Here is a 54196-nt window from a genome sequence, read left to right on the forward strand (position 1 = left end):
CACCCTTTTTTTTTGGGGGGCGGGGGGGTGCGTTTTTTTTTATACCCCCCGGGCCCCCCGCGGGTGTCCGGGCCCGGGGGGCGGGGGGCCCCCGACCATGCTCGTCGGGGCACCCGCGCAGCCGCCTACTGCTGGTGACGGGTACTGAGTGGACCGAGGTCAGGCTCGCCGACGGGCACCGGTGCCGTGCCCGTCCGCACCGCCGAGGCGCCCGCGGACGGTCCGGCGACGGAGGACGAACCCGCCATCGGCGCAACGCCGTTGTAGTAGGACGTGTACGTCCACTGGCTGCTGCTCGCGCTGATCGCCGTACCCGCGGAGTTCAGCGCCGCCGTCGACACCGAGCCGGTACCGCCGAAGGCGGCGATGCCGTTGACGTTCGCGGCGCCCTTGAGCAGGTAGGACTTGGTGTCGGCGGTGAGGGTGGTGACGTCCGTCCACAGCAGCGGACCGAAGACGTTCATCGCTGCCGCGGCCGATGTGCCCCCGCGCCAGCTGTCGGTGGAGGCCAGGGCCACGCTGCCCGGCGCGCTCCACCAGAACCGCGCGAGGGCGGCCGCGGTGCCGGCGTTGGTGCTCGCCGTGACCGGGTAGTAGGTGTACGTCGACGGCCAGTTCGAGAACGGCGTGTGCGTGAGCGCGTACTTCGCCGAGGCGCCGACCGGGATCATGTAGGTGTCGCGCGGGTCGAGGCTGTTGAGGTACGACTTCACGGACGAGGTCAGCGTGTTGCCGTCGTTGAGGACGACGACCGCCTTGCCGCTCGTCCCGTTCGCGCCCGCGGCGGAAGCGGCGGCGAGGGCCGAGTGGTAGTCGGTGCCGGTCGCGATGAAGACGTACTTCGGGGCGCTGGTGATCGACTTGGCGACGGCGACCGAGGTCGAGTAGCGGGAGGTGCCGGCCAGCCGCTTCGGGACGAAGCCGAGCGCGGTGACCTTGGTCGAGACGGCGCTGCTGAGGATCGAGGTGCCGCCGACGAGGTAGACGCTCGCGCCCGGCTTGAGGGTCCGCTTGAGCTCGTTCTGCACGGCCGTGGACAGTGAGCCGGCCGGGGTCAGCAGGACCGGCCCGTGCTTCTTGCCCGCGAGGGCGGGAGCGGTCAGCGCGTACGACTGGCTGTCCTGGGAGACCAGCACGGCGGACGAGGCGTTCATCAGCCCCGGCTCGCTCTTGCCGACCGTGTTCCAGGTCCAGCGGGAGGCTGCGATGTTGCTGCCGTAGACGTCGGCGCCGGAGACCCGGGCGACGGAGTTCTTGCGCAGGGGCTGCCAGGCGGGCGAACGGCCTCCCCAGGGGAAGGGCTGTCCCTCCGTCACCGTGTCCGCCGTGATCGTCATGACGACATTGCTCTCCTGGCGGCCACCACTGGTGGGCCGGTCGAAGTGCACGACGAGCCGGTCGCTCGCGGGCGCCCAGGAGGGGCTGTCGTAGTCACCGGCGTCAACGGTCAGGCGGCGCTCGCCGGTGCCGTCGCTGTTGATCGAGAAGAGCTGGCGGTGACCGTCGACGGTGCGGATGAAGGCGACCTTCGTGCCGTCGGGCGAGATGGCGGGCGAGCCGCCCACGGCGAGCTTGGTCTCCGTCTTGGTGGCGGCGTTGTAGAGCACGACCGACGGCGTGGTCGTGCTGCAGCCGGTGCCGTTGCGCTGGAAGGCCAGCAGCGTGCCGGTCGCGTCACCGCTCGGCACGAGGTCGCAGCCACCGGTGGCCAGCAGCCGGACCGGGGTACCGCCGCCGGCCGGGATCGAGTAGAGCTTCTTGGCCGCGGAGAAGACGATCTTGCGGCCGTAGGTCCAGTACGTGGGGTGGGAGGCCGAGCTGCCCGATCCCGACGAATAGACCGTCGTCACGCTGAGGCTGGTAAGGCCGACAGTTCCCAGCCCTCCGGCCGACTCGAAGACGACGCGGCTGCCGTCGGGCGACCACGCGGGCGTCTCGTCGTCGGAGCCGTTGGAGACACGCTTCACGTCGTTGCCGTCGGCGTCCGACGACAGGATGCCGTCGTTGACCACGGCGATCCTGCCGTCGACGGCCGGCCACCCGGCGACGTCGGCCGACGCCCCCGGTGCCAGGGCTATCGCCGTGCCGGCTGCCAGGGCCGTCGCCGCGGTCAGCGCCACGAATCTGTGGCGCGCGAAAATTTTCAAGGGTGTCCCCCCAGGTAGGTGCGATGGGCTGCCGGGCCACCCCCCAGGGGCCTACGGGATGAACTCAGAGCGTCGTTCCCGTGTACGGCAGCGGCGCTACTGTAAGCCCTTGCCGATCACCACGGAAACGGGGTTACCGGGCGGGAACCTCACGAATTCCGCAGCTCACGCGCCCGTGCCTCCAGCAGTTCCCGTTCCCTTCCGTTGCGCGCCAGCGTGGCGGCCCGCTCGAACTCCGTGCACGCCTCCCCCGTGCGCCCGAGCCGGGCGAGCAGGTCGCCGCGCACGCTCGGCAGCAGGTGGTAGTCGCGCAGGGCCGGTTCACCGGCGAGGGCGTCGACGATCTCCAGCCCGGGGCCGGGCCCCTCGGCCATCGAGACGGCCACGGCGCGGTTCAGTTCGACGACCGGGGAGGGGGTACGGGCCGCCAGCAGTCCGTAGAGGGTGGCGATCCGGCGCCAGTCGGTGTCCTCGTAGGTGTGGGCCTGCGCGTGGCAGGCGGCGATGGCGGCCTGGAGGGCGTACGGCCCCGGGCCGCCGGTGGCGACGGCACCGGCCCGGTTCAGCGCGGTGAAGCCGCGGCGGATCAGCATGCGGTTCCAGCGGCGGCGCTGCTGGTCCTTGAGGAGGACGGGTTCGCCGCCGGGCCCGGTGCGGGCGGCCGCCCGGGACTCCTGGAGTTCCAGCAGGGCGGCGAGCGCGTGCACCTCGCTCTCCTTGGGCATCAGCTCGGCGAGCACCCGGGCCAGCCGCAGCGCGTCCTCGCACAGCGCGGGACGCAGCAGGTCGTCGCCCGCCGTGGCCGCGTAACCCTCGTTGAAGACGAGGTAGATGACCTCCAGCACGGACCCGAGCCGGGCTTCGCGCTCGGGTCCGTACGGGACCTCGAAGGCGACCCCCTTCGCGGCCAGCGTCCGCTTGGCCCGGACGATGCGCTGGGCGACCGTCGCCTCCGGGACGAGGAAGGCGCGGGCGATCTCGGACGTCGTCAGGCCGCCGAGGAGCCGCAGGGTGAGCGCGATGCGGGCCTCGGCGGACAGGACGGGGTGGCAGGCGGTGAAGACCAGCCGGAGCAGGTCGTCGTCGATGTCGTCCGGATCGGCGGGTTCGTCGACGTGGTGCGGCGCGGACAGCGAGAGGTCCCGTCCGACCTCCTCCAGCTTGCGCGCGTAGTTCTCCCGGCGGCGTACGAGGTCGATCGCCCGGTGCTTGGCCGTGGCCGTCAGCCAGGCGCCCGGGTTGTCGGGCACCCCGTCGCGCGGCCACTGCTCCAGCGCCGCGACCAGGGCGTCCTGCGCGAGTTCCTCGGCGATGCCGACGTCACGGACGATCCGGGCCGCGCCCGCGATGATGCGGGGGGACTCGATGCGGAAGATGGTCTCGACGGCGGTGTCGACGCCGTCGGCGGGTGCTGGTGCGGGCTGCTGTTCCACAACCCACCATGAGACACCCACCGCGGCGTCCGGCCAAGGAGCCCGCTCAGCCCTCGGCGATCTCCCGTACCTCGCAGGTGACCGTCCAGTGCTCCTCGTGCACCTTCAGGAACCGCTTGGTCCACTCCACGGCCTCGGCCATGTCCTTGCACTGCATGATCGCGTAGCCGCCGACGACCTCCTTGGACTCGGTGAAGGGCCCGTCGGTGACGGACAGTTCCCCGCCCGCGTAGTGGACGCGCTTGCCCTGCGCGCTGGGCGTCAGGCCCTCGGTCTGGAGCATGACGCCGGCCTTGGTGATCTCCTCGATGAGTTCGCCCATCCGCTGCATCAGTTCGGGGCTGGGGCCTTCGGCGGGCGCGGTGCGCTCGTCGATCTGGACCAGGGAGAGGTAGCGGGGCATGGTGACTCCTCGTATCTGTGGTGCCTGTGGCGTCTGTGGTGTCCCGGAGACGGACTTCTTCTTCCCGCCTCTCACCTGTGCGTCGAACGGGAGGCACCGGTCTCGACACCCTCCCCGGATTTCTTCGAAAACTTTCTCCGGGAGTCCCCGGACGGCCCCGGACGGATCTCTCCTGGAGTCCCGGACGGGCGCGGGCCGCGCGCTCGTCCACCGTTCACCGTTCACCGTTCACCCGAGCGAGTTCCAGAGGTCGCCCGCCTCCGGCTCCCTCGCGACCACCCGGTTGGGGTCCGAGAGTGCCGTCGCCACCGGCATCATCACCGTCTTCACGTCGTCCGCGGACAGGCCCTTCAGGCTCTGGCCGAGCTTCGACAGTTCGCCGAGCGAATCCAGGCCCGTGTCCGTCGTCAGGCTGCCGGTGACCGCGTTCACGACGCCGTAGAGCCCGGCCGGGTCGGACAGCAGGTCGGCCGACGAGATCTGCTCCAGCAGGGCCTTGACCAGCTTCTGCTGCAGACCTATGCGGCCGAGGTCGCTGCCGTCGCCTATACCGTGCCGGGTGCGGGCCAGGGCCAGGGCCTGCTCGCCGTTCAGGTGGTGGGCGCCCGCGGCCAGGTGCAGCCGGCTCTTGTCGTCGTCGATGTCCTGGCCGGTGGTGACGGTGACCCCGCCGAGCGCGTTCACCAGCTTCGCGAAGCCCGAGAAGTCGATCTCGACGTAGTGGTCCATCCGGACGCCGGTCATCGACTCCACCGTCTTCACGGCGCACACCGGCCCGCCCACCGAGTAGGCGCTGTTGAACATCGCGCCGTACGCCACCGCCGTCGAGCCCCCGGAGGACAGCGGGCAGGACGGACGGGTGACCAGCGTGTCCCGCGGGATGCTGACGACCGTGGCCCGGGTGCGCCCGGCGTCGACGTGCACGACCATCGCCGTGTCGGAACGCGCGCCGGAACTGTCTCCGCCGCCGAGCCTCGCGTTCGCCCCGCCGCTGCGCGAGTCCGAGCCGAGGACCAGGATGTTGAGGGCGCCGCTGGGCAGCGGGGACGGGGACGCCGAGGCGGACGCCGGTGCCGAGGGCGTCACCACCGCCCTCGCCGGACGGTCGTCACCGAGCGCGCTGTCGATGTCGACGCTCCTGATGTTCTGGTTCAGGTGCCAGTACACCCAGCCCGCGCCGCCGGTGCCCAGCACCAGCAGCCCCGCCAGGGCGAGGCCGGCGACCTTCAGCACCCTCGCCCGCCGGCCCCGCCGTCCGCCCTCGTCGCCGTTCTCGTCATGTCCCGTCACGGACAGGAACGTAAGTCCGGTTTATTAGGGGACTGTTAGGGACAGGCGTGCAGAACGTTTTTCTTCGGAGAATCTCATCGTTCTCAGCCCAGCGTCACCGTGGGCACGGGGTTGCCGCCGCTCCACGACGCGTTGAACCCGAACGTCACCGAACCGCCGTCCGGGACGGTCCCGTTGTACGAGGCGTTGGCGCAGCTCACGGCCGCGCCGCTCTGGGTGCAGGTCGCGTTCCACGCCTGGGTGATCCGCTGGCCCGCGCCGTACGTCCAGTTCACCTTCCACGAGGAGAGCGCGGCCCCGGAGCACGCGATGCGCACCTGCCCCGTGAACCCGGTGTTCCACTGGTTCTGGACGCTGTACGTCGCCGTGCACGCGCCCGTGGGCGGCGGGGTCGTGGTCCCTCCGAGCGAGGTCGCGATGGCGTCGTACGCCGGTTTGGGCACGTAGTTCTCGTCGTACGGGGTCGCCGCGCCGTAGCCCGAGAACACGTCCGGGATCCAGGAGTCGGAGTCGGTGAAGCCCCAGACGGTCACGCCGTGGCAGCGGGTCACGGCGACGCAGGCGTCGAAGACCGCCTTGTAGTCGGCGGCCTGCTGCGCCAGCTCGGTGCTGTCGGAGGGCAGCTGCATCCGGACGTCCAGCTCCGTGACCGCGACGTCGACGCCGAGGTCGGCGAAGCGCTGGATGTTCTGCTGGAGGGTGCCGGGGACCTGGCCGAGGACGAGGTGGGCCTGGAGGCCGACGCCGTCGATCGGGACGCCGCGCGCCTTCAGGGACTTGACCAGGTCGTACAGGGCGGTGCTCTTGGCGTTGACGCCCTCGACGTTGTAGTCGTTGATGTAGAGCTTGGCGCTCGGGTCGGCGGCGCGCGCCCAGGTCAGCGCCTGGGCGATGTAGTCGGCGCCGAGGCCGTCGTACCAGAGGGTGGAGCGGTAGGTGCCGTCCTCGTTGAAGGGCTCGTTGACCACGTCCCAGGCGGCCAGTCTGCCCTTGTAGCGGGTGACTTCGGTGGTGATGTGGTCCTGGAGCAGTCCGCCGAGCTCGGCGGTGGTCCAGGTGCCGTTGGTCAGCCAGCTCGGGTTCTGGCTGTGCCAGACCAGGGTGTGACCGCGCACCTGCTGGTCGTGGGCCTGCGCGAACGCGACGATCTGGTCGGCCTCGGCCCAGTCGAAGCTGCCCCGGGTGGGCTCGACGCTGCCCCACTTCATCGCGTTGCCCGGGGTCAGCGAGTTGAACTGGCCCCCGGCGATGTCGCCGTACGTGCCGGTCAGCCTGGAGCCGGTGACGGCGGTGCCGACGACCTTGCCCTTGGCCTCGGCGAGGTCGCGCAGCGGGGAGCCCGCGGCGTGCGCCGTCGTGCCGGCCGCGAGCAGCGCGGCCACCGTCGCGGCCCCGGCGAACAGGGCGGCGACCCCGCGGCGTAAGGAGCGGGGTCGCGAGGAGCGGGTTCGGGAGGTTCTCATGGCGGGTGCCTCCGAAAGTTTCGGCTGTACAACCGATTGACGTCGCAGGAGTGTGCAGGCGGACGCCCCACCCGTCAATACGACCTCCCGGCCCCCTCAGGACCGACCTGCCTCCCGGGGTGACCCCACCCCCTGTCTTTCGCCCCCTCCGCCCCTACCCTTCCCGTACCCGGGGCTCCGCCCCGAACCCCGCTCCTCAAACGCCGGAGGGGCTGAATCTTTCCCCGGCCGGGACTGGAACTTTCGCCGGCCGGGGCTGTGACCGGCTGGATCTCGCCCCCGCAGTCGGAATCCGGCGCGAGGGGCCGTGCCGGTACATCGATGGCCGTCGCCACCGACGGTCACATCTCCGTCCAACGGCGACGGGCGGATGTACCGGCACGGCCCCGACCCACCCACCGGACCGGTATCACGCCGGAGGCGCACCCGTGCTGCTGCGGACGACCAGGCTGGTCGCGAGCTCCATCCGCGTCCCGGCCGACGGCCGCTCCTGGCGGCTCAGGTCGAGCACCAGCTTCGCCGCCGCCTCGGCCATCTCCGTCAGCGGCTGCCGTACGGTCGTCAGCGGCGGCCCCACCCAGCGGGCCACCGGAAGATCGTCGAAGCCGACCACGCTCAGGTCCTCGGGAACGCGCAGCCCCAGCTCACGGGCAGCCTCGTAGAGCCCGAGCGCCTGGAGGTCGTTGCCGGCGAAGACGGCCGTGGGCCGGTCGGGACGGCGCAGCAGATCAAGGCCGATCCGGTGACCGGCCTCGTGGTGGAAGTCCCCGGCGACGATCAGCGAGGGGTCGACGGGCAGCCCGGCCGTCTCCAGCGCCGCGCGGTAGCCGTCGACCCGTGCCCGGCTGCACATCATCCGCGACGGCCCGCTGATGGCGCCGATCCGGGTGTGCCCGAGTTCGACGAGGTGGCGGGTGGCGGCGAGGCCCCCCTGCCAGTTGGTGGCGCCGATGGAGGGCACGTCGACGCCCGGGTCGCCGGCCGGGTCCATCACCACGAAGGGGATGGACCTGCTGTTCAGCAGGGCGCGCTGGGAGTCGTCGAGGCCCGAGAGGACGAGGATCACCCCGTGCGGGCGCCGGGCGGCGACCTGGTCGGCCCAGGTCCGGCCGGGGGTGAGCCGGCCGGCGGACTCGGAGAGCACCACGCTGAGGCCCGCGTCGCGGGCGACGTTCTCCACGCCCCGGATGACCTCCATCGCCCAGGCGCTCTCCAGCTCGTGGAAGACCAGGTCGATCAGCGGCGAGCGGGAAGCCTCGGCCCGGCGGCGCCGGTAACCGTAGGCGTGCAGCAGCTCCTCGACGCGGGAGCGGGTGGCGGGGGCGACGTCGGCACGACCGTTGAGGACTTTCGAAACAGTCGGAGCCGAGACACCGGCCTCCCGGGCGATCTCGGCCAGCGTCGCCGTCTGTGCTTCTGCGGACTTCCCAGGCTTCATGGCGGCGATCGTATCTCTGCGCGACCCCTTGACGGGCCGATCGGATCGCCTTACCTTCCCGGAACATTCGAAATATAACTCGAAACATTCGCGACGGATCATCGGCGATCCCTCGCGCTGACCGAGAGGTGCCGTCCATGGAGTCCTACAGCAGACGTTGGTTCCTCGGCGCGGGCACGGCCGCCCTGGCCTCTGTCGGCGGGCTCACCGCCTGCGGCTCCAGCGGCGGTTCCGGCGGAGACGGGACGCTCACCGCGTTCGTCTACGGTGACGACGCGGCGAAGATCCAGGTCAAGTCCGTCGACCGGTTCAACGCCTCGGCCGCGGCGAAGAAGGCCAAGGGCAGCGTCAAGCTCCAGAAGGTGCCCGCGACCGACTACCCGGCCAAGCTGCGCACGGCGATGGGCTCGCCCAACGCCCCCGACGTGTTCTTCAACTGGGGCGGCGGCTCCATCAAGGCCTACCGGGAGGCCGGCCAGCTGGTCGACCTGACCGACGTCATCGCCTCCGACCCGGTGCTCAAGAGCGGCTTCCTGCCGTCGGTGCTGGCGGCGGGCGGACTGGACGGCAAGAACTACGGCGTGCCGATGCGCGGCATGCAGCCCGTGATCCTCTTCTACAACAAGACGGTCTTCGAGGAGCACAAGCTCCAGCCGCCCACCACCTGGGACCAGTTGCTCGACATCAACGCCAAGCTGAAGAAGGCGAAGATCACCCCGTTCGCGCTGGGCGGGGCGGACATCTGGCCCGAGCTGATGTGGCTGGAGTACCTGGTCGACCGGATCGGCGGCCCCCAGGTCTTCGAGAAGATCAAGAACGGTGACGCCTCCTCCTGGGGCGACCCTGCCGTCCTCAAGGCCGCCCAGACGGTCAAGGAGCTGATCGACGACGGCGCCTTCGGCAAGGGCTACAGCTCGGTGGGCTACGGCAACGGCGGCGCGCCCGCGGTCTTCGCCAAGGGCAGGGCGGCGATGCACCTGATGGGCTCGTGGGAGTACTCCACGCAGCTCGGCAAGTTCCCCGACTTCGCGAAGAACAACCTGGGCTGGTGCGCCTTCCCGCAGATCGAGGGCGGCGCCGGCGACATCCGCAACGTGGTCGGCAACCCCACCAACTACTGGTCGGTGAACGCCCGCACCTCCAACAAGGACGCGGCGATCGCCTTCCTGCGCGACTCCGCCTCCCTCGCCTACACCAAGGAACTCATCGCCAACGGTGACGTCCCGGCGACCTCGAACGCGGCGACCCTCCTGGACGCCTCGCCGAACCCGGAGTTCGCCAAGTTCCAGTACGAGATGGTGCAGAAGGCCCCGGCGTTCACGCTGAGCTGGGACCAGGCGGTCGACCCCGACGTGTCGACGCCGATGCTCACCGAGGTCAACAAGCTGTTCGTGGGCAAGTCCTCGCCGACGCAGTTCGTGTCGGCGCTCAAGGAGCTGAAGTGAGCCTCACACAGCTCAAGGGCGGCCCGCGGGACGACGCGGGCCGCCCCCGCTCCACCCGGCGCAACAGGGCCGGCCGCCCCAGCACCGCACTGGCCGTCCCCGGCGTCCTGTTCTTCGCCTTCTTCGCCCTCGCCCCGATGGTCCTGGCCTTCTACCTGTCGTTCACCCGGTGGAACGGCCTGGGCGACCCGGAGCCGGTCGGTCTGGCCAACTGGCGCAAGCTGCTGGGCGACGACCGGCTGACCCAGTCGCTGACGGTCACCGTCTCGCTGACCGTGGTGAGCTGGGCGTTCCAGACGGTGACATCGCTCCTGCTGGGGGTGTGGGCGGCGGGCCGGCAGCGCAACCGCGCGGTCCTCTCGGCGATCTTCTTCGTGCCGTTCCTGCTGTCGTCGACGGCGATCTCGCTGCTGTTCTACGCGCTGCTCGACCCGAACTTCGGCATCATCCACAAGGACACCCTCGGCACGACCAGCGGCGCGTTCCTCGCGATCGTGTTCGTCGGCGGCTGGCAGTTCATCCCCTTCCACACCCTGATCTACCAGGGCGGGGCACGGCAGATACCCGAAGTCCTGTACCAGGCGGCCGCGATCGACGGCGCCGGCCGCTACCGCCAGTTCTTCTCGATCACGCTCCCGCAGCTCCGCAACACCGCGACGACGTCGAGCGTGCTGATGATCGTCGGTTCGCTGACGTACTTCGAGACCGTCCTGATCCTCACCCAGGGCGGTCCGGGCACCGACACGGCGATCCTGCCGTACCTGATGTACCAGGCCGGCTTCAAGAGCTACGACTTCGGCTACGCGAGCGCCGTCGCCTCCTTCCTGGTGCTCGCGGCGACCGCGCTGTCCCTGCTGATGGTGAAGCTGTCCGGATTCGGCGCGATGCGCAGTACCCGGGAAGGGATGTGACGCCATGTCACACGACACGTTGCCCCGTCCCGTGAAGACGGACTCCGCCCCCGCCGCCGAGCGGCCCGCGCGCCGCCGGGGGCACTGGACCCGGCGCGCCAACCCGCTCGCCGGCGCCGGGGCGCTGCTCTGGCTGACCGTCGTGGTCATCCCGATCTACGCGATGATCTCGGCCTCGCTCACCCACCAGGACGAGGCGCTGGGGCACAACGCCCTGAAGCCGCCGTCCCACCCGACGCTGGACAACTACGACACCGTCCTGCACAACGGCTTCGGCCACCTGCTGTGGAACACGGTGCTCGCGGCGGCCGGGGTCGTCCTGATCGTCCTGGTGCTGTGCGTCCCGCTGTCCTACGTGGCCGTACGGACCCGCAGCGTCTGGTCGGGGGCCGCGTTCCGGCTGTTCCTGCTGGGCGTGGCGATCCCCGCGCAGGCCGTCGTGGTGCCGCTCTACCTGATGATCGCCAAGCTGAACCTCTACGACAGCCTGCTCGCGATCGTCCTGCCCACCGCCGCGTTCGCCATGCCGGTGTCGGTGCTGATCCTCACCGGCACGCTGCGGGACATCTCCGAGGAGATGTACGAGGCGATGGCGCTGGACGGCGCCTCCACCACCCGGATGCTGTTCCAGCTCGTCATCCCGATGTCCAAGGGCGGCATCAGCACCGTCGTCATCTTCTCGGCGCTCCAGGCCTGGAACGGCTTCCTCTTCCCGCTGATCTTCACCCAGTCCGACGGACCGCGGGTGCTGACCCTCGGCCTGTTCAACTACGTGAGCGAGTTCGGCGTGAACATTCCCGCCATCCTCGCCTCCGTCGTCCTCTCCGGTGTCCCGATCTTCATCGTGTACCTGGTGGCCCGCCGCGCGCTGGTCGGCGGCCTCATGGGTGTGGGCGGCAAGTGAACGCGTACGACCAGGGGCGGCCGAACCCCCCTTCCCCCGACAGGAGTTCCATGAACACCGCTCCCTGGCGCGACCCCGCCCTGCCCGCCGAGACCCGCGTCGACGACCTGCTCTCCAGGATGACCCCGGAGGAGAAGACCGCCCAGCTCTACGGCGTGTGGGTGGGCGCCGCGACGGACGGCGACGGGGTCGCCCCGCTCCAGAGCGAGATGTCCTCCTCGTACGACTGGGACGAGCTGATCACCCTCGGGCTCGGCCAGCTCACCCGCTCCTTCGGCACCGCCCCCGTGGACCCGGCGCTGGGCGCGCAGGCACTGGCCCGCGCCCAGCGCCGGATAGCCGAGGCCGGCCGCTTCGGCATCCCCGCCGTCGCCCACGAGGAGTGCCTGGCGGGCTTCACGGCCTGGCAGGCGACGGCGTACCCGGTCCCGCTGGCCTGGGGCGCCGCCTTCGACCCGGCGCTGGTGGAGGAGCTGGGCCGGCGCATCGGCGACGACCTGCGCTCGGTCGGCGTCCACCAGGGCCTCGCCCCGGTCCTGGACGTGGTCCGCGACCTGCGCTGGGGCCGGGTGGAGGAGACGATCGGCGAGGACCCGTACCTGGTCGCCACCGTCGCCACCGCCTACGTACGGGGCCTGGAGTCGGCCGGGATCGTGGCCACCCTCAAGCACTTCGCCGGCTACGCGGCCTCGGCCGGCGCCCGGAACCTGGCGCCGGTACGGGCGGGTGTGCGCGAGCTCTTCGACGTCACGCTGCCGCCGTTCGAGATGGCCCTGCGCGAGGGCGGCGCCCGTTCGGTGATGGCCGCCTACAACGACATCGACGGCGTCCCGGCGTCGGCCGACCCGTACCTGCTGACCGAGCTGCTGCGCGACGAGTGGGGCTTCACCGGCACGGTGGTCTCGGACTACTTCGGTGTCGGCTTCCTCCAGAGCCTGCACCGGGTGGCCGGCAGCGAGGCCGAGGCGGCGCACAAGGCGCTGGAGGCCGGCGTCGACGTCGAGCTGCCCACGCTCAAGTGCTACGGCGAGCCGCTGATGGCGGCCGTCCGGGCGGGCACCGTCCCCGAGTCGCTGATCGACCGGGCGGCCCGCCGGGTGCTGCTCCAGAAGTGCGAACTGGGCCTGCTGGACGAGGACTGGCGGCCGGAGACCGGCCGCCCCGTCGACCTGGACTCCGCGGGCAACCGGGCGCTCGCCCGCAGGCTCGCCGAGGAGTCGGTGGTCCTGCTGGACAACGCGGACGGCGTGCTGCCGCTGGCCCCGGACACCCGGATCGCGGTGATCGGCCCGCGCGCGGACGACCCCCTGGCGATGCTGGGCTGCTACTCGTTCCCCTCGCACGTGCTCACGCACCACCCCGAGGTGCCCACCGGTGTGGACATCCCGACCGTGCTCGACGCGCTGCGCGCCGAACTGCCGGACGCCAAGGTGACGTTCGCGCGGGGCTGCGGGGTCTCGGAACCGGACCGCTCCGGTTTCGAGGAGGCGGTGGCACGGGCCGCCGAGGCCGACGTGTGCGTGGCGGTGCTCGGCGACCGTGCCGGGCTGTTCGGCCGGGGCACCTCGGGCGAGGGCTGCGACGTGGCCGACCTCGGCCTGCCGGGCGTGCAGGGCGAGCTCCTCGACGCCCTGGTCGCCACGGGGGTCCCGGTGGTCCTGGTGCTGCTCACCGGCCGCCCCTACGCGCTGGGCCGCTGGCAGGACCGTCTCGGCGGCGTCGTCCAGGCGTTCTTCCCGGGCGAGGAGGGCGGCCCCGCGGTGGCGGGCGTGCTGTCCGGCCGGGTCGGCCCGTCCGGCAGGCTGCCAGTGAGCGTGCCGCGTGACCCGGGCGGCCAGCCGTGGACCTACCTCCAGCCGCCGCTGGGCCTGAAGGGAGAGGTCAGCAACCTGGACCCGACGCCGCTGTACCCGTTCGGCCACGGCCTCTCGTACACCTCGTTCGCCTGGGAGGCGGCCGAGGCGCCCGAGACCGAGATCGGCACCGACGGCTCGTACGACGTGTCGGTGACCGTCCGCAACACCGGTGGGCGCGCGGGCGCCGAGGTCGTCCAGCTCTACTTGCACGACCCGGTGGCCTCGGTGACCCGCCCGGACGTACGGCTGATCGGCTACCAGCGTCTGGAGCTGGCTCCGGGCGAGGCCCGGCGGGTGACCTTCCGCTTCCACGCGGACCTCGCGGCGTTCACCGACCGCACCGGCACCCGCGTCGTCGAACCGGGCGCCCTGGAGCTGCGGCTCGCCGCCTCCAGCGCGGACGTGCGCCACACGGCCCGGCTGAACCTGACGGGCCCGGTGCGGCGGCCGGGCCCGGACCGGCGCATGCGCTGCGGGACCGAGGTCGCCCAGGTGTCCTGACCCGGCGGAGGGACCGCTGCGGGGCCGGCCACCGAGTGGTGGGGACCCGGCTGCCGGCCCCCGCGGCACGCGGCCGGTGTGTCCCGTGCCGGCACGGGACGCACCGGCCGCGGCGGCCGCCCGTCAGCCGACCGACTCGAAACGCCACCTGTGCACCGGCCGGGAAACCAACTCATCGTCCGGATCCGGCAGTTCGGGAAGCTCGGCGTGGTACTCCGCGTCCCACCAGGTGATGACGAGAACCCGGTCCTGGGGCGCCCGCAGGAACTCCTGCCGCACCGGCTCCCCGGGGACCTTCTGCGCCCGCACCCAGGCGAGCAGGTCCTCGCCCCGGCCGGCGGCGGCCCGTGCCTCCCACATCAGCGCCACGGTCATGGGTACAGGTTCTCCTTCGCGACCTCGTGCACGTGATCGTGCGTGTGCGTGTGCGCGCGCCCCGGCACGTGCGGATCCGTCACCGGCAGCGAGGAGTCCGCCGACAGGTCCCAGTCGGAGGCGGCCCGGTTCCGGGCGACCATCTCGGCGCCCAGAGCGGCGACCATCGCACCATTGTCCGTGCACAGCTTGGGGCGCGGCACCCGCAGCCGGATGCCGGCGGCCTCGCAGCGCTCCTGGGCGAGCACCCGCAGCCGCGAGTTCGCGGCCACGCCACCGCCGATCATGAGGTGGTCGACGCCCTCGTCCTTGCAGGCACGGACGGCCTTGCGGGTGAGCACGTCCACCACGGCCTCCTGGAAGGACGCGGCCACGTCGCGCACCGGCACCTCCTCCCCCGCCGCCCGCTTGGCCTCGATCCAGCGGGCCACGGCGGTCTTCAGACCGGAGAAGGAGAAGTCGTAGGCCGGGTCGCGCGGTCCGGTGAGACCGCGCGGGAACGTGATGGCGTTCGGGTCGCCCTCCTTGGCGTACCGGTCGATGACCGGACCGCCCGGGAAGCCGAGGTTCAGCACGCGCGCGATCTTGTCGAAGGCCTCGCCGGCCGCGTCGTCGATGGTCGCGCCCATCGGCCGTACGTCGGAGGTGATGTCGGTGGACAGCAGCAGCGAGGAGTGTCCGCCGGACACCAGCAGGGCCATCGTCGGCTCCGGCAGCGCGCCGTGCTCCAGCTGGTCCACGCAGATGTGGGAGGCGAGGTGGTTGACGCCGTACAGCGGCTTGCCGAGCGCGTACGCGTACGCCTTCGCGGCCGAGACCCCGACGAGCAGCGCCCCGGCGAGCCCGGGCCCCGCGGTGACCGCGATGCCGTCCAGGTCCCTGGCCGAGACCCCCGCCTCCTTCAGCGCCCGCTCGATCGTCGGGACCATCGCCTCCAGGTGCGCCCGGGACGCGACCTCGGGAACGACCCCGCCGAAGCGCGCGTGCTCGTCGACGCTCGACGCGATGGCGTCGGCGAGCAGGGTGGTGCCGCGGACGATGCCGACGCCGGTCTCGTCGCAGGAGGTCTCGATGCCGAGGACGAGGGGTTCGTCAGCCATGGGTCTCTGTTCCTTGTACGGAGGTCGAAGGGTCGTGCAGCCGCATCACCAGGGCGTCGATGTTCCCCGGCTGGTAGTAGCCGCGCCGGAAGCCGATGGGCTCGAAGCCGAAGCGCTCGTACAGCTTCTGCGCGCGGACGTTGTCCACGCGGCACTCCAGCATCACCTCGGCGCAGTCGAAGTCGCTCGCGGCCCGCAGCAGTTCGGTGAGCAGCCGGCCGCCGAGGCCGGTGCCCCACTGGTCCTGGCGCACCGCGATCGTCTGCACGTCGCCCAGGTCTCCCGAGGCGGCGAGCCCGGCGTAGCCGACGAGCGCGTCACCGTCGCAGGCGACCAGATAGCGGCGGGTCGCCTCGGGCCCGCGGGCGTGGGCGAGTTCGGACCAGAACATGCCCCGGGACCAGGCGTCGACGGGGAAGAGTTCCTTCTCCAGCTCCAGTACGGGATCGATGTCCCACCAGCGCATCTCGCGCAGCACGACGGTCACTTGGGGGTGACCACCTTGTAGTTCTTGGGCACCTGGGCGTCCGGGCGGCGCAGGTACAGCGGCCTGGGCGGCTCCAGTTCCTCCCCCGCGGCCAGCTTCTCGGCGGCGAGGGAGGCGAGGGCCGCGGCCGAGACGTGCTCGGGCGTGCGGGCGTCCGTGAAGGTGTCGGGGTAGAGGAGGGCGCCCGCGCCGACGGCGGGCAGCGCGGTGACCTCCTCGTCGATCTCGGCGGGGCGGTCCACCGCGGGATCCGACAGCCGGGTGCGGCGGTCGGCGTACCGGGCCCAGTAGACCTCCTTGCGGCGGGCGTCCGTGGCGACGACGAACGGCCCCTCCACGTCGGCCGCGTGGGCGAGCCCGTCGAGGGTGCACACGCCGTGCACGGGGACGCCGAGCGCGACGCCGAAGGTGTCGGCGGTCATGAGGCCGACGCGCAGCCCCGTGTACGGGCCGGGGCCGACGCCCACGACGATGCCGGTGACGGCGTCCAGCCCGAGGCCGGCCTCGGTGAGCACCCGGTCGACGGTCGGCAGCAGCAGCTCTCCGTGCCGGCGCGCGTCCACCTGGCTCGACGAGGCGATGACGGACGTGCCGTCGTGCAGGGCGACGGTCACGGCGGGGGTGGCGGTATCCAGAGCGAGCAAGAGCACGCAAACAGCCTACGGCGCCGGAGCCCGGCGCAAGGCCGCCCGGGGCTCCCGTCCCCCGGCTGCTACCGTCAGCGCAAGGACGTACGAAGGTCGAGAGGTGGGCACACAAGGTGGCTAGGAGCAGCTCGGGAATCGTGACCGGGCTCACCGTGGCGGCGCTCGCGACAGTCGGCTTCCTCGCCTTCCAGGCATCCGCGAACGTTCCGGACACCCTGGGCGACAAGCCGAGCGCGAGCGTGAGCGTGCCGGTCGAGTCCTCCGCCCCCAAGGCGCCCAAGGCCAAGAAGGACCCCGACGCGCTGCCGGCCCCGTCCGGCACCGGCGTGCGGGTCGTCTACTCGCTCGGCACCGACCGGGTGTGGCTCGTCGGCGCGGGCAACAAGGTGAAGCGCACCTTCGAGGTCACCCCGGGCACGGTCGACCCGGCCGCCGGCACGTACGCCGTCACGACCCGGGCGGGCGCGGTCACCGGGTCCGACGGGACGCAGATCGAGCACGTCGTGCGGTTCACCCTGGTCGACGGCGTCGCCATCGGCTTCAGCGCCGCGGTGAACGGCTCCATGGACGCGCCGGATCCCGAGAAGAAGCTCGGCGGCATCCGCACCTCGCGCGACGACGGCGACGCGATGTGGGCGTTCGCGACCGTGGGCGCGAAGGTCGTCGTCATCGACTGACCGCGCCGACGGCTCCCGGGCCGAGACCGGGCCGTCCCCGCGAGCACTCGGCGTCGGCGCCGGTGCCGGGCGCCGGGCGCGAGCGTCACGCGGCTCTGCGGGAGTGCTCCGGGGTCTGCTCCGCGGCCGGGTCGTCCAAGGGGGCGACGGGTGGCCTGGACACCGCCTCCGCCGCCGCGCACGCCGCCAGCAGATCCCGCATCGACACCCCGGCCACCGCACGCGGCACGGCCGGCACGTCACGTTCTGAAGTCGGCACTGCAGCCGACTCTGATGCCGACATGGACGCCTCCCCGGGCTTCGGGTGCCAGCATGGTTAGGTAGACCTAACTACGCACCGAAGTCCATGTGACCACGGCCGGGACGCGGAACGCAATATTTTGCCGACGTCCTGTCGGAAACGTTGGCCGAACGTACGAGTGGAAGCCGCCCGGGAAACACGGACGCCCGGCTCCCCGGCTGGTGAGCCGAGACGAGCCGGGCGGCGGGCCGAGGCGGTTCGGACAGCGGGCCGCAGGCCGGTCAGGCCGGGCGCAGGCCGGTCAGGCCGTGAGTACCGTCAGGTCGGCGGCGGCCCAGCGCCGCCCGATCCCCGTGACCGTCACGTGCCGCACCTCGTCGGTGGTGTCCCCGACGGCCCGGTGGATGACGACGTGCAGCCGGTCGTCGGTCAGCTCCTCGACCTTGCCCTCGCCCCACTCCACGACGATCACGGAGTCGGGGAGCGAGACGTCGAGGTCGAGGTCCTCCATCTCGTCGAGCCCACCGCCCAGCCGGTACGCGTCCACGTGCACGAGCGGCGGCCCGTCGCCGAGGGAGGGGTGGACACGGGCGATGACGAAGGTCGGCGAGGTGACGGCCCCGCGGACGCCGAGCCCCTCACCGAGTCCCCGGGTCAGCGTGGTCTTGCCCGCGCCGAGCTCGCCGTTCAGCATCACGAGGTCACCCGCGCGCAGCAGCTTGGCCAGGCGCAGCCCCAGCTCCCGCATCTGCTCGGGCGAGTTGACGGTGAGCCGCGCGGTGACGCCGTCCGCAGCCGGGACGCGCGATGCCGAGATGTCTTCCATCGTCACTCACCTAGAGTAGTACATATGCCGCATTGCGTGAGGGGTCGGTCCGGATCCGGACCGTGGCCGAGGACCGCCGGCCGCCTCCGTCAGGAGGAGGCGGAGTCGCAGCGACCCACGGTAGCCCCTGCCGGGACGGCCCCGGCGCGCACGAGGAGGTCGGCGAGGCGGTCTATGACGACCTCGGGGTGCTCCAGCATGACCAGGTGCCCCGCGTCGGGGACGAGCACCAGCTCGGCGTCCGGCAGCAGGTCGGCGATGGCCTCGCTGTGCTCGCTCGGCGTCACCAGGTCCTTGACCCCGGCGAGGACGAGGACGGGCATCCCGGCGAAACGGGCCAGCGCGGCCGTCTTGTCGTGCTCGGTGAACGCCGGGTAGAACTCGGCGACCACGTCGATCGGCGTGCCCTCGATCATCCGCTCCGCGAACCGCACCACGGCCGGGTCGACGTCCCGGCTCGCGAACGAGTACCGCTTGATGATCCCGGCGAACAGGTCCGCCGTGGCCCGCCGTCCCCGCTCCACCAGGGCCGCCTGCTGCCCGAGCGCCTTCAGCACACCGGGGAGCACGCGCCGCACGGCGGCGACGCCCGCGACGGGAAGCCCGAAGTTGACCTCGCCGAGCCGCCCCGACGACGTACCGACCAGGGCGACGCCGACGACCCGGTCCCGGATCAGTTCGGGGAACTGCTCGGCCAGCGCCATGACGGTCATGCCGCCCATGGAGTGCCCGACGAGCACGATCGGGCCCTCGGGCACGGCCGCCTCGATGACGGCCAGCAGGTCGCGGCCGAGCTGGTCGATGGTGACCGGCTTGCGGTCGTCCAGCTGGGCCGCGCCCCGCCCCGACCGTCCGTGGCTGCGCTGGTCCCAGTGGACCGTGCGCACGACACCGCGCAGCGCGGCGCGCTGGAAGTGCCAGGAGTCCTGGCCGAGGCAGTAGCCGTGGCTGAAGACGACGGTGACGGGGGCGGGGGCCTTGCGGCCGAAGAGCCGACGCCTGCGCGGGGCGAGCGACGCCTCCGGCTCGGCCTCGTCGACCTCGTAGTACAGCTCGGTGCCGTCGTCCGAGTACGCCTTGCCGGGCGTACCGCGCAGCGTGCCGTACGGGCCGGTCGAGTCGAGGGCGAGGCGGGCCTTCTTGCGCATGCCGCGCCCGACCGTGAGCCGCTCGATGGCGACTCCGGCCGCGGCGCCCGCCGCGACCACGCCTATCGCGGCGCCGGCGACACCGGCCTTGCGCCAGTTCCCGGAGGAGGCGACGGCCGAGGCCGCGCTCACGACGGCCTCCGCGCTGGTCTCGCTCACGTCCCGCTCCTCTTCGCTCCGGCTCTCGGCTGTCCGCTGTCGGTCCTGGGGCTGTGCGCGCGTCGGCCCGGCTCCCGCCCGCCGGGCACCGCCCGCCGGTCTCCGCCCGCCGGGCCCGCGTGCCTGTTCGGCTCAGGGGTGCTGTCCGTCGCTACCCGTCTTGTTCCTCGTCCACTTTCACGTAGACGCGCGGAACGCGGGTTCCGATGCGGGTCACGATTTCGTACGCGATCGTGCCCGCCGCGCGCGCCCAGTCCTCGGCGGTGGGCTCACCGTCGTCACCGGGACCGAACAGGACGGCCCGGGCGCCGGGCTCCGGCTCGTCGCCGCCGAGGTCGACGACGAACTGGTCCATGGCGACCCGGCCCGCGACGGTACGCAACTTGCCGCCCACCAGGACGGGTCCGGTGCCGGAGGCGTGCCGCGGGACGCCGTCCGCGTAGCCGACGGGGACGAGGCCGAGGGTGGTCGCGCCCGGGGTGACGTAGTGGTGGCCGTAGCTCACGCCGTGGCCGGCCGGTACGTGCTTCACCAGCGCGAGCGACGCGCTCAGCGTCATCACCGGGCGCAGTCCGAAGTCGGCGGGGGTGCCGAGCTCCGGGCTCGGCGAGATCCCGTAGACCGCGATCCCGGTCCGTACGAGGTCGAAGTGGCTCTCGGGGAGGGTGAGGGTCGCGGCCGAGTTGGCGATGTGCCGCACCTCGGGGCGCACTCCCTGCTCCTCGGCGTACGACACCATCTCGCGGAAGAGCGCGAGCTGGGCATGGATCGAGGGGTGGCCGGGCTCGTCGGCGCAGGCGAAGTGGGACCAGAGTCCGGTCACGGTGATCAGCCCGCGCGCCTCGGCGGCCAGGGCCCCGGCGACGAGTTCGGGCCAGTCGGCGGGCTGGCAGCCGGCGCGTCCGAGGCCGGTGTCGGCCTTGAGCTGCACCCGGGCCCGCACCCCGGTGCTCTCGGCGGCCGCCACGGCCTCCCGGAGCGCCCACGTCCCGCTGACCGACACGTCGATGTCGGCCTCGATCGCCTCGGCCCAGGGGCCGCCCGGTGTCCAGAGCCAGCACATGAGACGTCCCGGCAGACCGGCCGCCCGCAGGGCGAGCGCCTCCTCCGGGGTGGCCGTGCCGAGCCAGGTGGCGCCCGCCTCGCGCGCGGCACGGGCGCACTGGACCGCGCCGTGGCCGTACGCGTCGGACTTGACCACGGCCATCAGGGCCGCGGTCGGCGCGTGGGCGCGCAGGGCCCGCACGTTGGCTCGCAGGGCGGCCAGATCGATCTCGGCGCGGGCGCGCAGGGGCGCCGTCCGCGAGTGTGCTGTCTCTGTCATCGCGCCCCAGTCTCTCAGAGGCGTACGGCGGCCTCCCGGCGCCGGTCCCCCGGGACGGGTTCCGGGTTCCGGGGGACCGGCGCCGGGGGCGGGTGCCCGGTCCGGCGCGGGCCGGGGTCAGCCGAGGGTGTCGCGCCAGGCCTCGGGAAGGGCGGCGGCCACGTCGTGGGCGGCCGCCGGAGCACCGTCCGCCGCGAAGCGGCCGGCGAGTCCGTGCAGGTACGCGGCCACGCTGCCCGCGTCGAGCGCGGAGAGCCCCGCCGCGAGCAGCGACCCCGCGAGCCCCGACAGCACGTCCCCGCTCCCCGCGGTGGCCAGCCACGCCGTCCCGGTGGCGTTCACCCGCACCGCGCCGCCCGTGGGATCGGCGACCAGGGTCGTCGCCCCCTTGAGGAGCACCGTCGCCCCGTACAGCCCCGCCAGTTCCCGCACGGAGGCCAGCCGGGCCTCCTCGACCGCCTCCCGGGCGACCCCGAGCAGCGCGGCGGCCTCCCCGGCGTGCGGGGTCATCAGCGTCGGCGCGGTGCGGGCCCGCACGGCCTCCCGGTCGGCGAGCCGCAGCCCGTCCGCGTCCACCAGCACCGGCACGTCCGCGTCCAGCGCCTCGGCGACCGCCGAGGCGTCGTCCCCGGCCCCGGGACCCGCCACCCACGCCTGCACCCGCCCCGCCTTCGAGGGTCCCGCGTCGGACACCAGCGTCTCGGGGAAGCGGGCGATGACGGCGTCCGCGGCGGGCCCCACGTACCGCACCGCCCCGGCGCCGCCGCGCAGCGCCCCGGCCACGGCGAGCACCGCGGCCCCGGGATAGCGGGCGGACCCGGCGGCGATCCCCACGACCCCGCGCCGGTACTTGTCGCTCTCCGCGCCGGGGAAGGGCAGCCGGGCCGCGACGTCGGCGTGCTGGAGCGCCTCCGCGTCGGCCGGTTCCGGCAGGTCGAGCCCGATGTCGACGAGGCGTACGGACCCGGCGTACCCGCGCGCCGGGTCGATGAGCAGCCCCGGCTTGTGGGTGCCGAAGGTGACGGTGACGTCGGCGCGGACGGCCGCGCCGAGCACCTCTCCGGTGTCCGCCTCGACCCCGCTCGGGAGGTCGACGGCGACGACGACGGCGCGCGAGGCGTGCGCGAGTTGGGCGAGGCGTGCGGCGGCCGGCCGCAGGCCGCCCTTGCCGCCGATCCCGACGATGCCGTCGACGACGAGGTCGGCCCGCCCGAGGAGCGGTTCGGCGGCGGTGGGCCCGGCCGTGGTGCCCCCGGCGCGCAGCAGCGCCGCCAGTCCCCCCGGATGGGTCCTCTCGGGGGCGAGCAGCACCGCGGTGACACCGGCCCCGCGCCGGGCGAGGCGCGCCCCGGCGTACAGGGCGTCACCGCCGTTGTCCCCGCTGCCCACCAGCAGGACCACCCGGCTGCCGTACACCCGGCCCAGCAGGTCCGCGCAGGCGGCGGCCAGCCCGGCGGCCGCCCGCTGCATCAACGCCCCTTCGGGGAGCCGTGCCATCAGCTCCCGCTCGGCGGCCCTCACGGTCTCCACGCTGTACGCAGTACGCATGCCGCCGAGTCTCCCGCACCGGCCCGCCCGGTGCGCGCTCCCCGCCCCCGGACGGGTCGGGGTGTCAGCCCTCCGCCACCACCACCGCCGAGGCCACCCCGGCGTCGTGACTGAGCGACACGTGCCAGGAGGACACGCCCAGTTCGGCCGCGCGGGCCGCCACCGTGCCCTTGACGCGCAGCCGCGGCTGCCCGCTGTCCTCCACGTAGACCTCGGCGTCCGTCCAGTACAGCCCGGCCGGGGCGCCCAGCGCCTTGGCGAGCGCCTCCTTCGCCGCGAAGCGGGCCGCGAGCGAGGCGACGCCCCGCCGTTCGCCGCTCGGCAGCAGCAACTCACCCTCCACGAAAAGGCGTTCGGCCAGTCCGGGCGTCCGCTCCAGCGACGCCCGGAACCGTTCGATCTCGGCCACGTCGATCCCGACCCCGATGATGCTCATGCCCGCACACTAGGGCCTGCGCCGCGGCCTCACGCTGCTGCGGCGCTCACTCCACCGTCACCGACTTCGCCAGGTTGCGCGGCTGGTCCACCTCGTTGCCCCGGGCCGTCGCCAGCTCGCAGGCGAACACCTGGAGCGGGACCGTCGACACCAGCGGCTGGAGCAGGGTGGGCGTGGCCGGGATGCGGACGAGGTGGTCGGCGTACGGGACGACCGCCTCGTCGCCCTCCTCCGCGATGACGATCGTGCGGGCCCCCCGGGCCCGGATCTCCTGGATGTTGGAGACGATCTTGTCGTGCAGGACCGAGCGTCCGCGCGGCGAGGGGGCCACGACCACGACCGGCACGTCCTCCTCGATCAGCGCGATCGGCCCGTGCTTGAGCTCCCCCGCCGCGAAGCCCTCGGCGTGCATGTACGCCAGCTCCTTGAGCTTCAGGGCGCCTTCCAGGGCGACCGGATAGCCCACGTGCCGGCCGAGGAACAGCACGGTGTCCTTGTCGGCGAGGGAGCGCGCGAGCTCCCGTACGGGCTCCATGGTCTCCAGGACCCGTTCGACCTCGCGGGAGATGCGGGACAGCTCCCGGACGACGTCCCGGATCTCGTCGCCCCACTTGGTGCCGCGCACCTGGCCCAGGTACAGCGCCACCAGGTAGCAGGCCACGAGCTGGGTGAGGAACGCCTTGGTGGAGGCGACGGCCACCTCGGGACCGGCGTGCGTGTACAGCACCGCGTCGGACTCGCGCGGGATCGTCGAGCCGTTGGTGTTGCAGATCGCCAGCACCCGGGCGCCCTGCTCGCGGGCGTGCCGCAGCGCCATCAGCGTGTCCATGGTCTCGCCGGACTGCGAGATCGCGACGACGAGCGTCCGCCGGTCCAGGATCGGGTCCCGGTAGCGGAACTCGCTGGCCAGCTCCACCTCGCACGGGATGCGGGTCCAGTGCTCGATGGCGTACTTGGCGATCAGCCCGGCGTGGAAGGCGGTACCGCAGGCGACGATGACGACCTTGTCGACCTCGCGCAGTTCGGCGGCGCCGATGCGGACCTCGTCGAGGGTCAGCGAACCGGCCGCGTCGATCCGTCCCAGCAGGGTGTCGGCGACCGCCTTGGGCTGCTCGGCGATCTCCTTGAGCATGAAGTAGTCGTAGCCGCCCTTCTCGGCCGCCGACGCGTCCCAGTCGACGTGGTACGAGCGGACGTCGGCGGGGCTGCCGTCGAACCCGGTGACGGTCACGCCGTCGCGGCGCAGTTCGACCACCTGGTCCTGTCCCAGCTCGATCGCCGAACGGGTGTGGGCGATGAACGCGGCGACGTCCGAGGCGAGGAAGGCCTCGTCCTCGCCGACACCGACCACCAGCGGCGAGTTCCGGCGTGCCCCGACGACCACGTCCGGTTCGTCGGCGTCCACGGCGACCAGCGTGAACGCGCCCTCCAGGCGCCGGCACACCAGCCGCATCGCCTCCGCCAGGTCCGCGCACGAGGAGTACTCCTCGGCGAGCAGGTGGGCGACCACCTCGGTGTCCGTCTCGGAGGCCAGGTCGTGCCCCCGTCCGGCCAGCTCGGCGCGGAGCAGGGCGAAGTTCTCGATGATGCCGTTGTGGACGACGGCGACCCGGCCCGCGTTGTCGAGGTGCGGATGGGCGTTGGCGTCGGTGGGGCCGCCGTGGGTGGCCCAGCGGGTGTGCCCGATCCCCGTCGTCCCGGCCGGCAGCGGCCTGTCGCCGAGTTCCTTCTCCAGGTTGACCAGTTTCCCGGCCTTCTTGGCGACGGCGAGTCCGCCGTCCGCGAGGACGGCGACTCCCGCAGAGTCGTACCCCCGGTACTCGAGCCGCTTCAGTCCGGCCATCACCACGTCGAGCGCCGGCCGCGACCCCACATAACCCACGATTCCGCACATGCCCGGCAGCCTAAGGTCCGGCGCCCGCCGGAAAGAGCCGCCGCGTGCCCGGAATCGGAAATTCCCACCGAGGCACGGGCGGCTCCAACGGGCCGGGGTCAGCCGAGCTTGGTGAGCTGGGCGTCGACGATCTCCGTGGGGAAGTCGAAGTCCTTGCCGGTGGCGGCGGCGGCGAGGTTGAAGGCGGGGAAGTAGGCGAGGGTGGCGCCCTTGCGGACGACGACGCCCTTGGACGACGCCTCGATTCCCTCGTCGGCCTGGATGGTGACGGTCATGGCGAGCGCCTCGTCGCCGCCCTTGGGCGCGTCGGTCGTGGCGACCTTCAGGACCTTGGTCTTTTCGCCCGCCACCGTGATGCTGAAGCCGCCGGCGCACTTCTCGGCGGCCGCGCTCAGGTCCTTCATCGCCTGCTCGGCGCCGCCGTTCTCGTAGGAGGCCAGCGTCACCATGACCGAGGAGGCGTCCATGCCAGCGAGGAACTTCTCCTCGTCGCTGGCACCCGCGGCGGGCTTCTTCGGCTCGCCCGTCCACTTGCGCAGCACGGTGGCGGAGGGCTTGCCCACGTAGGAGCCGTTCTGGACGTAGGCGATCGGGGCGCACGCCGCGTCGTCGGCCTTCACCTTGTCCTGCGCGGCGGCCTCCGCCCCCGACACCTTCTCGGTGACCTTGCCGCTCTTGACGTCCGCCTGCGTCAGCGCGGCCTTCTCCAGTTCGGCGGCGGTGAGCGCCTTGGCGGCCGGGGCGGAGGACGCGGCCGCGCCGCCCTTGTCCTCACCGCTGCCGCCCTTGTCCGCCTTGTCGTCGCCGCCGCACGCGGTGGCGAGCAGGGCGAGGGCGGCGGCGGAGGCGGCGAGGGCGGTACGACGGGCGACGGCGGATCTCACGAGGGCAGCTCTTTCTGTCGGTTTGCTGTGCACATGCCGTGCACATCCACCGGGCACGCTAGCCAGAAGATCATTCCGCCGGTCGCCCGCAAGATCACCCGACACTCGATCGTGACACCGACGTGACTCGGCGGCCCCCGCCGTCCCGCCCGGAACGATCCGAACACCCCCATCGGCCACAAGGCGCGCCAACTGGCGGACACCAGAACATTGTTGACGGACCGCCAGCTGCGGACCGCCGGGCATCGCCGCGGCGGAGCGCCCGGACGTGCCGGGGAGCCCGGCCCCCGGCGTGACGGACCCCACCCTCCATCCCGTCCACACTCCCGTAACAATGAACTGTGATCTCTCCGGTCTCCTCGTCGCCGCGGAGCGCCCACCGGCCCAGGCCGGAGGCGACTCCCTACGTCGACCTCACCCGTGCCGAGTGGAGCGCGCTGCGTGAAAAGACGCCGCTCCCGCTGAACGCCGAGGAGGTCGAGAAGCTGCGCGGTCTGGGCGATGTCATCGACCTCGACGAGGTACGGGACATCTACCTGCCGTTGTCCCGGCTGCTGAACCTGTACATCGGCGCCACCGACGGGCTCAGGGGTGCCCTGAACACCTTCCTGGGCGAGAAGGGCTCGCAGTCCGGCACCCCGTTCGTCATAGGCGTCGCCGGTTCCGTGGCCGTCGGCAAGTCCACCGTGGCCCGGCTGCTCCAGGCGCTGCTCTCCCGCTGGCCCGAGCACCCCCGTGTCGAGCTGGTCACCACGGACGGCTTCCTGCTGCCCACCAAGGACCTCGAGGCGCGCGGCCTGATGTCGCGCAAGGGCTTCCCCGAGTCGTACGACCGCCGGGCCCTGACCCGGTTCGTCGCGGACATCAAGGCGGGCAAGGACGAGGTGACGGCACCCGTCTACTCGCACCTGATCTACGACATCGTCCCCGGCGAGCGGCTCACCGTCCGCCGCCCCGACATCCTCATCGTCGAGGGCCTGAACGTGCTCCAGCCGGCGCTGCCCGGCAAGGACGGCCGCACACGGGTCGGCCTCGCGGACTACTTCGACTTCAGCGTGTACGTCGACGCCCGCCCCGAGGACATCGAGCGCTGGTACCTGAACCGCTTCCGCAAGCTGCGCGCGACGGCCTTCCAGAAGCCCGACTCGTACTTCCGCAAGTACACCCAGGTCTCCGAGGAGGAGGCCCTCGACTACGCCCGGACGACCTGGCGCACCATCAACAAGCCGAACCTGCTGGAGAACGTGGCGCCCACCCGCGGCCGGGCGACCCTGGTCGTGCGCAAGGGCCCGGACCACAAGGTCCAGCGCCTGAGCCTGCGCAAGCTGTAGTCCGGCGGACGCCCCCTCGTACGTGACGGCTACCCTGCGGCCATGCTGCACCTGCGCCTGATCACTCCCGCCGACCGGACCGACGACGTCGTACGCCTGATCGAGGAAACGGTCGGTACCACACACCTCGTCGTCCTTCCCGGTGCCGCCCGCGATCCGGCCGGTGACGTCGTGCTGTGCGACGTAGCCCGCGAGGCGGGTGACGAACTCATCGGCGCTCTGCGCGAGAGGGGCATCGACCGTACGGGTTCGATCGCGGTCGAGAACATCGACCTGTCCCTGTCGGAGCGCGCCGACAAGGCGGAGGACGAGGCCCCGGGCGAGGGCGTCGACGCGGTGCTGTGGGAGCACCTGGAGGAGGCCACGCACGAGGAGTCGACGCTGTCGGTCACCTACGTCGCCTTCATCACGATCGCCACGATGATCGCGGCCTGCGGCGTGGTGCTCGACAACGCGGTGCTGATCGTGGGCGCCATGGCCGTGGGGCCGGAGTTCGGGCCGCTGGCGGGGCTGTGCACGGCGATCGTGCAGCGGGGCGGGCGCCTCGCCCTGCGCTCCCTGACGGCGCTGCTGGCCGGCTTCGCGATCGCCATGGCGGTGACGGTGCTCTTCAGCCTGTTCATGGACTCGGTGGGCCTGTTCAGCGAGGCGCAGCTGGAGGGACCGCGCCCCAACACGGGGTTCGTCTACGCCCCGGACTGGTTCTCCTTCGTCGTCGCGGTGCTCGCCGGGACCGCCGGCGTGCTGTCGCTGACCTCGGCCAAGTCCGGGGCCCTGGTCGGTGTCGCGATCTCCGTGACGACGGTCCCGGCCGCCGCGAACGCCGCGGTGGCGCTGAGCTACGGCGACATGCGCCAGACGTGGGGCTCGACCGAACAGCTGCTGTTCAACCTGCTCGGCATCGTCCTCGCCGGCACGCTCACCCTCATGGCCCAGAAGTGGTTCTGGTCGACGCGGCGGGAGCGGCGGTCCGTGACGCCGGATCCGGCACGATGACGCAGCCGGCCCCCGGCCCGGAGCCCCGTGGACCGTGGACCGTGGGCACCCGGAGCCCCAGCCCCCGGAACCGCGCACAGCCGTGAGGCCCGGCACCCCTCAGGGGGTATCGGGCCTCGCGGCTTCGGTCCCGGTGCTCTAGCCGAGCGCCGACTTCACGACGTCGGCCAGGCGCGCGGCCACCGAGCGGGCCTGGTCGATGTCGGCGGCCTCGACCATGACGCGGACGAGCGGCTCGGTGCCGGAGGGGCGCAGCAGTACCCGTCCGGTGGTGCCGAGCTCCTGCTCGGCCTCGGCCACCGCGGAGGCCAGCTCGGTGGAGGTCTTCACCCGCGTCCGGTCGACGTCGGGCACGTTGATGAGGACCTGCGGCAGCCGCTCCATGACCGAGGCGAGGTCCCGGAGCGTCTTGCCGGTCTGGGCGACCCTGGCGGCCAGCATCAGGCCGGTGAGCGTGCCGTCGCCGGTCGTGGCGTGGTCGAGGACGATGACGTGCCCGGACTGCTCGCCGCCGAGCGCGTAGCCGTTCCGCTTCATCTCCTCCAGGACGTAACGGTCACCGACCGCGGTCTGGACGAGGGCGAGACCTTCGCGCTCCATGGCGAGCTTGAAGCCCAGGTTGGACATGACCGTCGCGACAACGGTGTCGGAGCGCAGTGCGGAACGCTCCCGCATCGCCAGCGCGAGAACGGCCAGGATCTGGTCGCCGTCGATCTCCTCGCCCGTGTGGTCCACGGCGAGGCAGCGGTCGGCGTCACCGTCGTGCGCGATGCCGAGGTCGGCACCGTGCTCGATGACGGCGGCCTTGAGGAGGTCCAGATGGGTGGAACCGCAGCCGTCGTTGATGTTGAGCCCGTCGGGCGCCGCGCCGATCGTGACGATCTCCGCGCCGGCCCGCGAGAACGCCTCGGGAGAGACCCGGGCGGCCGCGCCGTGCGCCTCGTCGAGGACGACCTTCAGACCGTCGAGGCGGTTGGGGAGAACACCGATGAGGTGGGCGACGTACTGGTCGAAGCCCTGGTCGTAGGAGTTCACCCGGCCGACGCCGGCACCGGTCGGACGGTCCCAGGGGGCGCCGGTGCGGTGCTCCTCGTAGACGCCCTCGATCCGGTTCTCCAGCTCGTCGGCGAGCTTGTGCCCGCCGCGGGCGAAGAACTTGATGCCGTTGTCGGGCATGGCGTTGTGGCTGGCGGAGAGCATCACGCCGAGGTCGGCGCCCAGTACCCCGGTGAGATACGCCACCGCGGGGGTGGGCAGCACACCGACGCGCAGGACGTCCACACCGGCGCTGGCCAGACCGGCGACCACGGCGGCCTCCAGGAACTCCCCGGACGCGCGCGGATCCCGCCCGACCACCGCCACGGGCCGGTGCCCTTCGAACGTGCCCGCCTCGGCGAGTACGTGCGCCGCCGCGACGGACAGACCGAGCGCGAGCTCGGCCGTCAGATCCGCGTTGGCGACACCACGCACGCCGTCCGTGCCGAAGAGTCGTCCCACTTGTCCTCCTGAGAAAGCTGCAGAGTACGGAAGTCCCCCGAGGATACGGAGTCATCCGATCCCATGAGCCTTTGAGCACCTTGTGCTGTTATACGCCTAACCATTGTGATAAACGAAAGCCCCGGCAGCACAGTGACGTGCCGCCGGGGCGTTCGGAGCTACGCGTACTGACGCGCAGAAGCAAGCAGCGAAGATTAACGCTTGCTGTACTGCGGGGCCTTGCGGGCCTTCTTGAGACCGGCCTTCTTGCGCTCGACCGCACGGTCGTCGCGCTTGAGGAAGCCGGCCTTCTTGAGGGCGCCGCGGTTGTTGTCCACGTCGGCCTCGTTCAGCGCACGGGCCACGCCGAGGCGCAGGGCACCGGCCTGACCGGAGACACCGCCACCCGCGATGCGGGCGATGACGTCGTAGCGGCCGTCGAGCTCGAGCACCTTGAAAGGCTCGTTGACTTCCTGCTGGTGCACCTTGTTGGGGAAGTAGTCCTCAAGGGTGCGGCCGTTGATCTTCCACTTGCCGGTGCCCGGGACGATCCGGACGCGGGCGATGGCGTTCTTGCGACGGCCCAGGCCGGCGGCCGGCTGCGGGTCGCCGAAGCGGCCCGCGAGCGACTCCGAGGTGTACTCGCCCTCGAGGGGGACCTCGGACTCGGTGGTGTAGTTCTCGATGTCGACGAGCTCAGTCTCTTCGACCGGCTGCTCAACGGTGGTCTCGGCCACGATTCTCCTCAGATTCTTTTTCGTCTTAGGGGGTGGCCGGAACTACTGCGCGACCTGGGTGATCTCGAACGGGACCGGCTGCTGCGCAGCGTGCGGGTGGTTCTCGCCCGCGTAGACCTTCAGCTTCGAGAGCACCTGACGGCCCAGGGAGTTCTTGGGAACCATGCCCTTGATGGCCTTCTCGACGGCCTTCTCGGGGTTCTTCGCCAGCAGCTCGTCGTAACGGACGGAGCGCAGACCACCCGGGTAACCGGAGTGGCGGTACGCCAGCTTCTGGGTCTTCTTGTTGCCGGAGAGGTGCACCTTGTCGGCGTTGATGATGATGACGAAGTCACCAGCGTCGACGTGGGGCGCGTAGATCGGCTTGTGCTTGCCCCGCAGAATGTTCGCGGCGGTGGTCGCCAGACGGCCCAGGACGACATCCTGGGCGTCGATGACGTACCACTGGCGAGTGATGTCGCCGGGCTTGGGGCTGTACGTACGCACGGTCGTAGCCTTCGCTTCTTCAGTGAGTGGGTCCTGACATGGCCACCACGGACGATCACGACAGCCCTGACCGCACTGCGGTGACGCATACCGCGTGCTGGTCGCTGGTCATCGGCCCCGGTGGACCGGTGTAAGGGCCCCTCACGTGAGAATGAGCAAGCCAATACACATAACGAACTGCAAGCTTACCCGCGGTGGCCCGCAAGGGTCAAAACGCGAGGGCTCACCCCTCGCGCCCCGCCCTCCCCGCCGCTGGGCGGCGAAGTGGTCCGGGCCGGCGAGCGGCGGGTGACGGCGGCGCCGGAGCACCACCGATGCAGTCATCACACACAGGGTAAAGCAGTCCCGGAAGGAACGCCGGACCACCGCTTCGGACCGGGCCGCCGTCTCAGGCCGGGTCACCGCCTCCGACCAGGTCGCCGCTTCGGGCCGGGACCCCCCGGACGCCCTCGGCGCGGGCCCGGCCCCGTCACCCGGTCCCGCCGTCCGGAGTGCCGCCCGAGGCACCCGGAACGACGCACGCGGAGCACCGCGCCCGGGGCCGCCCGCGGACACCGGGAGGCCCTACGCACCAACCACCCGGAGATGTCACTTTTGCCCTCGCGCACTCAGATCACGCTAGGGGCTCAAGTGCCCGACGGACCTGACGGGCACCCCCCAACCCCCGTCTAAGATGCGGCGCATGAGTTATGGGCAGGGTGGGCAGGGGCAGCCCCCGTGGGACCCCTGGAAGCCGGGTTCTCAGCAAACGCCCCAGTGGAACAACCAGCGGTCCGGCGGGAATCCCGACTGGGCCGCCATGGCCGAGGCTTCCGAAACGCGCAACAAGCGCCGCAAAGTGCTGTTCGTCCTGGCCGGGGCGCTGGCGACCATCGGGGTCGGCGCCGCCGTGGCCATGACCGTCGCGGGGGCGAACGGGAACAACCAGGCCACCGGCCAGCCGTCCCAGCTGCCCGCCAGCGCGGACATCCCCGGCGCCACGACACCGGCGCCGTCCTTCGAGCCGACCTCGGCCCCGCCGCCGCTGGATCCGAAGCAGTTCATAGCCAGCGCGCAGAAGGACACCGCGCCGCTGAGCCCGGACATCCTCTTCCCCGGCACGCAGCTCACCATGGGCAACCGCGTGTACCGCAAGGGTCCGACGGCCGACACGAAGGACTGCGCCTCGGCCGCCAAGGGCACGCTGCCGCCGGTCCTCACCAAGGACGGCTGTACCCGCCTCATGCGGGTCACCTACGTCAAGGACGGGGTGGCGGTGACGGTCGGCGTCGCGGTCTTCGACACCGAGGCCAAGGCGAGCAAGGCCAAGACCGACGCGGACAAGAAGAGCATCATCGCCTCGCTCCCCGGCAACGGCATCAAGGCGTTCTGCAACTCGGCCGTCTGCCGTTCGACCACCAACGCCTACGGCCGTTACGCCTACTTCACGCTCTCCGGTTTCACCGACGGCAAGGACGTGACGACGAAGGACACCGCGGTGTTCACGACCGGCGACGACCTCGCGGAGTTCGCCTTCCGCCAGATCAGCCGACGGGGCCAGGCCCAGGCGTCGGCCGCGGCCAACCAGTAGCGGTTCCGGGCGCGGCGGCCGACGGACACCGGCCGCCGCCCCACCCTCCCCGGGCCGCCTCACCTTCCCCGGGCCGCCACGCCCCCGCTCACGGCCGCCCCGGGCGGAGAGTTGACACGCCGTCAGGCGAAGCGGCCGGGCTCGGCCCCGCGCCGACGAGCCCGCGTCAGCAGGACTCGCACCCGCCCGCACCCGGCAACGTCCGCTTGTTGCGGGCCTCCTTGTTCCGCGCGGCCAGCAACTCGTCGGCGGGATAGCCGACTTCCTCCAGCGTCAGCCCGTGCGGCCGTACGACGTGAACGGCCGAGTCCCGTACGCCGGCGGCGAGCACCTTGCCCGGCCACTCGGGCCCGCGGTGTCCGTCCCCCACGAACAGCAGGGCCCCGATCAGCGACCGCACCATGTTGTGGCAGAAGGCGTCGGCCCGCACGGTGGCGGTGATGACCCCGTCCTCGCCCCGCACCAGGCTCAGTTGCTGGAGCGTGCGGATGGTCGTCGCGCCCTCGCGCTTCTTGCAGTAGGCGGCGAAGTCGTGCTCCCCCAGCAGCCGTTCGGCGGCCTGGTTCATGGCGTCCACGTCCAACGGCCAGTCGTGCCACAGGACATGACTGCGCAGCAGCGGGTCGACACCACCGGGTTCGTCGGTCACGCGATAGGCGTAGCGCCGCCAGATCGCCGAGAACCGCGCGTTGAAACCGGCGGGCGCCTCGGTGAGCGACCACACCCGCACGTCCTTGGGAAGCCTTCCGGCCAGCCGCTTCAGCAGCTTCTCCCGGTGCTCGGCCCACAGCTCCTCGGGCAGGTCGACATGGGCGACCTGGCCGCGCGCGTGCACCCCGGCGTCGGTCCGCCCGGCCACGGTCAGCTCGTACGTGGTGTCCCTCGTCCGCGTCACCGTCCGCAGCGCGTCCTCGATCTCGCCCTGCACGGTCCGGCGTCCGGAGGCCTGCCGTGCCCACCCGGAGAACTCGGTCCCGTCGTACGACAGGTCCAACCGCACCCGGACGAACCCGGGCTCCGCTTCGTCACTCACACCTAGATCCTCTCAAGCCCGGGTTCCTTCCCGGGAACGCGAAAGCGGGCCCGCCCCGAAAGGGACGGACCCGCTCACAGCAAGGCAGTGCCTCAGGCGTCCTTCGACTCCTCGGCGGGAGCCTCGGCGGCGTCCTCGACCTTGGTGTCCTCGACCTTGGCCGGAGCCTCGGCGTCCTTGGCGGCACGCTTGGTGGCGGCCTCGGCCTCACCGGTGGCCTGCTGGGCCACGGTCAGGGCCTCCACCAGCTCGATGACGGCCATGGGCGCGTTGTCGCCACGGCGGTTACCGATCTTGGTGATACGGGTGTAGCCACCCGGGCGGTTCTCGTAGCGCGGGCCGATCTCGGTGAAGAGCGTGTGCACGATGCTCTTGTCCGTGATCACCGAGAGCACCTGACGGCGGTTGTGAAGGTCGCCCTTCTTCGCCTTGGTGACCAGACGCTCCGCGTAGGGACGCAGGCGGCGGGCCTTGGCCTCGGTGGTGGTGATGCGGCCGTGCTCGAAGAGCGACTTCGCGAGGTTCGCGAGGAGCAGCTTCTCGTGCGCGGCGCTGCCGCCCAGACGGGCACCCTTGGTGGGCTTCGGCATGGTGTTTCTCCTAGGTGTCTGCCCCGGCCGTATCAGGTACCGGGGTCAGTGTCCGAGCGGGCGATTGCCCGTCGAAGATCCGACGAGCCCCGAAGGGGCGAGTCGGAAGGGGCGCGGGGAACTGCGCGACAAGCCACAGTCCACCCGCACCCAGGAACCGGCAGTCGGTCCCGAGCTCTTAGTACTGCTCGGTCTCGACGAAGCCGGCGTCCGCGTCGTCGTCCGCGCCGAAGGCGTCGGCGGCGGCGGTCGGGTCGAATCCGGGCGGGCTGTCCTTGAGGGCCAGGCCCATGCCGGCCAGCTTCGCCTTGACCTCGTCGATGGACTTCGCACCGAAGTTGCGGATGTCCAGGAGGTCGGCCTCGGAGCGGGCGACGAGCTCACCCACGGAGTGGATGCCCTCACGCTTGAGGCAGTTGTACGAGCGGACCGTGAGCTCCAGCTCCTCGATCGGCAGCGCGAGGTCGGCGGCGAGGGCGGCGTCCGTGGGGGACGGGCCCATGTCGATGCCCTCGGCGTCGATGTTGAGCTCGCGGGCCAGACCGAACAGCTCGACCAGGGTCTTGCCGGCCGACGCCATGGCGTCACGGGGACGCATGGCCTGCTTGGTCTCGACGTCGACGATCAGCTTGTCGAAGTCGGTGCGCTGCTCGACACGGGTCGCCTCGACCTTGTACGTGACCTTCAGCACCGGCGAGTAGATCGAGTCGACCGGGATGCGCCCGATCTCCTGACCGACCTGCTTGTTCTGAACGGCGGAGACGTAGCCGCGACCGCGCTCGACGGTCAGCTCCATCTCCAGCTTGCCCTTGCCGTTGAGCGTGGCGAGGACGAGGTCGGGGTTGTGGACCTCGACACCGGCCGGGGGCGCGATGTCGGCGGCGGTGACCAGACCCGGGCCCTGCTTGCGCAGGTACATCACGACCGGCTCGTCGTGCTCCGAGGAGACGACCAGCTGCTTGATGTTGAGGATCAGGTCGGTGACGTCCTCCTTGACGCCCGGCACGGTGGTGAACTCGTGCAGGACACCGTCGATGCGGATGCTGGTGACAGCAGCGCCGGGGATCGACGAGAGGAGGGTGCGGCGCAGGGAGTTGCCGAGGGTGTAGCCGAAGCCCGGCTCCAGCGGCTCGATCACGAACCGGGAGCGGAATTCGTCGACGACCTCTTCGGTCAACGAGGGACGCTGAGCGATCAGCATGTGGTGATCAGATCCTTCATTCGTGGACGCCCGCTATTTGACGCCCGACAGAACCGGGCCTCCGAGGAGGCCGGGTACAGCAAGGGTACGGGCGATACGGCCCTTTTACGGAGCCGTACCGCCCGAAAACCTCTAACCTGCACAGGGCCGTCGAGATCGACGACCGAGCAGCCGTGCGTCAGACGCGGCGGCGCTTCGGCGGACGGCAGCCGTTGTGCGGGGTGGGGGTGACGTCCTGGATCGAGCCGACCTCGAGGCCGGTGGCCTGGAGGGAGCGGATCGCGGTCTCACGGCCGGAGCCGGGACCCTTGACGAAGACGTCGACCTTGCGCATGCCGTGCTCCTGCGCGCGGCGGGCGGCCGACTCGGCGGCCATCTGCGCGGCGAAGGGGGTGGACTTGCGCGAGCCCTTGAAGCCGACGTGGCCGGCGGAGGCCCAGGAGATCACGTTGCCCGAGGGGTCCGTGATCGAGACGATCGTGTTGTTGAACGTGCTCTTGATGTGGGCGTGCCCGTGAGCGACGTTCTTCTTTTCCTTGCGGCGCACCTTCTTGGCAGCGCCCTGACGACCCTTGGGGGGCATCTGTTTCTCCTACGGGGAGGTGGTCGGTCCTACAGCGAAGACCGCTGATGAAGCGTTGTCCGCTGAGGACTACTTCTTGCCCGGCTTCTTCTTGCCGGCGATGGCGCGACGCGGGCCCTTGCGGGTACGAGCGTTCGTGCTGGTGCGCTGACCGTGGACGGGGAGGCCACGACGGTGGCGAATACCCTGGTAGCAGCCGATCTCGATCTTGCGGCGAATGTCGCCCTGGATCTCGCGACGGAGGTCACCCTCGGTCTTGATGTTGGCGTCCACGTACTCGCGGATCTTGACCAGCTCCTCCTCGGAGAGGTCACGAACGCGCGTGTTGGGGTTCACGCCGGTCTCGGCCAGCGTCTGCTGGGAAAGGGTCCGGCCGATGCCGAACACGTAGGTGAGGGCGACCTCCACACGCTTTTCGCGCGGGATGTCGACACCGGAAACGCGTGCCATTCAATGGCTCCAGTTGTCGTTCGGAGGTCTTCCGCAGAACCGGATCCCGCCCGCCGTCGTCCTCTGATCCGATGGATCGAGATTCGGTACGAACCGGGTCCCCGGCCTCCGACCGGGGGTGTCAGGCCTGATGAGACTCAGCCCTGGATCCTGCGTATGAACATGTACTACTTACGTCGCGCGAAATATCTGCGGGTGCAGAAGGTGCGGTCGTGCGTCAGCCCTGGCGCTGCTTGTGGCGCGGGTTTTCGCAGATGACCATGACCCGACCGTGACGGCGGATCACCCTGCACTTGTCGCAGATCTTCTTGACGCTCGGCTTGACCTTCATTAGGTGAGGTTCTCCGGGTCAGTGCCACCCCCCGCGCCCCGGAATCGGGAACACGGAGCAGGGCAAGATCTACTTGTAGCGGTAGACGATCCGGCCACGCGTCAGGTCGTACGGAGACAGCTCCACCACGACCCGGTCGTCAGGGAGGATGCGGATGTAGTGCATACGCATCTTGCCGCTGATGTGTGCCAGGACCTGGTGGCCGTTCTGGAGCTCGACCTTGAACATGGCGTTCGGAAGAGACTCGACGACAGTGCCCTCGATCTCGATGGCACCTTGCTTCTTGGCCACGCTTCGCCCTTCGAATCGACTACCTTGATCGACTTCGTGCGAGCGCATGGAGACATGCGGGTGCACGAGAGCCGACGAGTCAGTCTACGTCAGGGCTCCCGGAAAGACGAATTCGCCTCTGTCCTCCCCGCCACTCATGACGATGCCCCACCCGTCGGCGCGGTATGCGCGAGGGGCGGGGCTGACCGATTCGCGGCCCGCGGAGAAAGGGAACGGGCGGAATTTCGATGTGCGACATCGAACGCGAGATCGATAATAAAGGATCTTGAAACGCGCGGCCCGCGGCACGGCCCCGGCGTGACTCCGCCCCGCCCGGGTGCCGGCGCTTTCGGCCCGCGGCCCGTCCGTACGGGCGGGCCGCACGCCTGTCCCGCGGGCGGGGCCTCAGCCCGCGAGGGGATCGGGAGCCGCCGTGACGCCGTACTCGGCGAGCTTCGCGCGGCCGCAGTCCGGAGCCGTGAGGACGAGCGGTCCCTCCTCGGTCAGCGCCACGGAGTGCTCCCAGTGCGAGGACCAGGTCCCGTCCGTGGTGATCACGGTCCAGTCGTCCTCGAGCACCTTGGTCCGCGGTGTGCCGAGCGACACCATCGGCTCGATCGCCAGGCAGAAGCCGGGAACCAGCTTCGGCCCCTTGCCGCGCTTGCGCTCGACGTAGTTCAGCAGGTGCGGGTCCATGTGCATCTCGGTGCCGATGCCGTGGCCGCCGTAGTCCTCGACGATGCCGTACTTGCCGCCGCCCGGCTTGGGCTGGCGGCGGATGTACGTCTCGATCGCCCGGGAGATGTCGACCAGGCGGTTGCCCACCTTCATGGCCGCGATGCCCGCCCACATCGACTCCTCGGTCACCCGGGAGAGCTCGATCAGCTCCGGGGCGTGGCCGGAGCCGACGAAGGCGGTGAACGCGGCGTCGCCGTGCCAGCCGTCCACGACCGCACCGCAGTCGATGGAGATGATGTCGCCGTCCTTCAGGACGGTCTTGTCGTCAGGGATGCCGTGGACGACGACCTCGTTGGCCGAGGTGCAGATCGTCGCGGGAAAACCGCCGTACCCGAGGAAGTTCGACTTGGCGCCGTGCTCCTCCAGCACCTTGCGCGCGACCTCGTCCAGGTCCCTGGTGGTCGCTCCGGGCACCGCCGCCTCACGCGTGGCCGCGTGGATCGCCGCGACGACCAGCCCCGCCTCACGCATCTTGGCGATCTGCTCGGGGGTCTTGATCTGCACCATGGTGGCTGCGGCCTTTCTGGACCGGAACTACGGACTGTTCCAACGATACGGGGGACTCGACCCGCCCCGCCCGGGGTCAGGGGGCCCCGTCCCGCGCAGGGCCCGCGCCCTGCCCGCCTCACACGTCGGCCGCGGCACCCGGTGAGGGTGCCGCGGCCGATGCGACGTAACTCTTCACGCTCCCCGCCGTACGCGTGCACCGCGGGGCCGGACCACGGGGACTAGTCGTCCTCGCGGGCCAGCGCCTCCATCGCGCGCGCCGTGACCTCGTCCACCTTGCCGAGCGCCGGGATCGTGACGACCAGGCCCTGGACCTTGTAGTAGTCGATGATCGGCTCGGTCTGCGTGTGGTAGACCTCCAGCCGCGTGCGGACGGTGTCCTCGGAGTCGTCGTCACGCTGGTACAGCTCGCCGCCGCAGACGTCGCAGACGCCTTCCTGCTTCGGCGCCTTGTACGACACGTGGAAGACGTGCGAGGAGTCGTTGCGGCAGATGCGCCGGCCGGCGATCCGCTTGACGACCTCGTCCTCGGGGACCTCCAGGTCCAGTACCGCGTCCAGCTTCATGCCCTCGGTGCTCAGCATCGCGTCCAGCGCCTCGGCCTGCGAGACGTTGCGCGGGAAGCCGTCGAGCAGGAAGCCGTTCTCCGCGTCGGGCTGCTCCATGCGGTCCTTGGCCATGGCGATGGTGACCTCGTCCGGTACCAGTTCGCCCTTGTCCATGTAGGACTTCGCCAGCTTGCCGAGTTCCGTCTGCTGAGAGATGTTGGCACGGAACAGGTCGCCCGTTGAGATGTGCGGGATCGCCAGATTCTTGGCGAGGAACGCGGCCTGCGTTCCCTTCCCGGCACCGGGCGGCCCGACGAGGACGATTCGCATCAGCGGAGGAACCCTTCGTAATTGCGCTGCTGAAGCTGACTCTCGATCTGCTTCACCGTCTCGAGGCCCACACCCACGATGATGAGGATGCTGGTCCCGCCGAACGGGAAGTTCTGGTTTGCCCCGAAACCAACCAACGCCACCGTCGGCACGAGAGCGATCAGCCCCAGATACAGCGAACCCGGCCAGGTGATCCGGTTGAGTACGTAGCTGAGGTACTCAGCGGTCGGCCGGCCAGCCCGGATGCCCGGGATGAAGCCACCATACTTCTTCATGTTGTCGGCGACTTCCTCGGGGTTGAACGAGATCGCCACGTAGAAGAACGCGAAGAACACGATCAGAAGGAAGTACATCGTGATGTAAATCGGGTGGTCACCCTTGGTCAGGTTGTTCGTGACCCAGGTCTTCCAGCTGGAGTTGCCGCTCGAGAACTGGGCGATCAGGCTCGGAATGTAGAGCAGCGACGACGCGAAGATGACAGGAATCACACCTGCCTGGTTGACCTTCAGCGGAATGTAGGTCGAGGTGCCACCGTAGGAACGGCGGCCGATCATGCGCTTCGCGTACTGGACCGGAATCCGGCGCTGTGCCTGCTCGACGAAGACCACCAGGGCGACCATCGCCAGACCCACCGCGATGACCGTGCCGAACTCGATCCAACCGTCGGCCAGCTTGCCCTGGATCTTGACGGTCCACAGGGCGCTCGGGAAGGTCGCGGCGATCGAGATGAACATCAGGATCGACATGCCGTTGCCGATGCCGCGGTCGGTGATCAGCTCACCGAGCCACATGACGACGCAGGTACCGGCGGTCATCGTGATGACCATGGTGATGGTGGTGAAGATCGACTGGTCGGGAACGATCTGCGAGGCCACGGGGCAGCCCGAGAACAGCGCGCCGCTGCGGGCGGTGGCCACCAGGCCGGTGCCCTGAAGGATGGCGAGCGCGACCGTCAGGTAACGCGTGTACTGCGTGATCTTCGCCGTGCCTGCCGAGCCCTCCTTCTTGAGGGCTTCCAGTCGCGGGATCACCACGGTGAGCAGCTGGAGAATGATGCTCGCCGTGATGTACGGCATGATGCCGAGCGCGAAGATCGTGATCTGGAGCAGCGCACCGCCGCTGAACATGTTGATCAGGCTGAACAGCCCGCGGTTCGAGTCGGCCACGTCCATACACGTCTGGACGTTCTTGTAGTCCACGCCGGGGATCGGGATGTGGGTACCGACCCGGTAGACCACGATGATGCCGAGCGTGAAGAGCAGCTTCTTGCGCAGGTCGGGCGTCTTGAACGCCCGGGCGAACGCGGTGAGCACGGTGCCTCCTGCGACCCCCGCGCTACTGCGTCTGAGGGTGACGGTCTTGAGGTTCGACGGATGACTGACAGCTAACCAACAGCCAAAGACCGCCCGGAGTTCCCGTGGGGCACGCCGGGCGAAAATTAACAGTGCAGGCCACCTTACCGGCGACACTGCCCCCCTTGGAACGACCAACCGGGGATGCCCCTTTTGTGGGGCATCCCCGGTCGGGATCGTTCAGGTCATCGAGACGCCTGCTGAAGTCAGACGAGCTCGGTGACGGTACCGCCGGCGGCGGTGATCTTCTCCTTGGCGGAGCCGGAGACGGCGTCGACCGTCACCTGCAGCGCCACGGAGATCTCGCCCTGGCCGAGGACCTTGACGAGGCTGTTCTTGCGAACGGCACCCTTGGCGACGAGACCCTCGACGGTGACCTCGCCACCCTCCGGGTACAGCGCGGCCAGCTTGTCGAGGTTCACGACCTGGAACTCGGTCTTGAACGGGTTCTTGAAGCCCTTCAGCTTCGGGAGGCGCATGTGGAGGGGCATCTGCCCACCCTCGAAGCGCTCCGGAACCTGGTAACGGGCCTTCGTGCCCTTGGTACCACGACCGGCCGTCTTACCCTTCGACGCCTCACCACGACCGACACGGGTCTTGGCGGTCTTGGCGCCCGGGGCGGGACGGAGGTTGTGGATCTTGAGCGGGTTGTTTTCCGCCATGATCAGTCGACCTCCTCGACCGTCACGAGGTGGCGGACGGTGTGCACCATGCCGCGGAACTCGGGGCGGTCCTCCTTGACGACCTGCGTGTTGATGCCCTTGAGACCAAGGGAGCGCAGGGTGTCACGGTGGTTCTGCTTGCTGCCGATGTACGACTTCGTCTGCGTGATCTTGAGCTGTGCCATCAGACACCAGCCCCGGCACGCGCACGAAGCAGGGCCGCGGGGGCGACGTCCTCGAGGGGCAGACCACGGCGAGCCGCGATCTCCTCGGGACGCTGCAGACCCTTGAGGGCCGCCACGGTCGCGTGCACGATGTTGATCGCGTTCGAAGAACCGAGCGACTTCGACAGGATGTCGTGAACGCCGGCGCACTCGAGCACTGCACGCACGGGACCACCGGCGATAACACCGGTACCGGGGGAAGCAGGCTTGAGCAGGACGACGCCCGCGGCCTTCTCGCCCGTGATCGGGTGCGGGATGGTGCCCTGGATACGGGGGACCTTGAAGAAGTGCTTCTTGGCCTCTTCAACACCCTTGGCGATCGCGGCCGGCACCTCCTTGGCCTTGCCGTAACCGACACCGACGGTGCCGTCACCATCGCCCACCACGACCAGCGCGGTGAAGCTGAAGCGACGACCACCCTTCACAACCTTGGCGACGCGGTTGATCGCGACAACGCGCTCAACGTACGCGGTCTTCTCGGCAGCAGCGCCGCCGTCACGGCCCTTCCGCTCCCGCCGCTCGCCGCCACCGGCACCGCTTCCACGGCGCTGGGGTCCAGCCATTGGATTACCTCTCTCTTTCCGCTAGCTACGGAAGCGGCTCAGAACTTGAGCCCGGCTTCGCGGGCGGCGTCCGCCAGGGCGGCGATGCGCCCGGCGTACTGGTTACCACCACGGTCGAACACGACAGCCTCGACGCCGGCGGCCTTGGCGCGCTCGGCGACCAGGGCGCCGACCGACTTGGCCTGCGCGGACTTGTCGCCCTCGCCACCGCGGATCGTGGTGTCCAGGGTCGAGGCCGACGCGAGGGTGTGACCCTTAACGTCGTCGATGACCTGGGCCACGATGTGGCGGTTGGAGCGCGTCACGACCAGGCGCGGACGCTCAGCCGTACCCGAGATGTGCTTACGGATCCGGATGTGACGCCGCTTGATGGCAGCACGCTTGTAAGCGTCGCCCTTAGCAATCTTGACACCGTATGCCATGGCTTACTTACCCGCCTTTCCGACCTTGCGGCGGATGACTTCGCCTTCGTACTTGACGCCCTTGGCCTTGTACGGGTCGGGCTTGCGCAGCTTGCGGATGTTGGCCGCAACCTCGCCGACCTTCTGCTTGTCGATGCCCTCGACCGAGAAACGGGTCGGGGCTTCCACCTTGAAGGTGATGCCCTCGGGGGCCTCGACAGTGATCGAGTGGCTGTAGCCGAGCGAGAACTCCAGGTCGGAGCCCTTCGCCAGGACGCGGTAACCGACACCGCTGATCTCGAGCTTCTTCACGTAACCCTCGGTCACGCCGGTGATCATGTTCGCCACCAGCGTGCGGGACAGGCCGTGGAGGGCCTTGTTCTGACGCTCGTCGTTGGGGCGGGTGACGTTCAGAACGCCGTCCTCACCCTTGGCGATCTCGATCGGCGCCACGACGGTGTGGGTCAGCGTGCCCTTGGGGCCCTTGACCGAGACCGTGCGGCCGTCGATGGTGACGTCCACGCCGGCGGGAACCGTGATGGGGAGCTTGCCAATACGCGACATAGCTGTTTCCTCCGTTCCCTTCCGCTACCAGACGTAGGCGAGGACTTCTCCGCCTACGCCCTTCTTGCCGGCCTGCTTGTCGGTGAGGAGCCCGTGCGACGTGGAGATGATCGCCACGCCGAGGCCGCCCAGCACCTTGGGCAGGTTGGTGGACTTCGCGTAAACCCGGAGACCGGGCTTGGAGATCCGCTTGATGCCCGCGATGGAGCGCTCACGGTTCGGGCCGAACTTCAGCTCGAGAACGAGGTTCTTGCCGACCTCGGCGTCCTCGACCTTCCAGCCCGTGATGAAGCCCTCCTGCTGGAGGATCTCCGCGATGTGCGACTTGATCTTGCTGTGCGGCATACCCACGGTGTCGTGGTACGCCGAGTTCGCGTTACGCAGACGCGTAAGCATGTCTGCGATCGGATCAGTCATGGTCATGAATTGGCCTTCGGCCTCTCTCGCCGGGGTTTCCTGTATGCGCCATCCCTCTCCCCACTCATGGGCGGGACGGGTGCGGTGCGGGGACCTACGGCGTAGTAAGTCGTGTGGGCGTCAGGCGCCCAACCCTCCTAGCCTAAGCCATGGAGAGCTGGGCACCTGACAGAGCCCGTTGCTTACCGAGAGCCCTGGAATCCCAGAATTACGGGGACTACCAGGAGCTCTTGGTCACGCCCGGCAGCTCGCCACGGTGAGCCATCTCACGAAGGCACACGCGGCACAGGCCGAACTTGCGGTACACCGAGTGCGGACGACCGCAGCGCTGGCAGCGCGTGTAGCCACGCACAGCGAACTTGGGCTTACGAGCAGCCTTGGCAATCAGAGCCTTCTTCGCCATCTCGCTTACGCCTCCTTGAAGGGGAAGCCGAGGTGACGGAGAAGGGCGCGGCCCTCAGCGTCGTTGGCCGCCGTGGTGACCACGGTGATGTCCATGCCCCGGGTACGGTCGATCTTGTCCTGGTCGATCTCGTGGAACATGACCTGCTCCGTGAGACCGAACGTGTAGTTGCCACGGCCGTCGAACTGCTTGGGGGACAGACCACGGAAGTCGCGGATGCGCGGGAGCGCGAGCGACAGGGTGCGGTCCAGGAACTCCCACATGCGGTCGCCACGGAGCGTGACGTGGGCACCGATCGGCTGACCCTCACGCAGCTTGAACTGCGCGATGGACTTGCGGGCCTTGGTGATGGCCGGCTTCTGACCGGTGATCGTGGTGAGGTCACGGACGGCACCGTCCATGAGCTTCGAGTCACGGGCGGCGTCGCCGACACCCATGTTGACCACGATCTTCACGAGGCCGGGAACCTGCATGACGTTCTCGTACTGGAACTCGTCACGCAGCTTGCCCGCGATCTCCTCGCGGTACTTCGTCTTGAGACGCGGAGTGGTGGTGGTAGCCATCAGATGTCCTCACCCGTCCGCTTGGCAACGCGGATCTTGTTGCCCTCTTCGTCGAAGCGGTAACCGACGCGCGTGACGACCTTGTTGCCGTCCTTCTCAACGACCAGCTGGACGTTGGAGACGTGGACGGGCGCCTCGGTCGTGACGATGCCGCCGGCCTGCGAACCCTTGGCGGTGGGGCCGGCCTTCGTGTGCTTCTTGACCCGGTTGACACCCTCGACCAGGACGCGGTCCTCGCGGGGGAAGGCCGCGATGACCTTGCCCTGCTTGCCCTTGTCCTTACCGGTGATGACCTGGACCAGGTCGCCCTTCTTGATCTTCATGCTTACAGCACCTCCGGCGCGAGCGAGATGATCTTCATGAACTTCTTCTCGCGCAGCTCACGGCCGACGGGGCCGAAGATACGGGTGCCGCGAGGGTCGCCGTCGTTCTTCAGAATGACGGCGGCGTTCTCGTCGAAGCGGATGTACGAGCCGTCCGGACGGCGGCGCTCCTTGACGGTGCGAACGATGACGGCCTTGACGACGTCACCCTTCTTCACGTTGCCGCCGGGGATCGCGTCCTTGACGGTGGCGACGATGACGTCACCGATGCCCGCGTAGCGGCGACCGGAGCCACCGAGCACACGGATGCAAAGGATTTCCTTCGCACCAGTGTTGTCGGCGACACGCAGTCGCGACTCCTGCTGGATCACGTCTATCTCCTGATTGTCTGCCGGTTCCCGGGGCGGGACCGTCTAGGACGGTCCCGCCCCGAGCCTGGCGGAACGAACCTGAGGGAAACCCCTCAGGTAATTACTTGGCCTTCTCGAGGATCTCGACGATGCGCCAGCGCTTCGTCGCGGACAGCGGCCGGGTCTCCATGAGGAGGACGCGGTCGCCGACGCCGGCGGCGTTCTGCTCGTCGTGGGCCTTGAGCTTGCTCGTACGGCGGATGACCTTGCCGTACAGCGCGTGCTTGACGCGGTCCTCGACGGCGACGACGACGGTCTTGTCCATCTTGTCGCTGACGACGAGACCCTCACGGGTCTTGCGGAAACCGCGCGCCTCGGTGTTCTCAGTCACGTTGCTCTCGCTCATCAGGCGCTCTCCACCGTCTCGATGCCCAGCTCGCGCTCACGCATCAGGGTGTAGATCCGCGCGATGTCCTTGCGGACGGCCTTCAGCCGACCGTGGTTCTCGAGCTGACCGGTCGCCGCCTGGAAGCGGAGGTTGAACAGCTCTTCCTTGGCTTCGCGGAGCTTCGCGAGAAGCTCCTCGTCACCCAGTTCGCGCAGCTCGGACGCCTTGGTACCGGCCGACATCACGCTTCACCTGCCTCGCGCTTGACGATCCGGCACTTCATCGGCAGCTTGTGGGCTGCGCGAGTGAGGGCCTCACGGGCGATCTTCTCGTTGGGGTAGGACAGTTCGAACATGACCCGGCCCGGGTGCACGTTCGCGATCCACCACTCCGGGGAACCCTTACCGGAACCCATGCGGGTCTCGGCAGGCTTCTTCGTGAGCGGGCGGTCCGGGTAGATGTTGATCCAGACCTTGCCGCCACGCTTGATGTGGCGGGTCATCGCGATACGAGCCGCCTCAATCTGGCGGTTGGTCACGTACGCCGGCGTGAGGGCCTGAATGCCGTACTCGCCGAACGCAACCGTCGTACCACCCTTGGCCATACCGCGGCGCTTGGGGTGGTGCTGCTTGCGGTGCTTGACCCTACGGGGGATCAGCATTTCGGTCAGGCCTCCGTTCCGGTGCTCTCAGCCGGAGCGGCGGCGGGAGCCTCGGCCTTGGGGGCCTCGGCAGCCGGAGCCTGCTGCGGCTTACGACCGCGACCGCCACGCTCGCCACCGCGGCCACCACGGCCGGCCGGGCGGTCAGCGCCGCCACGGGCCGGGCGGTTGCCGGCGCGGGCAGCGGCGTTCTCGGCGCGGACCTCGGCGATGTTCTTGACGTCGCCCTTGTAGATCCAGACCTTCACGCCGATGCGGCCGAAGGTCGTCTTGGCCTCGAAGAAGCCGTAGTCCACGTTCGCGCGGAGCGTGTGCAGGGGCACACGGCCCTCGCGGTAGAACTCCGAGCGGGACATCTCGGCGCCGCCGAGACGGCCACCACACTGGATCTTGATGCCCTTGGCGCCGGCCTTCATCGTGCCCTGCATGCTCTTACGCATGGCGCGACGGAAGGAGACGCGGGAGGACAGCTGCTCGGCAACGGCCTGGGCAACCAGCTGAGCGTCGGTCTCGGGGCTCTTGACCTCGAGGATGTTCAGCTGGACCTGCTTGCCCGTGAGCTTCTCGAGGTCACCGCGGATGCGGTCGGCCTCGGCGCCACGGCGGCCGATGACGATGCCCGGACGAGCGGTGTGGATGTCCACCCGCACGCGGTCACGGGTGCGCTCGATCTCAACCTTCGAGATGCCGGCGCGCTCCATGCCGGACGTCATCATCCGACGGATGGCGACGTCTTCCTTGACGTAGTCCTTGTACAGCTTGTCGGCGTACCAACGGGACTTGAAGTCCGTGGTGATGCCGAGCCGGAACCCATGCGGGTTAACCTTCTGGCCCATTACCGGGTTCCTTCCTTGCTGCTGACGACCACGGTGATGTGGCTGGTCCGCTTGCGGATCCGGTAGGCACGGCCCTGGGCGCGCGGACGGAACCGCTTCAGGGTCGGACCCTCGTCGACGTACGCCTCGGAGATGAAGAGGCTGTCGGCGTCGGTGTGGTCGTAGTTGTGCGCGGCGTTGGCGATGGCGCTGTCAAGCACCTTGCCAACCGGCACGCTCGCGGCCTGCGGGGCGAAACGCAGGACCGCCTGAGCCTCCGTGGCATCCATGCCACGGATAAGGTCCACCACGCGGCGGGCCTTCATGGGCGTGACGCGGATGTACCGCGCCTGGGCCCTGGCTTCCATGGTTGTCCTTCCAGTGTCTGTCATGGTCATTCCACCCCGCTACTAGCGGCGCTTCGACTTCCGGTCGTCCTTGACGTGACCCCGGAAGGTGCGCGTCGGCGAGAACTCGCCGAGCTTGTGGCCGACCATCGACTCGGTGACAAACACCGGAATGTGGGTCTTGCCGTTGTGCACCGCGATCGTGTGGCCGAGCATGGCCGGGATGATCATCGAGCGACGGGACCAGGTCTTGATGACGTTCTTGGTACCGGCTTCGTTCTGAGCGTCCACCTTCTTTACGAGGTGTCCGTCGACGAAGGGTCCCTTCTTGAGACTGCGCGGCATCTAAACCCGCTCCTAGCGCTTCTTGTTCGTCTTGCGGCGGCGGACGATGTACTTGTTCGAAGCCTTCTTCGGCGAACGAGTACGACCCTCCTTCTGACCCCACGGCGAGACCGGGTGGCGACCACCGGAGGTCTTGCCCTCACCACCACCGTGCGGGTGGTCAACCGGGTTCATCGCCACACCGCGGACGGTCGGGCGAACGCCCAGCCAGCGCTTGCGGCCGGCCTTACCCCAGTTGATGTTGCTCTGCTCGGCGTTGCCGACCTCGCCGACCGTGGCGCGGCAGCGCTGATCGACCAGGCGGATCTCACCGGAAGGCATGCGGAGGTGGGCCATGGTGCCCTCCTTCGCGAGCAGCTGCACCGAGGCACCGGCGGAGCGGGCGAACTTGGCGCCGCCACCGGGACGGATCTCGATCGCGTGGATCGTGGTACCGACCGGGATGTTGCGGAGCGCCAGGTTGTTGCCCGGCTTGATGTCGGCCCCGGGACCGTTCTCGACGCGGTCACCCTGCGACAGGTTGCGGGGGGCGAGGATGTAGCGCTTCTCGCCGTCCGCGTAGTGAAGCAGCGCGATGCGCGCGGTGCGGTTGGGGTCGTACTCGATGTGCGCGACCTTCGCCGGCACGCCGTCCTTGTCGTGACGACGGAAGTCGATCACGCGGTAGGCGCGCTTGTGTCCGCCACCCTGGTGGCGAACGGTCACACGACCGGCGTTGTTACGGCCGCCCTTGCTGTGCAGCGGGCGGACCAGCGACTTCTCCGGCGTGGACCGCGTGACCTCGACGAAGTCGGCGACGCTGGAGCCACGACGGCCCGGCGTAGTCGGCTTGTACTTGCGGATTCCCATTTCTCAGTCCTCGTCCGATATTCGGACCAGGGCGCTCCGTTAGGAGGCCTGGCCGAAGATGTCGATACGGTCGCCCTCAGCGAGGGTCACGATCGCGCGCTTGCTGTCAGCACGCTTGCCGAAGCCCGTCTTGGTCCGCTTGCGCTTGCCCTGACGGTTGATCGTGTTGACCCCGGTGACCTTGACCGAGAAGACCGCCTGGACGGCCTGCTTGATCTGGGTCTTGTTGGCCCGCGGGTCCACGACGAAGGTGTACTTGCCCTCGTCGAGCAGCGCGTAGCTCTTCTCCGAGACGACCGGCTTGAGGAGCACGTCACGGGGGTCCGTGAAGGACTTGCTCAGCGGGGTCTCAACGGTGTTCTTGCCCTCGGCCTCGTGACGCTTCGCCTTGGCGATGCGCGCGACCTTCTTGGCCTTGGCGGCCTTGGAGGCAATGCTCGGGTGACGCGTAGCCATCAGGCTTCGCTCCCTTCGGTGTCAGCGGCCTGGGGGCCAGACACGAAGGACTCGAAAGCGGCCTGGGTGAAGACCACGTCGTCCGAGACGAGAACGTCGTACGTGTTCAGCTGGCCCGGCTCCAGGATGTGGACCTGGGGCAGGTTGCGCGCGGAGAGCAGCGCGGCCTCGTCGGAGCGCTCGATGACCAGGAGCACGTTCTTGCGCTCGCTGACCTTGCCGAGGAAGCTCTTGGCGGCCTTGGTGGAGGGGGTCTCGCCCTCGATCACGCCGGTGATGACGTGGATGCGAGCGTTGCGGGCCCGGTCGGTGAGGGCGTGGCGCAGGGCCGCGGCCTTCATCTTCTTCGGGGTCCGCTGCGAGTAGTCACGCGGCGTGGGGCCGTGGACGACGCCACCGCCGGCGAACTGCGGCGCACGGGTCGAACCCTGGCGCGCGCGGCCGGTGCCCTTCTGGCGGTAAGGCTTCTTACCGCCACCGCGGACCTCGCCACGACGCTTGACCTTGTGCGTGCCCTGACGGGCGGCGGCCAGCTGCGCGACGACGACCTGGTGAAGCAGCGGAATGCTGATCTTCTCGACGTCGAAGATCTCGGCCGGGAGCTCGACGGTCCCGGCGTTGTCGCCGGAGGGCGACAGAATGTCAATGGTGGTCATAGTCCTCAGGCCCCCTTGGCCGCGGTGCGGACCAGGACGAGGCCGCCGTTCGGACCAGGAACCGCGCCCTTGATGAGGAGCAGGCCCTTCTCCGCGTCAACGGCGTGAACGGTCAGGTTCTGGGTGGTGACCCGCTCGTTGCCCATGCGACCCGCCATGCGGAGGCCCTTGAACACACGGCCCGGGGTGGCGCAGCCACCGATGGAACCGGGGGAGCGGTGCTTGCGCTGGGTGCCGTGTCCGGCGCCGAGGCCCTTGAAGTTGTGACGCTTCATGACACCGGCGAAGCCCTTGCCCTTGCTCTTGCCGGTCACGTCCACCTTGATGCCGGCCTCGAACACCTCAGCGGTGATCTCCTGGCCGAGGGTGTACTCGCTGGCGTCAGCGGTACGGATCTCGACGAGGTGGCGACGGGGGGTGACGTCGGCCTTCGCGAAGTGGCCCTTGAGGGGCTTGTTCACCTTGCGCGGGTCGATCTCGCCGAACGCGATCTGGACGGACTCGTAGCCGTCGACGTCGTTCGTACGAACCTGGGTCACGACGTTCGGGCCGGCCTTGACGACGGTGACCGGAACAACACGGTTGTTCTCGTCCCACACCTGCGTCATGCCGAGCTTCTCGCCGAGGATGCCCTTGATCTGCTTAGCCATTCTCAGATCACCGATCCCTAGAGCTTGATCTCGATGTCGACACCGGCCGGAAGGTCGAGTCGCATCAGAGAGTCAACGGTCTTGGGCGTGGGGTCGAGGATGTCGATGAGGCGCTTGTGGGTGCGCATCTCGAAGTGCTCGCGAGAATCCTTGTACTTGTGCGGCGACTTGATGACGCAGTACACGTTCTTCTCAGTGGGCAGCGGCACCGGGCCCGCGACCGACGCACCAGTGCGGGTCACCGTCTCGACGATCTTCTTCGCCGAGGAGTCGATGACCTCGTGGTCGTAGGCCTTGAGCCGGATGCGGATCTTCTGTCCCGCCATGGCTACTCAGTAGTCCTTTGTCTCGATGAAACGCTCTGGCACTCGGGGGTTCGCGTTCTTGTCTCCGACCCACGCGGTCGGGTGTGTCGCGCTCCTGGCGACAGGGATGTCCGTCACGGATTTCCCAGCCAGGGACACGGCTCAGCCCGAAAGCAACCGCAGGACCGGGGGCGAGAACACCCACCGGGCGCCTGGCCTGCACCCCGCTGACACTTCCCGGAAGATTCCCGTACGTCCGCCCCAGCGCTGCCTCACGGCAGATTGGGCGACGAGTACTGTGGGACTCGCTTCCAGTCCTCCCGACGGGAGGCGCGCAGCATCGGCACTCGACCGAGCAACCCCGTTAGTCTGCCATACCGGACGCCCCCCTGGCCAATCGAGCCGAGGATCGTACCCCTAAGGTGACGCAGATCAAACCCGGCTCGGCCAGAACGCGGGAACGGTCCCGGGAACGGCCCGGAGACCCCCGTCCGGCACCCCGCTCCGACCGCCCCGCGCCCGCTCCCCGGCACCCGGCCGGCCCCGTCCGAACCGCCTCGCGCACCCGACTTCATCGGGCACGGGATTGTCGGGTCCGGCTCGGCGGGTGCTGCCTAGCGTGGTGGCCGTCAAGGGAAGGAGACCGGGCATGCTGGAGCGGCTGAACCAGGCCCTGGAGCACATCGAGCGGCGTCTCGGCCAGGACATCGACGTGGAGGAGCTGGCACGCGTCGCGGCCACCTCGGAGTACCACCTGCGCCGGATGTTCTCCGCGCTCGCGGGCATGCCGCTGTCGGAGTACATCAGGCGCCGTCGGCTCACCCTCGCGGGCGCCGAGGTGCTCACCGGGCGCGGGACGCTGCTGGAGATCGCGGTGCGCTACGGCTACGGCTCCGGCGAGGCGTTCGCGCGGGCCTTCCGCGCCATGCACGGCATCGGCCCGGGCGAGGCCCGGCGCACCGGCGCCGCGCTCAACTCCCAGCCCCGGATGGCCTTCCGCATCACCGTCGAAGGGAGCAGCAGTATGCGATACCGCGTCGTGGACAAGGCGGAGTTCTCGGTCGTGGGACTCAAGGCCCGGGTGCCGCTGGTGCACACGGGGCCGAACCAGGCGATCATCGACTTCGTCCGCGGGATCGACCGGCGGATGCTGGAGCGGCTGGAGAAACTGTCGGACCAGGAGCCGCACGGCATCGTCGCGGTCTGCGACGACCTCGACCCCAGCCGCGCCGAGGGCACCGAACTCGACTACTACCAGGGCGTGATCACCTCCGCGGCCGCGCCCGAGGGCACCACCGCGCTGGCCGTCCCCGCCGGCACCTGGGCGGTCTTCACCACCTCCGGACCCGCGCCGCAGGCCATCCAGGAACTGTGGCGGGACGTCTTCACCGAGTGGTTCCCGTCCAACCCGTACCGCGGCCGTCCCGGCCCCGAGGTCCTGCGCACCCGTCTGTCGCCGGACGGCGCCGAGGCCGACGCCGAGCTGTGGCTGCCGGTGGAGCCCGAGCACGGCTGACGGAGCGGGGGTCCCGCAGGACGCGATCCGTCTCGGTGGACCACCGGAGTCCCGGTGGTCCACCGTCTGCGCGCTCAGGTCCGTTCACCGACCAGCCCTTCCATCAGCGCTGCCGGCGCAGGGCCTTCCGGACGCTTTCGGCCGCGTAACCGGTCTCCAGCCGCCAGGCCTCCAGCTTGTCCAGCACCTTCGACACGATCTTCCACCACTTGAGCCACAGCGGCAGATCCCGGAACGGCACGTGGTCGAGGGTGTCGTCGATGGCGTACTCGGCGATGCTCCTACGGCCGGGACCTTCCGCCCGCAGTGCGGCGTACAGCTCCGGCGTCAACGCGCCATTGAGCCGTGCCGCGACCCCGGCCGCCGTGAACGCGAACCCCCGCTGATCGCGGTCCGCCAGCCGCATGGCCTTGATGATCCGAGGGGACGCCTCCTCCAGCGAACAGTTGAAAGCGAGTCCGATCACCGCGGTGCCGAGATGCCCCGCCCCGCGCTCGAACGCCGCGTCCACCTCGGCGGGGTCGTCGATACGGATCAGGCCCCTGCCGGTTTCCCAGTCGTATCCGGACGTCATACCGATCCTTCAGCGCTCCCACCCGATGTCGGCGCAGACACCGATCCTCCGCAATGTCATCGAGCACGCCAGGAACGACGCACGCGCGGTGCTCTCAAGGCATCGATGACGACGTCCTTGAACCGCAGCCGACGGATCAGTCCCACGGATCACGCAGTGGCCTGCGCTTCCACCACTGCGCGAGTTCCGCCTCGGGACGCTCCTTCGTCGGACGCACCCAGGCGCGCAGGGATCGTTCCGGATCCGGAACGCTCGCGGCCGCGAAGCGTTCGTCCAACTGCGCCAGCAGTTGCCCCAGCGCACCCTCCCGGGCCTCCGCGGGCAGCCCGAGCATCAACTGCTCAAGCGAGTCACGGGAGTCGAGGTCGTTCTCGTAGGCGCTGATGGGATAGAAGTCGTCGCTCGACCAACCGGGCTCCATCCGACGCACCACACGCTCCCAGGAAGCGAACCGATCGGCGACCGAGTAGACGGGAGTCGTGATCCTCTCCCGCAGCGCCGGTGCGACCCGGGACCGCTCCACCTCGAGACGCTCCGCGTCGCACCGGGCGACGGCTTCCAGGACCTCTGCCGGCAATCCCGCCCACACGGTCCTCGTGTCCGGCGCGGATCGGAACACGTCGCGCGGTTCCCGTTTCCTGCCCCGGCGCGACGGGGTGGGCCCCTCTGTCCGCGTCAACGCAATCACTCCTTCAGTTGCTTCAGGAAGTACTCATAGCCGTCATCGGGCTGCATGAAGGTCCCGTTGTCCCCTTCCCGGATCAGCATCGTTCCCGTCGCATCGTCCCACCAGGCGAAACGAGGATTGCCCGACGGAGTGCTTCGCATACGGATACCTGGGGAGTTGGTCATCAGATCCTCCAAGTGCTCCGGCACGTCCAGGTCGTCGACGCCCGGAATCCCTCTGTTCTTGATGTCTCCGTGCGCCGCGATCTTGTCGGCGAGCATCGGCAGATTCCCTGCCTGACTCGCGGGGTCCGGCTTGCCGATCTCGTAGAGCCCGAGCGGGTCGGCCATGAGAAGTGGATCGAGGACGTAGAGGAAGGGATTCGGAGCGGGCCCCAGACCGAGCGGATCGGGGCTGACGTAGCCCGCCGTCTCCGGGTCGTAGTAGCGGTGCACGTTGTAGTGCAGACCGGTCTCGGAGTCGTAGTACTGCCCAGGGGATCGAAGCGGCGTATAGGCGCGGCCTCCGCTCTTCCAGGCGGTGACCCCCCACAGCGTGCTCCGCGCCTGCCAGGCGACGCCGCCGTCCTCACCGACAAGTTCGGTGGGAGCACCCGCCAGATCGGCGACGATGGCGAAGAACCGTGAGTCGATCTCTTCGTGCGAGGCGGTGAGGGTGCGTTCGGTCTGGGCGATGGGGCGCAGCCCGTCGTACTCCCAGGACAGGGCCACGGGCTGAGTGCCTTCGGCGTCGGTCGTGACCTGCTCGCAGAGAGTGGCTCCGTCCCAGGTGAAACGGGTCTCCTCCACCACGGTGGTTCCCCCGACGGCCAGGCGCTGCTTGGCGATGCGGCGTCCCATCGGGTCGTAGTGGTATCGCCAGCACGTCCCGTCGGGGGTGTGCACGGAGGTGAGTCGGTCTTCCGCGTCCCATGTGTAGGCCCAGGTCTCCGGCTTGCGTGAGAGGCGCGTGCGGTGCCGACGGATCAACCGCCCTTGGTCGTCGTACCGATAACGGGTGGCTCCCGCCCTGACGATCCGGCCGCCCCCGTGGGCGCGAGGGCCCACCGCCGCCTGGCCGGGGTGCCGACTCGGCCAGGCGGCGTCCGTCTGCGCTCCGTTCTCGTCGTACGCGTAGGACTCCAGCCAGTCCTCCGCCCGTACGGCAGTGGTACGACCGGCGGCATCCAGCTCGAAGTCCCGGCTCTCCCCGTTCAGGCCGTCGATGCCGATCAGATGCCCGTCGGCGCGGTAGTGGTAGGAGCGGTCGCTCACGGTGCGCCCGTCGCCGGTGGCAACGGCCTGCGTCGTGACTCTGCCGAGTCGGTCGTACCCGCGGCTCAGCGACAGAGCGTCGTCCACACCGACGGAAAGCAGTCGCCGTGCCTCGTCGTAGCGGAAGTCGAGAGTGCGTCCCTCGGTACTGACCTGG

The 54196-nt window shown here is 69.9% G+C and carries 64 protein-coding genes (1 of these 64 cut by a window edge); 9 read left to right on the forward strand and 55 right to left on the reverse strand.

The window, feature by feature from the left end; genetic code table 11:
* Positions 1-125: 125 nt before the first annotated feature.
* The 6 genes from ACFW6B_RS06625 to ACFW6B_RS06650 form a co-directional block, all read right to left on the reverse strand.
* Positions 126-2147 carry a cell wall-binding repeat-containing protein gene (locus ACFW6B_RS06625; RefSeq protein WP_386592744.1) on the reverse strand — a complete coding sequence of 674 codons (2022 nt, stop codon included), beginning with the start codon at positions 2145-2147 and terminating at the stop codon, positions 126-128.
* Positions 2148-2296: 149 nt separating this feature from the next.
* On the reverse strand, positions 2297-3580 hold the full coding sequence (locus ACFW6B_RS06630) for an RNA polymerase sigma factor (protein ID WP_386592746.1): 1284 nt from the start codon (positions 3578-3580) through the stop codon (positions 2297-2299).
* 46 nt (positions 3581-3626) lie between these two features.
* The gene (locus ACFW6B_RS06635) at positions 3627-3983 is read right to left on the reverse strand and encodes a YciI family protein (protein ID WP_151469210.1); all 357 of its coding nucleotides are present in this window, start codon (positions 3981-3983) and stop codon (positions 3627-3629) included.
* A 228-nt stretch (positions 3984-4211) separates the two neighbouring features.
* The gene (locus ACFW6B_RS06640; RefSeq protein ID WP_386592748.1) at positions 4212-5273 is read right to left on the reverse strand and encodes an LCP family protein; all 1062 of its coding nucleotides are present in this window, start codon (positions 5271-5273) and stop codon (positions 4212-4214) included.
* Positions 5274-5356: 83 nt separating this feature from the next.
* The gene (locus ACFW6B_RS06645; RefSeq protein WP_386592750.1) at positions 5357-6736 is read right to left on the reverse strand and encodes an endo-1,4-beta-xylanase; all 1380 of its coding nucleotides are present in this window, start codon (positions 6734-6736) and stop codon (positions 5357-5359) included.
* Positions 6737-7145: 409 nt separating this feature from the next.
* On the reverse strand, positions 7146-8174 hold the full coding sequence (locus ACFW6B_RS06650) for a LacI family DNA-binding transcriptional regulator (RefSeq protein ID WP_386592752.1): 1029 nt from the start codon (positions 8172-8174) through the stop codon (positions 7146-7148).
* A 137-nt stretch (positions 8175-8311) separates the two neighbouring features.
* Between ACFW6B_RS06650 and ACFW6B_RS06655 the strand changes: the two genes are divergently transcribed.
* From ACFW6B_RS06655 to ACFW6B_RS06670, 4 genes are read left to right on the forward strand one after another with little or no spacing between them, the layout of a single operon-like run.
* Positions 8312-9619, forward strand: coding sequence for an ABC transporter substrate-binding protein (locus ACFW6B_RS06655; RefSeq protein WP_386592754.1), 1308 nt, complete (start codon positions 8312-8314; stop codon positions 9617-9619).
* Positions 9616-10530 carry a carbohydrate ABC transporter permease gene (locus ACFW6B_RS06660; protein WP_386592756.1) on the forward strand — a complete coding sequence of 305 codons (915 nt, stop codon included), beginning with the start codon at positions 9616-9618 and terminating at the stop codon, positions 10528-10530. Before ACFW6B_RS06655 ends, ACFW6B_RS06660 begins: the two co-directional genes overlap by 4 nt.
* Before the next feature lie 4 nt (positions 10531-10534).
* Positions 10535-11434, forward strand: a complete 900-nt coding sequence (locus ACFW6B_RS06665) for a carbohydrate ABC transporter permease (RefSeq protein WP_386592758.1) — start codon at positions 10535-10537, stop codon at positions 11432-11434.
* 50 nt (positions 11435-11484) lie between these two features.
* Positions 11485-13791: a glycoside hydrolase family 3 N-terminal domain-containing protein gene (locus tag ACFW6B_RS06670; RefSeq protein ID WP_386592759.1), complete on the forward strand. Its 2307-nt coding sequence runs from the start codon at positions 11485-11487 to the stop codon at positions 13789-13791.
* Between the two features lie 123 nt (positions 13792-13914).
* Here ACFW6B_RS06670 and ACFW6B_RS06675 read toward each other — a convergent pair whose 3' ends face one another.
* The 4 genes from ACFW6B_RS06675 to tsaB are packed head-to-tail and all read right to left on the reverse strand — an operon-like array spanning position 13915 to position 16403.
* The gene (locus ACFW6B_RS06675; RefSeq protein ID WP_386592761.1) at positions 13915-14166 is read right to left on the reverse strand and encodes a hypothetical protein; all 252 of its coding nucleotides are present in this window, start codon (positions 14164-14166) and stop codon (positions 13915-13917) included.
* On the reverse strand, positions 14163-15266 hold the full coding sequence (gene tsaD, locus ACFW6B_RS06680; protein ID WP_386592763.1) for a tRNA (adenosine(37)-N6)-threonylcarbamoyltransferase complex transferase subunit TsaD: 1104 nt from the start codon (positions 15264-15266) through the stop codon (positions 14163-14165). The genes ACFW6B_RS06675 and tsaD overlap by 4 nt, the downstream gene beginning before the upstream one ends.
* Positions 15259-15732 (reverse strand): ribosomal protein S18-alanine N-acetyltransferase, encoded by a 474-nt coding sequence (gene rimI, locus ACFW6B_RS06685; protein WP_361677329.1) that lies wholly within the window; start codon positions 15730-15732, stop codon positions 15259-15261. The genes tsaD and rimI overlap by 8 nt, the downstream gene beginning before the upstream one ends.
* A gap of 17 nt (positions 15733-15749) precedes the next feature.
* Positions 15750-16403: a tRNA (adenosine(37)-N6)-threonylcarbamoyltransferase complex dimerization subunit type 1 TsaB gene (gene tsaB / locus ACFW6B_RS06690; protein ID WP_386592765.1), complete on the reverse strand. Its 654-nt coding sequence runs from the start codon at positions 16401-16403 to the stop codon at positions 15750-15752.
* Between the two features lie 110 nt (positions 16404-16513).
* On the opposite strand from tsaB, the gene ACFW6B_RS06695 reads away from it, so the two are divergent.
* Entirely contained in the window at positions 16514-17077 is a 564-nt protein-coding gene (locus tag ACFW6B_RS06695) for a hypothetical protein (protein ID WP_386592767.1), read from the forward strand.
* 85 nt (positions 17078-17162) lie between these two features.
* Here ACFW6B_RS06695 and ACFW6B_RS06700 read toward each other — a convergent pair whose 3' ends face one another.
* From ACFW6B_RS06700 to ACFW6B_RS06735, 8 genes are all read right to left on the reverse strand, one after another.
* Positions 17163-17336 (reverse strand): hypothetical protein, encoded by a 174-nt coding sequence (locus ACFW6B_RS06700; protein WP_386592769.1) that lies wholly within the window; start codon positions 17334-17336, stop codon positions 17163-17165.
* A gap of 283 nt (positions 17337-17619) precedes the next feature.
* Positions 17620-18144 (reverse strand): tRNA (adenosine(37)-N6)-threonylcarbamoyltransferase complex ATPase subunit type 1 TsaE, encoded by a 525-nt coding sequence (gene tsaE / locus ACFW6B_RS06705; protein WP_386593165.1) that lies wholly within the window; start codon positions 18142-18144, stop codon positions 17620-17622.
* A gap of 89 nt (positions 18145-18233) precedes the next feature.
* A complete protein-coding gene (locus ACFW6B_RS06710) occupies positions 18234-19451 on the reverse strand; it encodes an alpha/beta fold hydrolase (RefSeq protein WP_386592771.1) in 1218 nt (405 codons plus the stop codon).
* Positions 19452-19602: 151 nt separating this feature from the next.
* Positions 19603-20775 carry an alanine racemase gene (gene alr / locus ACFW6B_RS06715; RefSeq protein WP_386592773.1) on the reverse strand — a complete coding sequence of 391 codons (1173 nt, stop codon included), beginning with the start codon at positions 20773-20775 and terminating at the stop codon, positions 19603-19605.
* A gap of 117 nt (positions 20776-20892) precedes the next feature.
* Positions 20893-22323 (reverse strand): NAD(P)H-hydrate dehydratase, encoded by a 1431-nt coding sequence (locus ACFW6B_RS06720; RefSeq protein WP_386592775.1) that lies wholly within the window; start codon positions 22321-22323, stop codon positions 20893-20895.
* A gap of 64 nt (positions 22324-22387) precedes the next feature.
* Entirely contained in the window at positions 22388-22759 is a 372-nt protein-coding gene (locus ACFW6B_RS06725; protein ID WP_386592777.1) for a holo-ACP synthase, read from the reverse strand.
* A 46-nt stretch (positions 22760-22805) separates the two neighbouring features.
* Positions 22806-24653, reverse strand: coding sequence for a glutamine--fructose-6-phosphate transaminase (isomerizing) (glmS, locus tag ACFW6B_RS06730; RefSeq protein WP_386592778.1), 1848 nt, complete (start codon positions 24651-24653; stop codon positions 22806-22808).
* Positions 24654-24751: 98 nt separating this feature from the next.
* The gene (locus ACFW6B_RS06735; protein WP_386592779.1) at positions 24752-25537 is read right to left on the reverse strand and encodes a hypothetical protein; all 786 of its coding nucleotides are present in this window, start codon (positions 25535-25537) and stop codon (positions 24752-24754) included.
* 341 nt (positions 25538-25878) lie between these two features.
* Between ACFW6B_RS06735 and coaA the strand changes: the two genes are divergently transcribed.
* Together coaA and ACFW6B_RS06745 are read left to right on the forward strand one after the other, a co-directional pair.
* Positions 25879-26868, forward strand: coding sequence for a type I pantothenate kinase (gene coaA / locus ACFW6B_RS06740; RefSeq protein WP_386592781.1), 990 nt, complete (start codon positions 25879-25881; stop codon positions 26866-26868).
* Positions 26869-26910: 42 nt separating this feature from the next.
* Positions 26911-27864: a DUF389 domain-containing protein gene (locus ACFW6B_RS06745; protein WP_386592782.1), complete on the forward strand. Its 954-nt coding sequence runs from the start codon at positions 26911-26913 to the stop codon at positions 27862-27864.
* 138 nt (positions 27865-28002) lie between these two features.
* Here ACFW6B_RS06745 and glmM read toward each other — a convergent pair whose 3' ends face one another.
* The 3 genes from glmM to rplM form a co-directional block, all read right to left on the reverse strand.
* Entirely contained in the window at positions 28003-29361 is a 1359-nt protein-coding gene (glmM, locus tag ACFW6B_RS06750) for a phosphoglucosamine mutase (RefSeq protein ID WP_386592784.1), read from the reverse strand.
* A 194-nt stretch (positions 29362-29555) separates the two neighbouring features.
* Positions 29556-30077, reverse strand: a complete 522-nt coding sequence (rpsI, locus tag ACFW6B_RS06755; RefSeq protein WP_103549195.1) for a 30S ribosomal protein S9 — start codon at positions 30075-30077, stop codon at positions 29556-29558.
* A 42-nt stretch (positions 30078-30119) separates the two neighbouring features.
* Positions 30120-30563: a 50S ribosomal protein L13 gene (gene rplM / locus ACFW6B_RS06760; protein WP_095936057.1), complete on the reverse strand. Its 444-nt coding sequence runs from the start codon at positions 30561-30563 to the stop codon at positions 30120-30122.
* A 682-nt stretch (positions 30564-31245) separates the two neighbouring features.
* On the opposite strand from rplM, the gene ACFW6B_RS06765 reads away from it, so the two are divergent.
* Positions 31246-32133 carry a hypothetical protein gene (locus ACFW6B_RS06765; RefSeq protein ID WP_386592787.1) on the forward strand — a complete coding sequence of 296 codons (888 nt, stop codon included), beginning with the start codon at positions 31246-31248 and terminating at the stop codon, positions 32131-32133.
* A gap of 166 nt (positions 32134-32299) precedes the next feature.
* Here the strand turns inward: ACFW6B_RS06765 and truA are convergent, their stop codons facing one another.
* The 31 genes from truA to rpsJ all read right to left on the reverse strand — a co-directional run bounded on the left by truA (position 32300) and on the right by rpsJ (position 50029).
* Positions 32300-33166, reverse strand: coding sequence for a tRNA pseudouridine(38-40) synthase TruA (truA, locus tag ACFW6B_RS06770; RefSeq protein WP_386592789.1), 867 nt, complete (start codon positions 33164-33166; stop codon positions 32300-32302).
* A gap of 92 nt (positions 33167-33258) precedes the next feature.
* Positions 33259-33756 carry a 50S ribosomal protein L17 gene (gene rplQ / locus ACFW6B_RS06775; protein ID WP_386592790.1) on the reverse strand — a complete coding sequence of 166 codons (498 nt, stop codon included), beginning with the start codon at positions 33754-33756 and terminating at the stop codon, positions 33259-33261.
* Positions 33757-33934: 178 nt separating this feature from the next.
* Positions 33935-34957 carry a DNA-directed RNA polymerase subunit alpha gene (locus ACFW6B_RS06780; protein ID WP_003966937.1) on the reverse strand — a complete coding sequence of 341 codons (1023 nt, stop codon included), beginning with the start codon at positions 34955-34957 and terminating at the stop codon, positions 33935-33937.
* 178 nt (positions 34958-35135) lie between these two features.
* Positions 35136-35540 (reverse strand): 30S ribosomal protein S11, encoded by a 405-nt coding sequence (gene rpsK / locus ACFW6B_RS06785; protein WP_003956432.1) that lies wholly within the window; start codon positions 35538-35540, stop codon positions 35136-35138.
* Between the two features lie 69 nt (positions 35541-35609).
* Positions 35610-35990: a 30S ribosomal protein S13 gene (gene rpsM, locus ACFW6B_RS06790; protein WP_037626962.1), complete on the reverse strand. Its 381-nt coding sequence runs from the start codon at positions 35988-35990 to the stop codon at positions 35610-35612.
* A 217-nt stretch (positions 35991-36207) separates the two neighbouring features.
* Entirely contained in the window at positions 36208-36321 is a 114-nt protein-coding gene (gene rpmJ / locus ACFW6B_RS06795) for a 50S ribosomal protein L36 (RefSeq protein WP_003998809.1), read from the reverse strand.
* Between the two features lie 69 nt (positions 36322-36390).
* Positions 36391-36612, reverse strand: coding sequence for a translation initiation factor IF-1 (gene infA, locus ACFW6B_RS06800; RefSeq protein WP_003948620.1), 222 nt, complete (start codon positions 36610-36612; stop codon positions 36391-36393).
* Between the two features lie 384 nt (positions 36613-36996).
* Positions 36997-37836 (reverse strand): type I methionyl aminopeptidase, encoded by an 840-nt coding sequence (map, locus tag ACFW6B_RS06805; RefSeq protein ID WP_386592793.1) that lies wholly within the window; start codon positions 37834-37836, stop codon positions 36997-36999.
* A gap of 221 nt (positions 37837-38057) precedes the next feature.
* Positions 38058-38714, reverse strand: a complete 657-nt coding sequence (locus ACFW6B_RS06810) for an adenylate kinase (protein WP_386592795.1) — start codon at positions 38712-38714, stop codon at positions 38058-38060.
* A complete protein-coding gene (secY, locus tag ACFW6B_RS06815; protein WP_386592797.1) occupies positions 38714-40027 on the reverse strand; it encodes a preprotein translocase subunit SecY in 1314 nt (437 codons plus the stop codon). Before secY ends, ACFW6B_RS06810 begins: the two co-directional genes overlap by 1 nt.
* 245 nt (positions 40028-40272) lie before the next feature.
* A complete protein-coding gene (gene rplO / locus ACFW6B_RS06820) occupies positions 40273-40728 on the reverse strand; it encodes a 50S ribosomal protein L15 (RefSeq protein WP_003974249.1) in 456 nt (151 codons plus the stop codon).
* Between the two features lie 2 nt (positions 40729-40730).
* Entirely contained in the window at positions 40731-40913 is a 183-nt protein-coding gene (rpmD, locus tag ACFW6B_RS06825; protein WP_005481207.1) for a 50S ribosomal protein L30, read from the reverse strand.
* On the reverse strand, positions 40913-41515 hold the full coding sequence (gene rpsE / locus ACFW6B_RS06830) for a 30S ribosomal protein S5 (protein ID WP_386592800.1): 603 nt from the start codon (positions 41513-41515) through the stop codon (positions 40913-40915). Before rpsE ends, rpmD begins: the two co-directional genes overlap by 1 nt.
* Before the next feature lie 38 nt (positions 41516-41553).
* On the reverse strand, positions 41554-41937 hold the full coding sequence (rplR, locus tag ACFW6B_RS06835; RefSeq protein WP_103549188.1) for a 50S ribosomal protein L18: 384 nt from the start codon (positions 41935-41937) through the stop codon (positions 41554-41556).
* Positions 41938-41940: 3 nt separating this feature from the next.
* Positions 41941-42480 carry a 50S ribosomal protein L6 gene (gene rplF / locus ACFW6B_RS06840; RefSeq protein WP_386592802.1) on the reverse strand — a complete coding sequence of 180 codons (540 nt, stop codon included), beginning with the start codon at positions 42478-42480 and terminating at the stop codon, positions 41941-41943.
* A 24-nt stretch (positions 42481-42504) separates the two neighbouring features.
* Positions 42505-42903 (reverse strand): 30S ribosomal protein S8, encoded by a 399-nt coding sequence (gene rpsH, locus ACFW6B_RS06845; protein ID WP_010986352.1) that lies wholly within the window; start codon positions 42901-42903, stop codon positions 42505-42507.
* A gap of 211 nt (positions 42904-43114) precedes the next feature.
* Positions 43115-43300: a type Z 30S ribosomal protein S14 gene (locus ACFW6B_RS06850; protein ID WP_049567381.1), complete on the reverse strand. Its 186-nt coding sequence runs from the start codon at positions 43298-43300 to the stop codon at positions 43115-43117.
* Between the two features lie 5 nt (positions 43301-43305).
* Positions 43306-43863, reverse strand: coding sequence for a 50S ribosomal protein L5 (rplE, locus tag ACFW6B_RS06855; RefSeq protein ID WP_386592805.1), 558 nt, complete (start codon positions 43861-43863; stop codon positions 43306-43308).
* Positions 43863-44186: a 50S ribosomal protein L24 gene (rplX, locus tag ACFW6B_RS06860; RefSeq protein ID WP_037626986.1), complete on the reverse strand. Its 324-nt coding sequence runs from the start codon at positions 44184-44186 to the stop codon at positions 43863-43865. The genes rplE and rplX overlap by 1 nt, the downstream gene beginning before the upstream one ends.
* A 2-nt stretch (positions 44187-44188) precedes the next feature.
* A complete protein-coding gene (gene rplN / locus ACFW6B_RS06865) occupies positions 44189-44557 on the reverse strand; it encodes a 50S ribosomal protein L14 (RefSeq protein ID WP_003998823.1) in 369 nt (122 codons plus the stop codon).
* 100 nt (positions 44558-44657) lie between these two features.
* A complete protein-coding gene (gene rpsQ, locus ACFW6B_RS06870; RefSeq protein WP_386592807.1) occupies positions 44658-44942 on the reverse strand; it encodes a 30S ribosomal protein S17 in 285 nt (94 codons plus the stop codon).
* A complete protein-coding gene (gene rpmC / locus ACFW6B_RS06875; RefSeq protein ID WP_003998824.1) occupies positions 44942-45166 on the reverse strand; it encodes a 50S ribosomal protein L29 in 225 nt (74 codons plus the stop codon). The genes rpsQ and rpmC overlap by 1 nt, the downstream gene beginning before the upstream one ends.
* Positions 45166-45585 (reverse strand): 50S ribosomal protein L16, encoded by a 420-nt coding sequence (gene rplP, locus ACFW6B_RS06880; RefSeq protein ID WP_007443989.1) that lies wholly within the window; start codon positions 45583-45585, stop codon positions 45166-45168. Before rplP ends, rpmC begins: the two co-directional genes overlap by 1 nt.
* Positions 45586-45590: 5 nt before the next feature.
* Positions 45591-46421 (reverse strand): 30S ribosomal protein S3, encoded by an 831-nt coding sequence (gene rpsC, locus ACFW6B_RS06885; RefSeq protein ID WP_355987593.1) that lies wholly within the window; start codon positions 46419-46421, stop codon positions 45591-45593.
* Positions 46421-46768: a 50S ribosomal protein L22 gene (gene rplV / locus ACFW6B_RS06890; RefSeq protein ID WP_003974262.1), complete on the reverse strand. Its 348-nt coding sequence runs from the start codon at positions 46766-46768 to the stop codon at positions 46421-46423. Before rplV ends, rpsC begins: the two co-directional genes overlap by 1 nt.
* Before the next feature lie 42 nt (positions 46769-46810).
* Positions 46811-47092, reverse strand: a complete 282-nt coding sequence (gene rpsS / locus ACFW6B_RS06895; protein WP_015035577.1) for a 30S ribosomal protein S19 — start codon at positions 47090-47092, stop codon at positions 46811-46813.
* A gap of 12 nt (positions 47093-47104) precedes the next feature.
* A complete protein-coding gene (rplB, locus tag ACFW6B_RS06900; protein ID WP_020132633.1) occupies positions 47105-47941 on the reverse strand; it encodes a 50S ribosomal protein L2 in 837 nt (278 codons plus the stop codon).
* Positions 47942-47980: 39 nt separating this feature from the next.
* A complete protein-coding gene (gene rplW / locus ACFW6B_RS06905) occupies positions 47981-48397 on the reverse strand; it encodes a 50S ribosomal protein L23 (protein WP_103549184.1) in 417 nt (138 codons plus the stop codon).
* Positions 48397-49053 (reverse strand): 50S ribosomal protein L4, encoded by a 657-nt coding sequence (gene rplD, locus ACFW6B_RS06910; protein ID WP_103549183.1) that lies wholly within the window; start codon positions 49051-49053, stop codon positions 48397-48399. The genes rplW and rplD overlap by 1 nt, the downstream gene beginning before the upstream one ends.
* Positions 49054-49058: 5 nt before the next feature.
* Entirely contained in the window at positions 49059-49703 is a 645-nt protein-coding gene (rplC, locus tag ACFW6B_RS06915; RefSeq protein ID WP_020135811.1) for a 50S ribosomal protein L3, read from the reverse strand.
* A 17-nt stretch (positions 49704-49720) separates the two neighbouring features.
* Positions 49721-50029, reverse strand: coding sequence for a 30S ribosomal protein S10 (gene rpsJ / locus ACFW6B_RS06920; protein ID WP_003948644.1), 309 nt, complete (start codon positions 50027-50029; stop codon positions 49721-49723).
* Between the two features lie 628 nt (positions 50030-50657).
* Here rpsJ and ACFW6B_RS06925 point away from each other — a divergent pair.
* Positions 50658-51524, forward strand: coding sequence for a GyrI-like domain-containing protein (locus ACFW6B_RS06925; RefSeq protein WP_386592811.1), 867 nt, complete (start codon positions 50658-50660; stop codon positions 51522-51524).
* 103 nt (positions 51525-51627) lie between these two features.
* Here the strand turns inward: ACFW6B_RS06925 and ACFW6B_RS06930 are convergent, their stop codons facing one another.
* From ACFW6B_RS06930 to ACFW6B_RS06940, 3 genes are all read right to left on the reverse strand, one after another.
* Positions 51628-52098, reverse strand: coding sequence for a hypothetical protein (locus ACFW6B_RS06930; protein WP_386592813.1), 471 nt, complete (start codon positions 52096-52098; stop codon positions 51628-51630).
* A 136-nt stretch (positions 52099-52234) separates the two neighbouring features.
* Complete coding sequence (locus ACFW6B_RS06935; RefSeq protein WP_386592815.1) at positions 52235-52675, reverse strand: hypothetical protein; 441 nt, start codon at positions 52673-52675, stop codon at positions 52235-52237.
* A gap of 107 nt (positions 52676-52782) precedes the next feature.
* Positions 52783-54196: the final stretch of a DUF6531 domain-containing protein gene (locus ACFW6B_RS06940; RefSeq protein ID WP_386592817.1), read on the reverse strand. Its footprint extends 3086 nt past the window's final position; 1414 of the gene's 4500 nt are visible here — the last part of the coding sequence; the start codon falls outside the window, past its right edge; its stop codon occupies positions 52783-52785.

This window comes from Streptomyces sp. NPDC058751, assembly GCF_042746485.1.
Classification (GTDB): Bacteria; Actinomycetota; Actinomycetes; order Streptomycetales; family Streptomycetaceae; genus Streptomyces.

Excerpts from the sequence above, each read along its gene's own strand:
- ACFW6B_RS06635 (WP_151469210.1), bottom strand. The coding sequence starts at position 3,983 with ATGCCCCGCTACCTCTCCCTGGTCCAGATCGACGAGCGCACCGCGCCC.
- ACFW6B_RS06645 (WP_386592750.1), bottom strand. The coding sequence starts at position 6,736 with ATGAGAACCTCCCGAACCCGCTCCTCGCGACCCCGCTCCTTACGCCGC.
- ACFW6B_RS06650 (WP_386592752.1), bottom strand. The coding sequence starts at position 8,174 with ATGAAGCCTGGGAAGTCCGCAGAAGCACAGACGGCGACGCTGGCCGAG.
- ACFW6B_RS06655 (WP_386592754.1), top strand. The coding sequence starts at position 8,312 with ATGGAGTCCTACAGCAGACGTTGGTTCCTCGGCGCGGGCACGGCCGCC.
- ACFW6B_RS06665 (WP_386592758.1), top strand. The coding sequence starts at position 10,535 with ATGTCACACGACACGTTGCCCCGTCCCGTGAAGACGGACTCCGCCCCC.
- ACFW6B_RS06670 (WP_386592759.1), top strand. The coding sequence starts at position 11,485 with ATGAACACCGCTCCCTGGCGCGACCCCGCCCTGCCCGCCGAGACCCGC.
- ACFW6B_RS06675 (WP_386592761.1), bottom strand. The coding sequence starts at position 14,166 with ATGACCGTGGCGCTGATGTGGGAGGCACGGGCCGCCGCCGGCCGGGGC.
- tsaD (WP_386592763.1), bottom strand. The coding sequence starts at position 15,266 with ATGGCTGACGAACCCCTCGTCCTCGGCATCGAGACCTCCTGCGACGAG.
- rimI (WP_361677329.1), bottom strand. The coding sequence starts at position 15,732 with ATGCGCTGGTGGGACATCGATCCCGTACTGGAGCTGGAGAAGGAACTC.
- tsaE (WP_386593165.1), bottom strand. The coding sequence starts at position 18,144 with ATGGAAGACATCTCGGCATCGCGCGTCCCGGCTGCGGACGGCGTCACC.
- alr (WP_386592773.1), bottom strand. The coding sequence starts at position 20,775 with ATGACAGAGACAGCACACTCGCGGACGGCGCCCCTGCGCGCCCGCGCC.
- ACFW6B_RS06720 (WP_386592775.1), bottom strand. The coding sequence starts at position 22,323 with ATGCGTACTGCGTACAGCGTGGAGACCGTGAGGGCCGCCGAGCGGGAG.
- ACFW6B_RS06725 (WP_386592777.1), bottom strand. The coding sequence starts at position 22,759 with ATGAGCATCATCGGGGTCGGGATCGACGTGGCCGAGATCGAACGGTTC.
- glmS (WP_386592778.1), bottom strand. The coding sequence starts at position 24,653 with ATGTGCGGAATCGTGGGTTATGTGGGGTCGCGGCCGGCGCTCGACGTG.
- ACFW6B_RS06745 (WP_386592782.1), top strand. The coding sequence starts at position 26,911 with ATGCTGCACCTGCGCCTGATCACTCCCGCCGACCGGACCGACGACGTC.
- ACFW6B_RS06765 (WP_386592787.1), top strand. The coding sequence starts at position 31,246 with ATGAGTTATGGGCAGGGTGGGCAGGGGCAGCCCCCGTGGGACCCCTGG.
- rplQ (WP_386592790.1), bottom strand. The coding sequence starts at position 33,756 with ATGCCGAAGCCCACCAAGGGTGCCCGTCTGGGCGGCAGCGCCGCGCAC.
- ACFW6B_RS06780 (WP_003966937.1), bottom strand. The coding sequence starts at position 34,957 with ATGCTGATCGCTCAGCGTCCCTCGTTGACCGAAGAGGTCGTCGACGAA.
- rpsK (WP_003956432.1), bottom strand. The coding sequence starts at position 35,540 with ATGCCCCCCAAGGGTCGTCAGGGCGCTGCCAAGAAGGTGCGCCGCAAG.
- rpsM (WP_037626962.1), bottom strand. The coding sequence starts at position 35,990 with ATGGCACGCGTTTCCGGTGTCGACATCCCGCGCGAAAAGCGTGTGGAG.
- rpmJ (WP_003998809.1), bottom strand. The coding sequence starts at position 36,321 with ATGAAGGTCAAGCCGAGCGTCAAGAAGATCTGCGACAAGTGCAGGGTG.
- map (WP_386592793.1), bottom strand. The coding sequence starts at position 37,836 with ATGGTGCAGATCAAGACCCCCGAGCAGATCGCCAAGATGCGTGAGGCG.
- ACFW6B_RS06810 (WP_386592795.1), bottom strand. The coding sequence starts at position 38,714 with ATGCGAATCGTCCTCGTCGGGCCGCCCGGTGCCGGGAAGGGAACGCAG.
- rplO (WP_003974249.1), bottom strand. The coding sequence starts at position 40,728 with ATGGCGGAAAACAACCCGCTCAAGATCCACAACCTCCGTCCCGCCCCG.
- rpmD (WP_005481207.1), bottom strand. The coding sequence starts at position 40,913 with ATGGCACAGCTCAAGATCACGCAGACGAAGTCGTACATCGGCAGCAAG.
- rpsE (WP_386592800.1), bottom strand. The coding sequence starts at position 41,515 with ATGGCTGGACCCCAGCGCCGTGGAAGCGGTGCCGGTGGCGGCGAGCGG.
- rplR (WP_103549188.1), bottom strand. The coding sequence starts at position 41,937 with ATGGCATACGGTGTCAAGATTGCTAAGGGCGACGCTTACAAGCGTGCT.
- rplF (WP_386592802.1), bottom strand. The coding sequence starts at position 42,480 with ATGTCGCGTATTGGCAAGCTCCCCATCACGGTTCCCGCCGGCGTGGAC.
- rpsH (WP_010986352.1), bottom strand. The coding sequence starts at position 42,903 with ATGACCATGACTGATCCGATCGCAGACATGCTTACGCGTCTGCGTAAC.
- ACFW6B_RS06850 (WP_049567381.1), bottom strand. The coding sequence starts at position 43,300 with ATGGCGAAGAAGGCTCTGATTGCCAAGGCTGCTCGTAAGCCCAAGTTC.
- rplE (WP_386592805.1), bottom strand. The coding sequence starts at position 43,863 with ATGGCTACCACCACCACTCCGCGTCTCAAGACGAAGTACCGCGAGGAG.
- rplX (WP_037626986.1), bottom strand. The coding sequence starts at position 44,186 with ATGAAGATCAAGAAGGGCGACCTGGTCCAGGTCATCACCGGTAAGGAC.
- rpsQ (WP_386592807.1), bottom strand. The coding sequence starts at position 44,942 with ATGAGCGAGAGCAACGTGACTGAGAACACCGAGGCGCGCGGTTTCCGC.
- rpmC (WP_003998824.1), bottom strand. The coding sequence starts at position 45,166 with ATGTCGGCCGGTACCAAGGCGTCCGAGCTGCGCGAACTGGGTGACGAG.
- rplP (WP_007443989.1), bottom strand. The coding sequence starts at position 45,585 with ATGCTGATCCCCCGTAGGGTCAAGCACCGCAAGCAGCACCACCCCAAG.
- rpsC (WP_355987593.1), bottom strand. The coding sequence starts at position 46,421 with ATGGGCCAGAAGGTTAACCCGCATGGGTTCCGGCTCGGCATCACCACG.
- rplV (WP_003974262.1), bottom strand. The coding sequence starts at position 46,768 with ATGGAAGCCAGGGCCCAGGCGCGGTACATCCGCGTCACGCCCATGAAG.
- rpsS (WP_015035577.1), bottom strand. The coding sequence starts at position 47,092 with ATGCCGCGCAGTCTCAAGAAGGGACCCTTCGTCGACGGACACCTCGTA.
- rplB (WP_020132633.1), bottom strand. The coding sequence starts at position 47,941 with ATGGGAATCCGCAAGTACAAGCCGACTACGCCGGGCCGTCGTGGCTCC.
- rplW (WP_103549184.1), bottom strand. The coding sequence starts at position 48,397 with ATGGCTACGCGTCACCCGAGCATTGCCTCCAAGGCCGCCAAGGCCAAG.
- rplD (WP_103549183.1), bottom strand. The coding sequence starts at position 49,053 with ATGACCACCATTGACATTCTGTCGCCCTCCGGCGACAACGCCGGGACC.
- rplC (WP_020135811.1), bottom strand. The coding sequence starts at position 49,703 with ATGGCTAAGCAGATCAAGGGCATCCTCGGCGAGAAGCTCGGCATGACG.
- rpsJ (WP_003948644.1), bottom strand. The coding sequence starts at position 50,029 with ATGGCGGGACAGAAGATCCGCATCCGGCTCAAGGCCTACGACCACGAG.
- ACFW6B_RS06925 (WP_386592811.1), top strand. The coding sequence starts at position 50,658 with ATGCTGGAGCGGCTGAACCAGGCCCTGGAGCACATCGAGCGGCGTCTC.
- ACFW6B_RS06930 (WP_386592813.1), bottom strand. The coding sequence starts at position 52,098 with ATGACGTCCGGATACGACTGGGAAACCGGCAGGGGCCTGATCCGTATC.